The organism is Aeromonas crassostreae, from assembly GCF_054052445.1.
The window spans coordinates 54,138-109,394 of the sequence record NZ_JBSTYM010000009.1; the positions used below are offsets into that span (position 1 = coordinate 54,138).

Consider the following 55,257-nt stretch of genomic DNA (forward strand, 5'->3'; position numbering starts at 1 on the left):
CAGCTTCTCTTCGGTGGTCTCGGGTCCGCGGGCGATCAGCTCCTGGATGTCGATGTGCTCCATCAGGGCTTCCTTGGCGAGCACGGCCGCCTTCTCGGCGGTGCCGCCGATGCCGATGCCCAGCATGCCGGGCGGGCACCAGCCAGCGCCCATGGTGGGCACCGTCTTCAATACCCATTCGACGATGTCATCGGAGGGGTTGAGCATCGCCATCTTGGATTTGTTCTCGGAGCCGCCTCCCTTGGCCGCGATGCTCACCTCCACCTTGTTGCCGGGGACCATGTCGATGTGCACCACGGCCGGGGTGTTGTCCTTGGTGTTCTTGCGGCTGCCGGCCGGATCGGCGAGCACGCTGGCTCGCAGCGGGTTGTCCGGGTTGGTGTAGGCGCGGCGCACCCCTTCGTCCACCATCTGCTGCACTGTGAGATCCGAGTCCCACTGCACCTGCATGCCGATCTTGACGAAGCAGGTGACGATGCCGGTATCCTGGCACAGAGGGCGATGGCCTTCGGCAGACATGCGGGAGTTGATCAGGATCTGGGCCAGGGCATCCTTGGCGGCCGGGTTGATCTCGCGGTCATAGGCGGCCTTGGCGGCCTGGACGAAATCGAGGGGGTGGTAGTAGGAGATGTACTGCAGGGCGCCTTCGACGGAATCGATAAAATCCTGTTTTTTTATGATGCTCATATCATCCTCACTGGTCCTTGTCTTTGCGAACGGCGGCAAAGCAAGGGCTTCCATGTTGGCCACGCCAGAGAGGGAAAGAGAGGGGCATGCAAGTCCCTTCCAACGTCAGGGCGCGGCGTGTTTTTTCTAACATTCGCGGCCACTATGATACCCTTGCCACCCCATACCGGCTAGGGACCAGCGCGCAAACTGTTGCCTGTGTAACAAAAAATGAAACCATCTCTGCACATTCATCCTCTCCCAGATACCGGCAGCGCGGCGACCCTGTTTGCCCGGCTGCAACACCTGCCCTGGGCCATGTTGCTCGAGTCCATGGGCCCCCTTGGTCAGGACAATCGCTTCGACATCATCACCGCCGATCCCCTGGCGACCCTCGCCACCGAGGGTGAGCTGACCCGGCTCTGCCAGGCAGGCGATGAGCAGCGCCTGAGCGGGGATCCCCTCGCCCTGCTGGCCGAGACCCAGCGCCGCCTGCTCGGCCAGACGCAGGCCTGCGAGCACGACCTGCCCTTCATCGGCGGGGCGCTCGGGCTGTTTGGCTACGATCTGGGACGCCGCTTCGAGCGTCTACCGGTGCAGGCCCAGGCCGATGTGGCCATCCCCGACATGGCGGTCGGCCTCTATGACTGGGCCCTCATCCATGACAAGGAGAAGGGGAGCTGGCAGCTGGTGCACTGGGGCGATGCACCCGGGCTGGCGCGCCGCCTCGCCTGGTGGCAGGCCCAGGGGGAAGTGGCGCCCAGGGCGTTTCACCTGCTAGGCCCTTGGCAGAGCAACATGAGCCGCGAACAGTATGCCGACAAATTTGCCCGCATCCAGGCCTATCTGGCGGCGGGGGACTGCTACCAGATCAACCTGACCCAGCGCTTCCAGGCCCCCTATCAGGGGGACGAGTGGGCCGCCTACCTGCGGCTGCGAGCCGCCAATGGCGCCCCTTTCTCCGCCTTCCTGCGCCTGCCAGGCAGCGCCGTGCTGAGCCTCTCCCCCGAGCGCTTCCTGCTGCTGGATGGGCGCCATATCGAGACCAAGCCCATCATGGGCACGCGCCCCCGCGCCGCCGAGCCCCGTCAGGACGAGCCCAGCGCCCGCGACCTGGCGGGCGCCGACAAGGACAGATCGGAGAATCTGATGATCGTGGATCTGCTGCGCAACGACATAGGCCGGGTGAGCCGGCCTGGCACGGTCAGCGTCCCCCAGCTGTTTGCGGTCGAATCCTTCCCCGCCGTCCATCACCTGGTCTCCACCATTCATGGCGAGCTGGATGAAAGCTGGCAGGGGGTGGATCTGCTGCGCGCCTGCTTCCCGGGGGGCTCCATCACAGGGGCGCCCAAGATCCGGGCGATGGCGATCATCGAGGAGCTCGAACCCCACAGGCGCAACGGCTATTGCGGCAGCATTGGCTACCTGAGCCAACATGGGCGCATGGACACCAGCATCTGCATCCGGACCCTGCTGGCAGCCAGCGGGCAGCTCTATTGCTGGGCCGGTGGCGGCATCATCGCCGACTCCCGGGTAGAGGACGAGTATCAGGAGACCTTCGACAAGCTGGCGCGGATCCTGCCACTGCTGGAGAACGAGCACCCATGACCCATGGCGACCTGCTGACCCGCTTTCTGTTGCAATTGCCCAGCCCCGCCCTGGTGCGCCCGAGTCGCCCGGGCCTCCATCCCGCCGCCGTACTGATGCCCCTGGTCGAGCGCGCCGACGGCCTGCACCTGCTGCTGACCGAGCGCAGCCGCCACCTGCGCCACCACGCCGGGGAGATAAGCTTCCCCGGGGGACGCCAGGATCCGGAGGATGAGAGCTTCTATCGGACGGCGCTGCGGGAGACCGAGGAGGAGATAGGGGTGCCCGCCAGCCAGATCCGCCTGCTCGGTCATCTACCCAGGCTGCCGACCGTGTCGCAGTTCGAGGTGCTGCCCGTGGTCGGCCTGCTGGATCCGCATTACCGGCTGGGGCTCAACGAGGATGAGGTCAGCGCCGCCTTCGAGGTGCCCCTGCACCACCTGCTCGATCCCGCCCGCTACATCAGCATGACCCTGCAGCGTCAGGGGCGCCGGGACACCCTGTACTGGATCCCCTGGCAGCACAGATACATCTGGGGCGCGACCGCCAGCATGATCCGGCAACTGGCCGCCCAGATCGCCATTTAACAGCGTCGTTACATTATTTGGGGTGAAAATCGAAATTTAACATTCAAATAACACCGGAAATGATAAACAAAAATTGAAATTTTATTCTTTTGATCACGTTTCCATAAAAAAGTGCGGGTTTCGACGGTAGAAAAGTGAATTTGATCAACATTTTCACCCGCAAAGACAGTATCCTTGCGCCGGATTAATAAAAACCACACATCTGGGGTCAGACACATGTCAAATACCGTCACTCACGCACAGGACGCTGCGGTCACCAAGGAGCAAGGAACAAGCTCCGTTCAATCCCGTGGTTGGGGCAAACAGGATACCACCTGGGTCATCAGCCTGTTTGGTACCGCCGTCGGCGCAGGGATCCTGTTCCTGCCCATCAATGCCGGCATGGGTGGCTTCTGGCCGCTGGTCTGCATGGCGCTGCTGGTCGGCCCCATGACCTATCTGGCCCACCGCGGCCTGTCCCGCTTCGTGCTCTCTTCCAAGAAGCCCAATGCGGACATCACCGAGGTGGTGGAAGAGCACTTCGGCGTCGGCGCCGGCAAGCTCATCACCCTGCTCTACTTCTTCGCCATCTATCCCATCGTCCTCATCTATGGCGTAGGGATCACCAACACGGTCGAGAGCTTCATGGTCAACCAGCTGCAGATGGCCGCGCCGCCGCGCTGGATCCTCTCCATCGTGCTGATCATGGGCATGATGTCCGTGATGCTGGCCGGTGAGAAGCTGATGCTCAAGGTGACCCAGTTCCTGGTCTACCCCCTGATCGCCGTCCTGGCGGGCATCTCCCTCTATCTGATCCCGGACTGGACCGGCGCCGCCCTGGCCCAGGTTCCCTCCGGCAAGGATTTTGCCACTACCCTGTGGCTGACCATCCCCGTGCTGGTGTTCTCCTTCAACCACAGCCCGGCCATCTCCAGCTTCGCCCTGGCCCAGCGCCGTGACCATGGCGACCAGGCCGTGGCCAAGTCCGATGCCATCTTGAAGCGCACCGCCATGCTGCTGCTGGGCTTCGTGATGTTCTTCGTCTTCTCCTGCGTCATGAGCCTGACCCCGGCCCAGCTGGCGGAAGCCAAGGCCCAGAACATCGCCGTTCTCTCCTACCTGGCCAACCAGCACGAGAGCCCGCTCATCTCCTACTTCGGTCCCCTGGTCGCCTTCGTGGCCATCGTCTCCTCCTTCTTCGGCCACTATCTCGGTGCCCGTGAAGGTCTCAAGGGCCTGATCGTCCAGCAGATGCGCGGCGCCAACAAGGAGCCGAACCACAAGCTGATCGAGATGATCATCATCGCCTTCTTCATCCTCACCCTCTGGGTCGTCGCCGTGGTCAACCCCTCCATCCTGGGCATGATCGAATCCCTGGGCGGTCCCATCATCGCCACCATACTCTTCATCATGCCGATGTACGCCATCAAGCGCGTGCCCGCCATGGCCAAGTATCAGGGCCAGATCAGCAACGTCTTCGTGACCACCATGGGTCTGGTTGCCATCTCCGCCATCCTTTATCAGCTGTTCGGCTAAGTCGGACACGGATAAATCCCCGCAAAGGGCTGCCTCGGCAGCCCTTTTTCATGGCGCCATCACATCCCTCACCTCCCCCTCTTCCCATCGACTACAAAAAATTTACAATGTTTAGACAAAACCCATAAGCGGAGTGATGTCATGATCAGCGTCTTCGACCTGTTTTCCATCGGGATAGGCCCCTCATCCTCCCACACGGTCGGCCCCATGCGGGCGGCTCACGCCTTCGTGACCCAGCTCAAGGCGCAGGGTCTGCTGGCGCGCACCCACAGGGTCGAGACCGAGTGCTACGGCTCCCTCGGCCAGACCGGCAAGGGACACGGCACCGGCAAGGCGATCATCCTGGGACTGGCGGGATTCGAGCCCGATACCGTCGATATCGAAGGGATCCCCGCCTTCCTCGCCGACGTGGAGCGCAGCCAGACCCTCACCCTGGCCGGCGAGCAAGCGAGCGCCTTCCCTCGCAATGGCGCCATCCTCTTCAACCGCCGCAAGACTCTGCCCGCCCACTCCAACGGCATGACGCTGCGCGCCTATGAGGGGGACGAGCTGCTGCTGGCCCAGACCTACTACTCCATCGGCGGCGGCTTCATCATAGAGGAGAGCCACTTCGCCAGCGCCCGGGAGGAGGCGGCGGCCTTCGAGGCGGCGCACCCCATTCCCTACCCGTTCGACAGCGGCGCCCAGCTGCTGGCCCACTGCCAGGAGAGCGGCCTCTCGGTGTCCGGCTTGATGCTGGCCAACGAGAAGGTGTTTCGCAGCGAGCAGGAGATAGTGGCGGGGCTGCGCAAGATCTGGCACGCCATGCAGGGCTGCGTGACCCGGGGCTGCCAGAGCGAGGGGGTGCTGCCCGGCGGGCTCAAGGTACGCAGACGGGCCCCCGCCCTGTTCCGTCAGCTCAGCTGCGAGACCAATTTCAACAAGGATCCCCTGATGGTGATGGAGTGGGTCGACCTGTTCGCCCTGGCCGTCAACGAGGAGAATGCCGCCGGGGGCCGGGTGGTCACGGCACCGACCAACGGCGCCGCCGGCATCATCCCCGCCGTGCTGCACTACTATGATCGCTTCGTGCGCACCGTGGATGACGCGCTGCTGGTGCGCTACTTCCTCACCGCCGCCGCCATCGGCATCCTCTACAAGAAGAACGCCTCCCTCTCCGGGGCCGAGGTGGGTTGCCAGGGCGAGGTGGGGGTGGCCTGCTCCATGGCGGCGGGAGCCCTGGCCGAGCTGCTCGGCGCCAGCCCCGCCATCGTCGAGAATGCCGCCGAGATCGGCATGGAGCACAACCTGGGGCTCACCTGCGATCCGGTCGGCGGCCTGGTGCAGGTGCCCTGCATCGAGCGCAACGCCATGGGGGCGGTCAAGGCGATCAACGCCGCCCGCCTCGCCCTGCGGGGTACCGGCGAGCACAAGGTCTCCCTGGACAAGGTGATCAAGACCATGTGGGAGACCGGCAACGACATGAAGACCAAGTACAAGGAGACGGCCCGAGGGGGCCTGGCGGTGAACATCACAGAGTGTTAACACCGCAGCGTCGCAGGGACTCTCCTCGGGGCTATCGCGATGCAAGAAACCCATACGAACCCCATTTTCCCCGCTATACCCGGCCTCGCCGGGTATTTTTTCGCAAAACGTTTGCCAAACGATTAACAAAATGGATAAGCATCAAAATAAATTTTATACTCGCGGCCTTTGGTTCAACAAAAATAGACCTGTTTCAACTTTTTTTAAGGCAGACCGCGTTACACTGCCGTTACCAGGTCCAGGACCTTAGGGCGATGTCACGACGCAAGCGCCATGGATCACCCCCTTTTGCAAGCCGGCAAGGCGCCGGCTTCTACCCAGAGGTAACTACTAGATGATCAGCGTTTTTGATATTTTCAAAATCGGTGTTGGCCCCTCCTCCTCCCACACTGTGGGCCCGATGAAAGCGGCCAAGCAGTTCGTGGACGAGCTGCGAGCGAGCGGCAAGATCCGTGATATCACCCGGATCCAGGTCGATGTCTATGGCTCCCTCTCCTGGACCGGCAAGGGTCACCATACCGACACCGCCATCATCATGGGCCTGGCGGGCAACCTGCCGGAAAACGTCGATATCGACGGCATCCCCGAGTTCATCTCCCGGGTCGAGCAGACCGGTCGCCTGCCCATCGGCCTGCACTGCCACACCGTCAGCTTCCCGCGCGATGCCATGGTGTTCCATGACGAGGCCCTGCCCCTGCATGAGAACGGCATGACCCTGACCGCCTTCATCGAGGATGCCAAGGCCTACAGCAAGACCTACTACTCCATCGGCGGTGGTTTCATCGTCGACGAGGAGAACTTCGGCAAGGCCGACAGCGGCGACATGGCGGTCAACTACCCGTTCAAGAGCGCCGCCGAGCTCATCGCCCATTGCAGCCAGACCGGCCTCTCCATCTCCTCCCTGATGATGGAGAACGAGAAGTGCTTCAACACCCCGGAAGAGATCTACAAGAAGCTCGGCAAGATCTGGACCACCATGCGGGAAGGGATAGAGCGCGGCTGCCGCACCGAGGGTGTGCTCTCCGGGCCGCTGCGGGTGCCCCGTCGCGCCGCTCCCCTCTATCGCCAGCTCACCACCAACGAGAGCCTGTCGAGCGACCCCATGAACATCATCGACTGGGTCAACATGTTCGCCCTGGCGGTGAGTGAAGAGAACGCCGCCGGTGGCCGCGTGGTCACGGCACCGACCAACGGCGCCGCCGGCATCATCCCCGCCGTGCTGGCCTACTACGACAAGTTCATCCAGCCGGTGGGCCGCGAAGAGTACACCCGCTTCTACCTGGCCGCCGCCGCCGTCGGCATGCTCTACAAGATGAACGCCTCCATCTCGGGGGCCGAAGTGGGCTGCCAGGGTGAGGTGGGTGTCTCCTGCTCCATGGCCGCCGCCGGCCTGACCGAGCTGATGGGCGGCAGCCCGGAGCACGTCTGCGAAGCCGCCGAAATCGGCATGGAGCACAACCTGGGTCTGACCTGTGATCCGGTCGGTGGCCAGGTGCAGGTGCCCTGCATCGAGCGCAACGCCATCGCCTCCATGAAGGCGATCAACGCCTCGCGCATGGCCCTGCGCCGCACCTCCAAGCCGCGCGTGTCGCTGGACAAGGTGATCGAGACCATGTACATCACCGGCAAGGACATGGACTCCAAATACCGCGAGACCTCCCGCGGCGGCCTGGCCATCAAGGTGATGCAGGTCGCCTGCGAATAAGCGGCGACGCCGTGCGATGAAAAAGGCGGGATCTCCCGCCTTTTTGCTGCCCGCCTTTCACTGCCTCTTCCTGGCGCGCGCCGCCCCCTCCCTCTCGCCTTGCCGAAGTACCCTTGCTGGCGCCATGGCAGCGCGCCCCGCCATGTCCCGGGATCCAGGTCGTCAATAAAGCACAGGGAGGACACCTGTATATTTATACAAGTCTATCGCCGTTTGAAAATATATTTTCAAGGCTCATTCGAAGGCGAAAGAGATTATCGCTCGCGGCAGACGGGGTATTTAGCGAGGCCATGGCGGCCAAGCGGATAATTAGGGCGGGGGTACAATGCAATAACGGGGAAACAACCGAGGCCCGGGAGCAAGACGCCCCGGGGAGGGGCGCCCGGCGACAGGGGGCGTCCGATAATATCAGGGGGCCTTGCGCCGGGTTTGTGCCAGCTTGTGCTGCTCGAGCAGGTTCTCCACCGGCGGCGGCACCTGCAGATAGAAGCCCTGCTGGCGCAGCGCCTCCATCACCCGGCTCACGCTCGCCATGCCCAGGGGCTTGCCCGGGGTGAGCCGGGTCATCAGCACCAGTTGCGGAGGGCCGAAGGTCTGCATCAGGGGGGATGGAACCCGGGAAAAATCATCTCTTTTTTCGACAAAGAGATAGGTGTCCGCTTTTTTGCGACTTTTATAGACTGCACACAACATGGAAATTGATATAATCCGCTGAGTTTATTGCCTCGGAAGTGGGCAAACTATAACATCAGGCAATCAATAACAATAACGGATTACCGTCTCTGTCTCGGGGAAAGTCATGGTTGAGCGCGATAACGAATTGAAAGGGACCACCTTCACTATTTCTGTGTTGCATATCAACGATGCCGCGCCGGACAAGATACGCCAGTTATTGGCCGCCAAGGTGGCGCTGGCGCCCCGTTTTTTCAATTGTGCGCCCCTGGTGCTCAATGTGGAAAAACTCGCGCAGCAACCGGATTTTGACGAGCTCAAGGCCCTGGTCGAAGCGGAAGACTTCGTGCTGGTCGGCATCACAGGGGCCAAGGATGAGGCCATGAAGACCGCCGCCAAGGCGGCGGGTCTGGCGGTAATGACCTCGGGACGCAGCCGCAAGGCCGAGGTCCTGGTCGATGCCGAACCGGCCGCCGAGCCCACTCCGCCCGAGGTCGCCGAGCACCCGCTCCCCGCCCCCCTGATCGCCAGCAAGGTCCATGTCGGCCCGGTGCGTTCCGGCCAGCAGATCTACGCGGTCGGCACCTCCCTGGTGGTGCTAGGCTCGGTGAGCCAGGGGGCCGAAGTTCTGGCCGATGACAGCATTCATATCTACGGGGCCCTGCGGGGCCGGGCAATAGCCGGGGCGCGCGGTAATGGCGATGCCCGCATCTATTGCCAGCAATTGCAGGCCGAGCTCCTCTCCATCGCGGGCACCTTCCAGCTCAGCGATGCACTGCCAGCCGACCTGATACAACAGCCGGTCCATGTCCGGTTGGATAATGAACAACTCCGAATAGACCGCATCAAATAGAGTTACAAGGAAGCGAGAATGGCGCGAATCATAGTCGTTACATCCGGCAAAGGTGGCGTTGGCAAGACCACTACCAGCGCGGCATTGAGTACGGGACTGGCCCAGCGGGGTCACAAGACGGTGGTCATCGATTTCGATATTGGCCTTCGAAATCTTGACCTCATCATGGGGTGCGAGCGGCGCGTGGTGTATGACTTCGTCAACGTCATCAATGGCGAGGCAAACCTCAACCAGGCCCTGATCAAGGACAAGCGCAGCGAGAACCTCTTCATCCTGCCCGCCTCCCAGACCCGGGACAAGGACGCCCTCACCAAGGAGGGGGTCGAGAAGATATTGGATCAACTGGCAGAGATGGGCTTTGAGTACATCGTCTGCGACTCCCCCGCCGGGATTGAGTCCGGCGCCCTGATGGCGCTCTATTTCGCCGACGAAGCCATCGTCACCACCAACCCGGAAGTCTCTTCCGTGCGCGACTCGGACCGGATCCTCGGCATCCTGGCCTCCAAGTCCCGCCGGGCCGAGCGCGGCGAGGATCCCATCAAGGAGCACCTGCTGCTCACCCGCTACTGTCCGACCCGGGTCAGCCGTGGCGACATGCTGAGCGTGCAGGACGTGCAGGAGATCCTGGCCATTCCGCTGCTCGGTGTCATTCCCGAGTCCCAGGCGGTGCTGCGCGCCTCCAACTCGGGCGAACCCGTTATCCTGGATAAAGAGTCCGATGCGGGCAAGGCCTATGAAGACGCCGTTTCCCGTCTGATGGGAGACGCCACCGAGTTCCGTTTCCTGCAAGAAGAGAAGAAGGGCTTCTTCAGCCGTCTGTTCGGGAGTTAAGCATGTCTATTTTTGATTATTTTCGTTCCACCAAGAAGCAGACGACGGCCCAGACCGCCAAGGAGCGGCTGCAGATCATCGTCGCCCATGAGCGCTCGTCCAGAGGGGGGCCGGATTACCTGCCCCAGCTCAAGCAGGACATCCTGGACGTCATCCGCAAGTACGTGCAGATAGACCCCGAGAAGGTGACGGTGCAACTGGATCAGAAGAGTGATGAGCTGTCGGTGCTCGAACTCAACATCACCTTCGCCGATGACAAGAAGGGATGAGCCAGGCGCCCTATGCGTGACCCTTTCCCCCAATGAGACCGGATCCCGTCCCAGGATCCGGTTCTTTTTTGCCTCTGTTTTGCCCCGCTATGTCGCTTACACACGCCTGTCGATGCGTCAGACCAGCTCCCGCGCCTGCTTGCCGTGCAACACCAAGGGATCCAGGGTCACCTCGGCCTCGCCGTTGCTGATCCAGAGCTGACCGTCCGAGATGGTGCAGGTGAGCTGCATGGTGCGCTGGATCAGGGCCGCCAGCGGCAGGGTCTGGTTGTCGCTGAGTTCGATGATGCTGAGGTTGTCGTGGGCGCTGAGCTTGCCCTGGTTCTGTTTCCACCAGACGCTGGTGCCGCGCCCGCCGTAGAGATAGAGCACCACCCGGCGCGAGCGGTTGCACGCCTTCTTGAGGCGGCGCTCGTCAGGCTGGCCCAGCTCTATCCAGAGCTCAATCTCGTCGGAGTAGTTCTTGCGCCACAGCTCGGGTTCATCGTCCGCCGACAGCCCCTTGGTGAATTCGAGCCGCTCGGCGGCATGCCAGGCAAAGGCGGCGAGGCGGATCATCATGCGCTCGTCGGTTTCGGAGGGGTGACGGGCCAGGGTGAGGGAGAAGTCCTGATAGAGCCCCCTGTCCATGTCGGAGAGAGAGATCTGAGCCTTGAATACGGTTGCCTTGAGAGCCATGAGAAACCTTATGGGAGACGAAACGGGAGACCCGACGCGGGCCGGGCGCCAGTGTAATCAAATTTGCGGGCAGCTTCGAGCCCCTTGCACGGCCCGCCCCGCATCGGGGGGGAGCAGCAACGAAAAATGCCGGTCCTGGGACCGGCATGGCACGAGAGGCGGGGCCCTGGCGGCCCTTTACCGAGTCAGGCCGGCGGCCTCACTTCTCGGCGGATTGCACCCCGAACGCATTGAGCAACACGCAACAGGTCACCGCCACCGCCACGAAGCCGCTCAGGAAGATGAAGGGCATGACGCCATAGCCCAATACGGTCCAGATGGTTTGTTCAAGAAAGCTCATGATGTGTCCTTTGTCCGATGGCGCGCCCCTGGCGCGACACTCTATTCTGGCCCAGGCCGCTCTGGGGTTCACTGTCGTTTCTATTGGAACCTAACTGGCCAGCCAAGCCTATGCCACCAAAGGAATATATAGGGGGCCACTTTGCGCCAGATCAATTTTTTGCGGCAAATAATCCCCTGCCCACCAACGACAGAGGCGACCCGGGGCCGCCTCTGCAGATCATCATGACATGGCGCCGGCTCAGTAGAAGCTCAGCCCCTCTGCCGCCATCGCCTTGAGCCTGGCACAGGGGGCGTAGCGCTCACCCAGGCGCTGCTGGTAGTGCTCGAGACGCGCCACCAGTTCACCAATGCCCAAGGTGTCCATGTAACGGAACGGGCCGCCGAGGAAGGGGGGGAAGCCGATGCCGAAGATGGCGCCTATGTCGCCATCCCGGGCCGAGGCCACCACGCCGCCATCGAGCGCCATGGCCGCCTCGTTGAGCATCAGCAGCACGCAGCGCTCCACCAGCTCCCGCTTGGCGAGTCTGGCCTGGGGCTTGACCCCGAGCAGGGCATAGACGCTCTCGTCCACCGTCTTCCTGCCTTCCTTGCCGGTGAGGCGGTTGCGGGGCGCCGCCTTGCCGTAAAGGTAGAAGCCCTTGCCGTTCTTGCGCCCCTTGCGATCGTCTTGCAGCAGCTTGTCAAACGCCTTGGGCGCCTGGAACTGCTCGCCCCCCAGCTCCTGCTCGAGGATGGGGGAGATCTTGGCCCCCACGTCGATCCCCACCTCGTCGAGCAAGGTGATGGGGCCGACCGGGAAGCCGAAGTCCTGCAAGGCGCCATCGAGCACCTCCACCGGCTCCCCTTCCAGCACCAGGCGCGCCGCCTCGTTCATGTAGGGAGCCAGGATGCGGTTCACATAGAAACCGGCCTCGTCCTTGACCACGATGGGGGTCTTGCCCTGGGCCCGGGCGAAGGCCAGGGTGGTGGCCACCGTCTCGGCGCTGGTGCCGGCATGGGGAATGATCTCAGCCAGCGGCATCTTGTCCACCGGGCTGAAGTAGTGCAGACCCACTATCTTGTCCGGGCGGGCGGCCCCTTGCGCAATCCGGTGAATGGGCAGGGAGGAGGTGTTGGAGGCAAACACCGTGTGCTCGCCGCACTCGCGCTCCACGTCCTGCACCATCTGGTGCTTGAGATTGATATCCTCGAACACCGCCTCCACCACCAAGTCCACCCGGTGGAAACCGGAGTAGTCCAGGGTGCCGGTCAGTCGGCTCATCTGCTTTTCCAGCTCGCTGCGCAGGATCTGGCGGCGCTTGAGCTTCTTGGCCAGCAGATCATGGCTGTAGCGCATGGCGTTGCCGATCCCGGCGCTCCCTACGTCCTTGATCCGCACCGGCACCCCCGCCTTGGTGGCGGTGACATAGGCGATGCCGCCCCCCATCAGGCCGCCCCCCAGCACGGCGGCATGGCTCACCTTGCGCGGCTCGGCGCCCTGATAGTTCACCTCCTTCTTCATCTGGGTGGTGGCGAAGAAGAGGGAGCGCAGGGCGGCGGATTCCGCCGTCATCACCAGCTCGCCAAAGTGGCGGGATTCGGCGGCAAGGCCGGCCTGGATCCCCTCCTCCATGCCGATGCGCACCACGTCCAGGATCCGCTCCGGCGCCGGATAGTTGCCACGGGTCTTGGCCATGACCCCCTTGCGGGCCTGATCGAACAGCACCTTGCGCCCCACCCCGCTGGTCTCCAGCAGCTTGCCCTGCAGATCCCGCTTCAGGGTGTGACGGGGCTTGCCCTTGTGGGCCAGCTTGATGGCGGCCTCGAGCAGGATGGATGGGGGCACCACCTCGTCCACCAGCCCCAGTTTGCCCGCCTGCTTGGGCCGCACCTGCTTGCCGGTCAGCATCAGATCCAGCGCCTTGGCCACCCCGATGAGGCGCGGCAGACGCTGGGTGCCACCGGATCCCGGCAACAGGCCGAGCTGCACCTCGGGCACCCCCAGCACCGTCTTGCCATGGTCACTCGCGACCCGGCCATGACAGGCGAGCGCCAGCTCCAGCCCCCCGCCGAGGCAGGGGCCGTGGATGGCGGCGATCACGGGAATGCTGAGCTGCTCGATCTCGGCGAACACCTCCTGCCCTTCCCGTGACAGGATCTGGGCATCCTGGGCGCTGGTGCAGGCATCCAGCATGCTGATATCGGCCCCGGCGATGAAGGAGTCCTGCTTGCCGGAGACGATCACCAGACCGATCAGATCCTTGTTGGCCCGCACCTGGGCCAGCACGGTGCGGATCTCGTTGGCGAAGGCCGCCTTGAGGGTGTTCATGCTCTCACCGGGCACATCCATGGTGAGGATGCCGATGCCGTCTTTGCGAATATCCAGAGAAAAAGTGTGCGCGTTCATCATTCCACCTCCAACACCATGGCCACACCCAGTCCACCCGCCGCACAGGCGGTGTTGAGTCCCAATCCGCCACCCCGGCGGCGCAGCTCATGGAGCGTCTGGGTGATCATGCGCGCGCCGGTCGCGGCGAAGGGGTGACCATAGGCCAATGAGCCCCCCAGCACGTTGAACTTGTCCATGTCGATCTCGCCGATGGCGCCGTCACGACCCAGCTTGTCCCGGGCAAATTCCGGGCTGGCAAACATCTTGATGTTGGCCAGGGTCTGGGCGGCGAAGGCCTCGTGCATGTCGATGAGGGTCAGATCGGCCAGGGTGATCCCGGCCCGATCCAGGGCGATGGGGGTCGCATAGGAGGGCCCCATCAGCATGTCCTGCCACACGTCGATGGCGGAGAAGGCGAAGCTGCGAATATAGCCGAGCGGCTCCAGCCCCAGCTCTTTTGCTCGCCCTTCCCGCATCAGCAGCACGGCGGCGGCGCCGTCGGTGAGCGGGGTGGCGTTGGCGGCGGTGACCGAACCATGGACCCGGTCAAACACCGGTTTGAGCTTGGCGTAGCTCGCCAGATCCGAGCCCTCGCGGATGTTGTTGTCCCGCTCGAGCGGCAACTTGTAGGGGGGCACATGGGCGGTGAACACCTCGCCGCTGAGCTTGCCCTGCGCCCAGGCTTCTGCCGCCAGGGTGTGGGAGCGGTGGGCCAGGGCATCTTGCGCCTCGCGGCTGATCTGGTGGCTCTTGGCCATCTGCTCGGCGGTCTGGCCCATGGAGAGGCCGGTGGAGTACTCGGCCACCGCCGGCGGCACCGGCAGCAGATCCCGGGCGCCGAGTCGGCGCAAGATGGCAAATTTTTGCGCAAAGGTGCGCGCCTTGTTGAGATCCACCAGGGCGCGGGCCAGTTTCTTGCTCACCCCGATGGGCAGCACGGAGGAGGAGTCTGCCCCGCCGGCGATGGCGATGTCCACCGTGCCGGCCATGATGGATTCGGTGACATTGGCCACCGCCTGGAAACTGGTGGCACAGGCGCGTGACACGCTGTAGGCGTCGGTGTGAACGCTCATGCCGGTGCCGAGCACTATCTCGCGGGCGATGTTTGGTGCTTCCGGCATCTGCACCACCTGGCCGAACACCAGCTGATCGATGAGGGTGGGATCGAGATCCGTGCGGGCGAGCATCTCGCTCACCACCAGCTTGCCGAGATCCACCGCGGGCACGCCGTGAAAGGCGGTGGCCTGCTTGGCAAAGGGGGTTCGCAGCCCCGCCACGACGGCAATCCGTTCGCCCTGGCGAGTCGTCAGTTGTAAAGGCTGTTTCATCCTGGCTCCTTGGGTCAATGGGAAGAGGTCAGACCTCATCGCGCCACATCTTAACAATCCACTCACAAGTTTCATACAGCTGATTGAAACTAAATCCGCGGCGGACAGACTCGGTTCTCGCACCTGGCGGTCATCTGGAGTATAAAAAGATCAACTTCTATTAAAACAATAGGTTTATCCCATGGCCTTGGCCGAATTTCGACAAGTACGCGACCACATTGCCAGCCAGATCCTGGGGCAGGGCGAACTCATCGACGGCCTGCTCATCGCCCTGTTATGTGAAGGCCATGTGTTGATCGAGGGCGCCCCCGGCCTCGCCAAGACCCGGGCGGTCAAGGTGCTGGCCAGTGCCATCGAGGGGCGTTTCGCCCGCATCCAGTTCACCCCGGATCTGCTGCCCGCCGATCTCACCGGCAGCGAGGTGTTCCACCCCCAGGATGCCAGCTTTCAGTTCCAGCCGGGCCCGCTTTTCAACCACCTGGTGCTGGCAGACGAGATCAACCGCGCACCGGCCAAGGTGCAATCCGCCCTGCTCGAGGCCATGGCCGAGCGCCAGATCACCGTGGGCAAGAAGAGCTGGCGCCTGCCGGGCCTCTTTATGGTGGCGGCCACGCAAAACCCGATAGAGCAGGAAGGGACCTACCCCCTGCCCGAGGCCCAGCTCGATCGCTTCCTGTTCAAGCTGGAGGTCGGCTACCCGGGCCCGGCCCTGGAACTCGCCATCCTGCAGCTGGGGGAGCAGGGAGAGACCATCCCCCCCTGCCCCTGCCTCATCGCTCCCCAGACCCTGCAAGGAGCCCGCGATGCCGTACTGAAGGTGATGATGCAGCCCAGATTGGCCCACTACCTGGTGCAGCTTACCTGCGCCACCCGCCCCGGCAGCGGCATCGCCCCCGAGCTCGCCCCCCTGATAGCCTTTGGCGCCAGCCCCAGGGCCACCCTGGGACTGGCCCGCGCCGCCCGGGCCCGCGCCTGGCTGGCCGGACGGGACTATGTGCTGCCCGACGACATCCAGCTGCTGGCCCCGGCGGTGCTGCGTCATCGCCTGTTGCCAAGCTACCAGGCCCAGGCCGAGGGGATCGGCACGGACGCCATCATCCAGCGCCTGCTGGAGTGGGTGCCATGCCCCTGAGTGGCGCCAGACCCGGGAGCGAGGCCACAGGGGAGCCGGCCAGCCCCTGGCCCCCCGAGCTGCAACTGCCCCTCGCCGACCTCATCGCCACCCGGCTGCTGGCCCCCCTGCCGCGGCCACGCCGCCACGGCCCCGCCCAGGGCGGCGTCCGTCGCCGCCAGCCGGGTCTCGACTTTCGCGAGCTGCGCCCCTATCAGGCCGGCGACGAGGTGCGCCACATCGACTGGCGGGTGACGGCCCGGATCGGCCGCCCCGTCACCCGCCTCTATGAAGAGGAGCAGGAGCAGCACCACTGGCTGCTGCTCGATCTCTCCCCGGCCCTCTATTTCGGCTCGGGCGACAGGCTCAAGGCCAGGCTCGCCTGCGAGCTGGCCGCCGCCCTGCTCTGGCAGGGGGCCCGCCACCCCCAGACCCTGCAGATCCATGGTCTCACGCCGCAGATCCTGAACCACAAGGGCCCTCCCTTGCCCCTGCTATACCAGATCTGCCGGCACTACCACGCCGGGCTGGCCCGTACCCCCCTGCCCACGACCCTGGCCGAGGCCGTGACCCTGCTGCGCACCCGCCTCCCCGCCGGCGCCCGGCTCACCCTGATTGGCGATCATCAAGCCCCCTCGGATCCCCTCTGCCAGGGCCTCACCGCCCTCGCCAGGGCCCACCCCATCGACTACTGGCAGATCCGCGATCCCCTGGAAGCCGGGATCTGGGGCCAGGAGCGGCTGCCGGTGACGAGCCGGCAGGGCCCCGGCTGGCTCGATGCCATCAGCCCCTCTTTTGGCCGTCGCTACCGGGAGGCGGCCGCCCGGCAGCACGCCCTCTGCCAGGCCCGGCTGCTGCCCCTGGTGCGGCGCCTGACCCTGCTCGATGGCAGCCAGTCCCTGCAGGCCCAGTGGGAGACGCCATGAGTCAGGCCGCCACCCTGGCCCGCCAGATCCGCGACATCCACCCCGGCCCCCCGCTGCTGGAGGCGTGGCTGGATCCCCGCCTCCACGCCCTGCTGCTATTGGCCCTGACCCTGGCGGCCCTCATCCTCGTCGCCTGGTTGGGGCGGCGGCTGTGGCGCTACCGGGGATGGTGCCGGGCCCTGAGCCCGCCGGATGAAGGGGATCCGGCCCTCTGGCTGGATCGGCTGCATGATCGGCTGCGCCAGGAGAGCCTGGCCCGCTGGCCCCATTGCCGATCCCTGCGAGGAGAGCCCTGGCTCGGCTGGCTCGACCAGCAGGGCCAGACCGATTTTCGCCGCTGGCATCCCCAGTGGGATGACTGGCTCTATGGCGGCCAGCAACCGAGCCTGGCCCAGCGCCGCGCCCTCTATGACGATTACCTGCGCCTGGGACGCCGCCTGCTGCTCGGCCGCCTGCTGGCGGGAAGGGCGGCCCCATGAGCCTGGCCTGGCCCTGGTTCGCCCTCGCCCTGGTGCTGCCCCTGCTGGTGCGCTCCCTGCCGCCCCTGCGCCGGCACCGCCTGCACCACGACGGCTTCCCCCTGCTGGGGCCCCAGGGGGGCCTGCCCCTCTGGTACGGGATCCTGCTGTGGTGCGCCCTGATCCTGGCCCTGTGCCGCCCCCAGCTGGTGGGCGAGCCCATCATCCAATACCAGGGCAGCCGGGACCTGCTGCTGGCGGTGGATCTCTCCGACAGCATGCGCACCCCGGACATGTTCGATGGCAGCCAGCAGCAAGACCGGCTGACGGCGGTGCGCCAGCAGGTGAAGGAGCTGATCCTGGCGCGTCGGGGGGACAGGATTGGCCTCATCGTCTTCGCCGATCACGCCTACCTGCTCGCTCCCTTGAGCGAAGAGACCCAGGCACTGCTGACCCTGAGTGACGAGCTGGATTTCGACCTGGTCGGCCGCACCACGGCGCTCGGCGAGGCCATCGCCCTGGCCCGCCGCCACCGGGATCCGGCCCGGGAGACGGCCCTGCTGCTCGTCACGGATGGCCGCAACACCGCCGGCAGCGCCGATCCCCTCGCCCAGGCCAGGGCCGCCCGGGCCGAAGGCATCACCCTCTTCACCCTGGGGGTCGGCGCCGATCCCGGCAGCCAGGTGCTGACCCCGGCCCAACCCGACCCCAGCGCCGAGCTCGACGAGCCCCTGCTCACCCAGTTGGCGACCATCGGCCAGGGCCGCTATTTTCGCGCCCGCACCCAGGGCGATCTCGTCGCCATGAACCGGGCCCTCGATACCCTGGCGCCCGGAGCCAGGCCGCTGCACAGCTACCGGCCCGTGACCGAACTCTACCCCTGGCCCCTGGCCCTCTCGCTCCTGCTGCTCATGCTGCCTGGGCTGATGGCGGCGGCCAGCCCATGGCGGCGACCCTGATGGAGCTCATGCTGCTGCGCCCCTGGTGGCTGCTCGCCCTGCTGCCCTGGCTTTGGCTCGGCTGGCGACAGCGCCGGCAAGCCCCCCTGCTCAGCCCCCTGATGCGCCGCTATCTGTTGCCGCGGGGACGCGCCGCCGTGCCCTGGCGCTGGTGGGCGGCCCTGCCCGCCATCCTGGCCCTCTGCGGCCCCGTGCTGGAGCAGGGACAAGGGAGCCGGGCCGCCCCGCCCCTGGATATCTGGCTGCTGGATCTCTCCCGCTCCATGGCGGCGCCGGATCTGGCGCCGGATCGCGCCACCCGGGCGCGCCTGCTGCTCCAGGATCTGCTGGCCCAGAGCCAGGGGCGACGCATCGCCCTCATCCTGTTTGCCGCGGATGCCTATCTCGCCATGCCCGCCACCCGCGATCGGGAGGCGATCGCCCGCCTGCTGCCGGACGTGCGCCCCGACATCATGCCGCTGCAAGGCTCCAACCCTGGTCGCGCCCTGGCCCTGGGGCTGGCCCAGATCCCGCCGGGCCAGCGGGCGCGTCTGCTGCTGGTAAGCGACGGCCTGACGGCGCGCCAGGCCGAGGAGATTGCCTCGCTCTGGCCCTGTCAGGGGCGCTGGCAATGCCTGCGCCAACCCGGGGCCCCCCGCCTCGATATCCTGCTCGCGGCGACCCAGGCCCAGGTTCCCCTCGGCGGCGAGCTGGCCCTGGCCCTGGGACGGGCCAGCCTGCCGCCGCCGGATCTTGCCCTGATGACCGGGCTCGCCCGCCGCCTCGGCGGCCAGTTGCACCTCCTGGGTGAGGGCCTGCCCACCTTTGCCCCCCTGCCGACGGATCTGGCGCCGGATCCCGCCGGGCGCCAGGAGCTCGGCCCCTGGCTGCTGCTGCCCCTGCTGCTGCTCTGCCTGCTGGCCCGGCGCGGCGCCCTCTGGCTGGCGTTGCTGCTCTGCCTGCCGCCCCAGGCGCCGCTCCAGGCCGCCCAATACGACCCGGCCCCGGCGCTGCAGGCCTATGGCGACGGCGACTACCTCAAGGCGGCGCGGCTGTTTCAAGACCCGATCTGGCGCGGCAATGCCTGGTACCGAGCCGGCGACTTCGAGCGGGCCCTGGCCGCCTATGGGGAGCAGTCAGGCCCCACCGCCCACTACAATCGCGGCAATGCCCTGGTGCAGCTTGGGCGCCTCGAGGAGGCCAGGCTCGCCTACCTCGCCTGCCTGGCCCAGGATCCGGCCCATCAGGACGCCCGCTACAACCTGACCCTGCTCGAACGCAGCGCCCCGCCCCCCATGGGCGGGGCCCCCTCCCCGGGCGAGACCAAGGCCAGCCCCCCGGGGGCGGCGGATCCGGCGCCCCCCGTCATCCTGCTCAAGGAGCGGCTGCGCAAGGAGGCGCTGCGCCGGGGTCTGCTGGCCCGCCCAGAGGACTCGGGATGAGCCGGGCCCATCGTCACCTTAGCCGCCCTTGGCTGGCGTGGATGCTGGTGGCGCTAGCGGCAGCCAGTCCCGCCCTGGGGAACGATCTGCGGGATCAGGCCTCCCTCCCGGGGCAGAGCGGGCGCCAGGGCGACGGGGTCATGGCGCCCTCGCACCAGGCATCCCAGCCCCCCAGGGCCGAGATCCTGGCCACGGAGCGGCCCGATGAGTGGCGGCTGATCATAGAGGCGCCGGGACGCTGGCCCGCCGGGGCCCTGGTCATCACCCCCTTGCTGCGCCAGTTCGCGGTGGGGCGAGTCTCCCTGCAGCAAGGCATGGGCGAGGATGGCCCCTCGACCCGCTGGCTGATCCCGCTCCACGGCCAGCCCGCGCCCCTGTCCCCCCTGCGCCTCGCCAGCTGGTCCATCCCCCTGCCCCCCTTCCCCGCAAGAGAGGCGGACACGGCGCCGCCTCCCCCCAGGGTGATCCAGCGGGCCAGCCTCAGCCATGAGGGGCCCCTCTACCCGGGTCAGCCCTTCGTCTATGCCCTGCACATCACGCTGCCCGATCAGATCCGCCAGCCTGCGCTGGAGGAGCTCGCGCACCCGGACGTCACCATACGCCGCCTCGGGGAGGATGAGTGGCGCCCCGGTGCCCGCGCCGGCGAGCCCGGGGAGCTGATCCGCCGCTGGCTGCTCCAGGCCAGGAGGGCCGGGGATGTCACCCTGACCGCCCCCAGGTTGCAGGCCAGCTATCTGCTGGGAAACCAGTCCCAGACCCTGGCCGGGCGGGCCGCCCCCCTCTCCCTGCATGTGGATGAGGCCCCCCTGCCCCTGGTGGCGCGCCGCCTCACCCTCAACCAGCAGTTCACCCGCCGCCAGGCCACCCTGGGCGAGCCCATCATCCGGACCCTTCGCCTGCGCCTGGAGGACGGGGATGGCAGCCAGGTGAGCCTGCCCGAGGTGCACGTGGCCGGGCTCAGGGTGCAGGGCGACGGCAGCCAGCGCCGCGAACGCTTCCTCGCCAATGGCCGGCTGCTGTACGAGCGGGAGTGGCGCCAGGCCCTGCGCGCCACCCAGCCCGGCGACTATCTGCTGCCCGAGATCCGCCTGCCCTGGCTCAACACCCAAAATGGGCGCATCGAGCAGCTGATCCTGCCCGGCCAGCGGCTGAGCTTCACCCCCGCTCCCGCGAGCACGACGGCCTCGCCATCCTCCTCCGTCACCCGCATCCCTCTGCTCATCTGGGCCCTGCTGCCCCTCCTGCTGATTCCCTGTCGCCCTCGCCTGGGTCGCTGGCTCGCCTTCTATCGCCTGCAACAGGCCCTGCGGCGGGGCGATGCCGAGGGCAGTCGCCGGGCCCTGCGGCACTGGCGCCACAGACGCTGGCCCGAGTCTCTGTCCCCTGCCATCCTTTGGCCAGGGGAGATCCCCGTCTCGGCACCGATGGCGGCCGCCCTCGATACCCTGCAGGCGGCCTGCTTTGGTACACTGACTCACTTTGACGGCGCCCCCCTCGCCCTTGGCCTGTGCGCCTATGAGACGAGGGGGGTCGCCGGCTTGCTCAGACGAGTCGCTTGGTTGGACGGCACTTATCGCCACAGGGATCACCACAAGGAGACTCAGTGATGGGGTTTTCGCTGTTTCGCAAGAAAACGGGGAAGGAACCGGCGCCATCCCCGGTCAATGAGGGTATGGCAGACAAACAGAAAAAATATGAAGCCCTGGTCCATGCCCTCCATGGGGACATCTATCGCTACGCCTACTGGCTGTGCCGGGATCCCCATGTAGCAGAAGATCTGGTGCAGGAGACCTACCTGCGCGCCTGGCGGGCGATCGATAGCCTGGTCGACGACAAGGCGGCCAAGCCCTGGCTCATCACCATACTGCGGCGGGAGAATGCCCGCCGCTTCGAGCGCAAGCGCTTCGATCTCATCGATCTGGACGAGTTTCCCCAAAGCGATGACGAGGCGCTGCACAGCGAGCAGGAGATGGAGCACGAGTGGCTGCGCCGCCACATCGCCAGATTGCCGCAGGAGTACCAGGAACCCCTGCTGCTGCAAGTCGTCGGCGGCTTTAGCGGCGAAGAGATAGCCCAGCAGCTGGGCCTGAACAAGAACACGGTGATGACCCGGCTGTTTCGGGCACGCAACCAGATCCGAGAGGCCATGGCGTCAACCGCACAACAGAGAGGACAGGGTAATGGATGAGCTGGAGTTTCGCCGCCGGGCTGTCATCGATCCTCATGATACCCAGGACGCCTTCACCGACATGGCCAAGGCGTCCCCCGCCAACCGCAAGTGGCTCGAGGAGATGAAACAGTTCGATCACAAGCTCAGCAAGGGGATGCAGGTGGAAGTGCCGCCCGGGCTCGCCGAGCGGCTGCTGCTCAGGCAGGCCATCGGTGCCGAGTCGCCGCCAAGCCGCCCCCCGGCGCCCCGGGCATCGGGCTGGAAGCCCCTGGCCATCGCCGCCTCGGTCGCCTTCCTGATCGGGGTCAGCACCCGCTGGCTGCCCTGGCCGAGCAGCCCGCCAGCGCAGGCCTCTCTGGCCCAGGTGGCGCTGGCTCACGTCTATGGGGAGGAGCCCTTCATCACAGGGGTCGACGAGCAGGTGTCGCTCCAGACCATCAACGCCAAGATGGAGAAGTACGGCGCCACCCTGATGAACATGCAGGACATGGCCAGGATCACCTATGTCAATCACTGCGCCTTCTATCAGGGACCCGCGCTGCACATGGTGCTGCAGGGCAAGATGGGGCCCGTCACCCTCTTCATGGTGCCCAAGCATGTGCCCCTGCGCCTGGACCCACGATTCGATGATGGCCGGCTCAAGGGAGAGGTGATCCCCCTCAAGGGGGCCAACCTGGTGTTGATCGGCGCGATGGAGGAACCGCTTGATCCCCTCTCCAGGCAGATCGCGTCCCGCTTGCACTGGTCCATCTAGCGCCTGTTCACCCAGCCTCATCATGCCCGGGGCCATTTTGGGCCCTGGGCATCTTCCCTTTTCTGCGCAGGTTTCCGTCCCATTCGCCGCCATTCCCCCCATAAAAGCCAAATTATTTCTCTGTCGATCCGCCACCACCTCGATGACTAAATGAACAACAGGGCCTCATTTCGGTCATTTTGCCGCCAACCGCAAACAAATAATTAACACAATAGAAACTTTTATGTATTCTGCTCCCACTGGTCTGATTTCTTACCTCCTACCAGATCCATAGAATCACGCCAGAAATGATAGGGAAGATGCAAACATAACAACAGATCTTGTCAGCTTTTGCGGCGATTACGCCGGGATAGCGCGGCAAAAAATCTGCCAAATAAAGAGAGAACACCATGACGACTGCCTTTTTCAAGAAGAGCCTGATTGCCGCTGCCATCACCCTGGTCAGCACCCAAACCTTCGCTGCAGCTTTCCAGCTCAACGAACACTCTGCCTCAGGCCTGGGCCGCGCCTTCGCCGGTGAAGCCGCGATCGCCGACAACGCCGCCGTGCTGGCCCGCAACCCGGCCGCCATGACTCGCTTTGACAAGATGGCGATCTCGGTCGCCGGCAGCTACATCCACCCGGACGTGGACGTGGACGGCAAGATTGCCGGTGCCTATGACTCCAGCGAAGACAACATTGCCCCGGATGCCTTCGTGCCGGCCGCCTACTTCATTCAGCCCATCAACGAGCAGTGGGCCTGGGGCCTGGCCATGTTCTCCAACTACGGCCTCTCCACCGAGTATTCGGACAACTACTCCGGCGGCGCCATCGCGGGCAACACCGAGCTGACGACCATCAACCTCAACCCCAACATCGCCTACCGCGTCGACTCCCAGTGGAGTCTGGGGGCGGGTCTGAACCTGGTCTATGCCAAGGCGGAGCTGAACCGCCGCGCCGGTGTCCTGGCCCCTGCGGTCAGCCAGCAGCTGGGCACCCAGGTCAGCCCGGACACCAAGCTCGCCCACCTGAAGGGGGATGACTGGGGCTGGGGCTGGAACCTGGGTGCCATGTATGAAGTGAACGAAGATCACCGCTTCGCCCTGACCTATCGCTCCCAGGTCGACATCACCTTCGAGGGGGATTATCAGGGAACCTCGTCGCGCATGCAGAAGGTGGATGGCAAGCTCCCCCTCGACTTGCCGGCCCAGGCCGAGTTTGCCGGTTACCACCGTCTGGATCCGCGCTTTGCGGTGCACTATTCGGTCAACTGGACCGAATGGAGCACCTTCCAGGAGCTCAACGCCACCAGCGACAGCTGCGTCAGCGCCGCAGGGGCCGGCGTCTGTCTGCAAAAAGATGAGAAATTCAAGGATGCCTTCCGTTACTCCATCGGTGGCACCTGGTACGTCAACCCGTCCTGGGAAGCCCGCGTCGGATTGGCCTATGACAGGACCCCCATCGAGGCCGAATACCGCAGCCTGAGCATCCCGGATTCCGACCGGGTCTGGTACAGTGCCGGCGCCACCTATCACATCAATCCGGACATGAGCGTCGATTTCGGCATGACCTATATCGATGGCAAAGAGGTGAAGGTCAACGAGGGCGTACCCGACCATAACAGCCAACTGCGCTGGCAGGGCACCTCCCACGGTGACGCCTTCCTGGCCGCCGCCCAGTTCAACATGCAGTTCTGACCACCGAGTCAACGAGAGGGCGCCTGCGGGCGCCTTTTTTGTACCGCCCACCCCGCTTGCGGCTGTGGTACACACATCGATGCTTTTCTCAGACGGTGAGCCCGATGTTGGCCCGCCTGCCCTCCCCTCTTTCCGCCCCTCTCCCGTTGGATGGCCGGCAGCCAGTTGGCGATCCGGATGCGCCGGGCAGCTCCCGTGGATCCCCCTCTGCGCGGATGTCAGCCATCGTCGTCACCCCCATCTCCCGATGGCAAACCTGTGCAGGCACGATGCACTCATCCATCGGCCCGGGACGGGATAGTGGCCGAACGCTGACCACCCGGCGACGATCGACAGCGGGTAATTTCCCCCGGCCGCTCCGGTGGGCTGGCACAGTGGCTCCCTTCGCCATACTATCAAGCCAACCTTCATCACGGAGCACGACATGTATTCCTACGTGGCCAGGCAACCCATACTCGACAGCAGCCTGCAAACTCACGCCTATGAGCTGCTGTTTCGCGATAGCCTGGAGAATGTCTTCCCCTCCATCTCTTCCCGGCAGGCCACCTCCCGCCTGGTGGTCGAACAGTTCTTGCAGCAGAACATCGACCAGTTGCTGGGCGGTCGCCCCTGCTTCATCAACTTTCCCCACGATGTGCTGCTGGAGGGGCTGGCGGAGTGCCTGCCTCCCAGACAGGTGGTGATCGAGATCCTCGAGGATGCCCTCCCGGACGATGCCCTGCTGGCCAAGGTCCGGGAGCTGCACCAGCTCGGCTATCGCCTGGCCCTGGACGATTTCACCATGTCCTCGGCCTGGGAGCGATTCCTGCCCTGGATCCACATCATCAAGTTCGACCTGCGCCTGAGCCCCCTGCCCCAGATAGCCTCCTTCATCCAGCGTCATCACCACCTGCGCCTCACCTACCTGGCCGAGAAGGTGGAGAGCAAGCAGGAGTTCGAGCAGACCCAGGCCCTGGGCATCAGCCTGTTTCAGGGCTTCTTCTTCAGTCGCCCCGAGATGGTCAAGCGGGCCACCATGCAGCCGGCCCAGATGGTGGTGATCCAGCTGCTCAACGAGGTGAACCAGTCCGAGCCCAACCTGGTGCGCATCGAGCAGCTGCTCGGCCAGGATGTCTCCCTCTCCCTCAAGCTGCTGCGCTATGTCAACAACCTCAAGGGGCGCAGCAAGCCCATCTCCTCCTTCCGCCAGGCGGCGATCTACCTGGGCCACACCCAGCTCAGGCGCTTCGTCACCCTGGTCGCCACCAGCGGTGCCGGCCAGGGCAAGAGCGCCGAGCTCTACCAGATGTCCCTGATCCGGGCCCGCTTCTGCGAACTGCTGGCCCTGGCCCATGCCTCCACAGCCCAGAGTCAGCAGGCCTTCATCGTCGGCCTCTTCTCCCTGCTCGATGTCTTGATGGAGCAGCCCATGGTGACCCTGCTCGGCAGCGTGCCCATCACGGACGAGATCCGCCGGGCCCTGCTGGCGAGAGAGGGCAAGCTCGGCTTCTATCTGACGTTTTGCGAGGATTACGAGGCGGCGAACTGGCCCAGGGTGGCGATGCACACCGCCCGCCTGGGCCTGAATGAAGAGAAGGTCAGTCAGCTCTATCTGAGCGCCACCGCCTGGGTCAACGAGCAGATCAACGCCATGGATCAGGCCTAGATCAGCTCCAGCGCCAGGGCCGTGGCCTCGCCGCCCCCGATGCACAGAGCCGCCACCCCCCGCCTCAGGCCATGGGCCCGCAAGGCATGGACCAGGGTCACCAGGATCCGGGCCCCGCTCGCCCCGAGGGGGTGTCCCAGGGCACAGGCACCGCCATGGACGTTGAGCCGCTCCGCCGGAATGGCGCACCCCGTCATCGCCAGCATGCTCACCATGGCGAAGGCCTCGTTCACCTCATAGAGATCCACCTGGTCGCTGCGCCAGCCCAGGCTCGCCAGCAGGCGGTTGATGGCGGCCACCGGGGCCGAGACAAACTCGGCGGGCACGCCGGCGTGGCTCACATAGCCCCGGATCCGCGCCAGCGGCACCAGGCCTTCGGCCAGGGCCGTCTCTTCACGCATCAGCAGCAGGGCCGCGGCGCCATCCGAGATGGAGCTGCTGTTGGCCGCCGTGATGGTGCCATCGGGGCGAAAGGCGGGCCTGAGGGTGGGGATCTTCTCCATGCGGGCCTTGCCGGGTTGCTCATCCTCGGCCAGCAGCACCCTGTCTCCCTGGCGCACCTCGGTCAGCTCGGCGGCGAAACGTCCTTCTCGCTGCGCCCGCAATGCCCGCGCCAGCGACTCCATGGCGAAGGCATCCATCCCGGCCCGGCTGATCTGGGCCCTGTCGGCACTCGCCTGGGCATGGACCCCCATCAGCTGGCCATCGTAGGCATCTTGCAGACCATCGAGAAAGAGGCTGTCCTGGATCTGCTGGTGCCCCATGCGATAGCCGCCCCGCGCCTTGTCCAGCAGGTAGGGGGCCCGGCTCATGCTCTCCATGCCCCCCGCCAGCATCATCTCCCCCTGCCCCAGACGCAGGCTGTCGGCGGCCAGCATCACCGCCTTCATGCCCGAGCCACACACCTTGTTGACCGTGGTGCAAGGCACGCTCACCGGCAAGCCGGCCCCCAGCGCCGCCTGGCGCGCCGGCGCCTGCCCCATGCCCGCCGCCAGCACGTTGCCCATCAGCACCTCCTGGATCCTGCCCGGGCTGACCCCGACCTCATCGAGGGTGGCGGCCAGGGCACATGCCCCCAGCTCGGCGGCGCTCAAGGTGGCGAGGGCCCCCTGAAAGGCCCCCATGGGGGTGCGTTTGGCCGCGACTATGACGATATCCATCTCTTTGCCTCTCCTGGTTACATATCGGTAACATAAGGCGCCAAGCCTTGAAGGACAAGCACTTGCGAGCAGACGGCGCTTTGGGTAAGGTGCCAGCCAGGATTGACAGCCAAGATGATACCCAGATGCCCTCCCAGGACGACACCCGCAGCTACAGCATCAGTGAGCTCGCCAAAGAGTTTGACGTGACCACCCGCAGCATCCGTTTCTATGAAGATCAGGGGCTGCTCACCCCCACCCGCCAGGGGCAGACCCGCATCTACAGTCGCCAGGACAGGGTGCGCCTCAAGCTGACCCTGCGCGGCAAGCGGCTGGGATTCAGCCTGGCGGATATTCGCGAGCTATTTGACCTCTATGACGCCGACAAGAGCAGCCGCACCCAGTTGAGCAGCATGCTCTCCCTCATCGAGGAGAAGCGCGAGACACTGCACCAGCAGCTCGAGGACATAGAGATGGTGCTGCTGGAGCTGGATGCCGCCAAGCAGCGCTGCCAGCAGGCGCTGCACCAGCTGGCGGACGGTCGTACTACCCGGGAAGCGTAATGCCCCCGGAAAAAGCCATAAATAAAAAGAGGGGCCATATCGGCCCCTCTTGCTTGGCTGGGTGAGCAGGGCGCTATGCCTTGCCCCCTCCCCGCTTATTTCTGCCAGCGGGCAGCATCGTAGTCCGGGCTGAACCTGTCCACTATGATGGCGCAGGCCGCATCCCCGGTGATGTTGAGGGCGGTACGGATCATGTCGAACAGGCGATCCAGGGCGAACAGCAGGGGCAGCCCCTCGATGGGGATCCCGGCAGCCAGCAGCACGGCCACCACCAGGAAGCTCGGCCCCGGCACCCCGGCCTGGCCGATGGCGCCCAGGGTGGAGGTCAGTATGATGGCGACCCAGGCCCCCAGGGAGAGATCGATGTTGAACACCTGGGCGAAGAAGATGGCGACCAGACCGTAATAGATGGCGTTGCCGCTCATGTTGATGGTCGCCCCCAGGGGCAGCACGAAGGCGGCGGTGCTGTTGCTGACTTTCAGCTCCTTCTCGCACACTTCCATGGTGACCGGCAGGGTGGCCATGGAGGAGGCGGTAGAGAAGGCGACGACCTGGGCCTTCTTCATGGCCGACAGGTACTTGAGCACAGGGGTATTGGAGAAGACGGCGATCAGCAGCGGATAGACGATGAAGCCGAACACCAGGATGGCGGCCACGTACACGGCAAACAGGTTGAACACCAGGGAGAGCACATCGAAGCCGTAGGTACCGATGGCATCGGCCATCAGACCAAAGACACCGAACGGCGCCACCAGCATCACCTTGTTGATCATCCAGACGAAGGCGTCGACCAGGGTGTTGAGACCATCCACCAGCGGCTTGGCACGGGCGGCCGGCTGCTTGGCCAGGGCGATGCCGAGGAACAGGCAGAACACCAGGATCTGCAGAATGTTCGCCTCGTTGAGGGACTGGAAGACGTTGGTCGGGATCATGCCAAGCAGGGTGGCGATGGCATCGGGCAGTTCACCCTTGTCGGCATACTCGCCGGAGAAGAGGGATTTCATCGAGCTGAGATCGACGCCGGCACCCGGCTGGAACACCTGTCCCATCACCAGGGCCAGGAAGACGGCCAGGGCGGAGGTGCCGAGGAAGAACAGCAGGGTGCTGCCCCCTATCTTGCCCGCCGCCGGGCTGGCACCCAGGTTGGCGGCGCCCGAGATGATGGCCACCGCCACCAGGGGGATCACCAGCATCTTGATGAGCTGGATAAACAGACTGCCGAGGGGGGCAAACATGGCGGCTTGCTCGCCCATGAGCACACCAACCAGCGCCCCCAGCAGCATGGCTACCACGACCTGGAAGCCAATGTTCTTAATGAGTCCTTTAGTTAACACAAAATGTTCCTTTCGCGAATAAATGTCACACTTTCCCAGTGCAATTAGCCAGACAGGGGAATGAACTCCTGCTCATTCCCCTGCCGGGCGGATTTATCTCATATTTATCTGCTGTTTTGAATCGCTAATTCATGACGCTGATATATTGATAAGTTTGCAATAAAGTTAAGATTCAAAAGAAACACGCCTAAAAAACATCATTTTGCTATGCCCATGAACAGAATTCTGTGCTAGCTTGACCCGGTAACCGCATAAACAGGGATAGAAAGATGCTGAAAGTAAACGAATATTTTGACGGAAATGTAAAATCCATCGGCTTTGATCAAAATGGTGAGCAATCCACGGTGGGTGTCATGGCCGCCGGGGATTACCTGTTCAACACCGGCGCCCCCGAGCGCATGACGGTGGTCAAGGGCAGCCTGACCATACAGCTGGCCGGCTCCAGCGACTGGCAACGCTACGATCAGGGGCAATCCTTCGAGGTGCCCGGCAACTCCTCCTTCTCCCTCAAGGTGAGCAGCCCCAGCGCCTATCTGTGCGAATTTCTCGGCTGAGCCGGCGCACCAGCACTCTAATATCGCGAGGGGCCAAGGCCCCTCCTGTCATGGCAACCCCAGCCCTCTTCTCTTTGCCCCCTTCCTTGGTTAAGCTGTCAGGCCGACACAAAGATTCAAACGAACGTCATGAGCATCCAGATCCGTTCCATCTCGCCACAGGATTGGCCCCAGATCATGGCCATTCAGGCCGAGTGCTATCACCAGCTGACCCCTGAGCCCCTCAGTGTCATGAGCAACAAGGCCGAGCTGGCCCCCGACTGCTGCTGGGTTGCAGAGCGCCAGGGCCGGGTGCTCGGCTACCTGCTCTGTCACCCCTGGCGCGCCAACCAGCCGCCGCCGCTCTCCGTCACCATGACGGCGCTGGCCGGGGCACAGGAGTTCTATCTGCACGATCTCGCCGTCTCGGCCGAGGCGCGCGGCATGGGGGTGGGCCAGCGCCTGCTCGCCACCGCCCTCGCCTATGCCAGCGATGAGGGGTTCCGGCATGCCGGGCTGGTGGCGGTGCAGGATGCCCCGGCCTTCTGGCGCAAGCAGGGCTTTGTCCCCTCTGCCACCGCAAAATCCCTGGCGGAATATGGGGAGGGCGCCGTCTATATGCGCCTGCCTTTGGCTGGCCTCGCCTGAGGGTCGCCCGATTGCCAATAAAAAAGGCGCCTTTCGGCGCCTTTTTTCACTTCCTCGGTGCATCAAGCCTTGAACTTGCTGAACACCAGGGAGGCGTTGGTACCGCCAAAGCCGAAGCTGTTGGACATGACGGTATTGAGGTCGGCGGCTTCGTACTCGCGCACGATGGGCAGGCCCACGGCTTTTTCGTCCAGGTTCTCGATGTTGATGCTGGGGGCGATGAAGCCGTGTTCCATCATCAGCAGGGAGTAGACGGCCTCGTGCACGCCGGCGGCGCCCAGGGCATGACCGGTCATCGCCTTGGTGGCGGAGAGCTTGGGCGCATTGCTGCCAAACAGGGTCTGGATGGCTTCCAGCTCCTTGGTATCACCGACCGGGGTGGAGGTGCCGTGGGTGTTGATGTAGTCCACGGAGCCGACGTCCTGCATCGCCATCTTCATGCAACGCACCGCGCCTTCACCGCTCGGGGCGACCATGTCGTAACCGTCGGAGGTGGCACCATAACCGGTGATCTCGGCGTAGATGTGGGCACCGCGGGCCAGGGCATGTTCCAGCTCCTCGACCACCAGGATGCCGCCGCCACCGGAGATGACGAAGCCGTCGCGATCCGCATCATAGGTGCGGGAGGCTTTTTCCGGGGTGTCGTTGTACTTGGTGGAGAGCGCGCCCATGGCGTCGAACTGGATGGTGGAAGACCAGTCCAGCTCCTCGCCGCCGCCGGCGAAGACGATGTCCTGCTTGCCCAGCTGGATCAGCTCCAGCGCATGACCGATGCAGTGGGCAGAGGTGGCGCAGGCGGAGCTGATGGTGTAGTTGACACCCTTGATCTTGAACGGGGTGGCCAGGCAGGCGGAAGTGGTGGAGGACATGGTGCGCGGCACCATGTAGGGCCCTACCCGCTTGACGCCCTTTTCACGGGCGATGTCCGCAGACTCGGAGGTGTTCTTGCCGGAGGCGCCGCCGGAGCCGACCACGATGCCGGTACGCTCGTTGGAGACCTGATCTTCGGGCAGACCGGCGTCAGCGATGGCCTGCTCCATGGAGAGGTAGGCGTAGGCCGCGGCGTCACCCATGAAGCGCATGACCTTGCGGTCGATCAGTTCGGACGGATCGAGTTTGATGTTACCCCAGACACGGCTGCGCAGGTTGTATTGTTCAAACTGCTCGGAATAGGTGATGCCGGATTTACCTGCTTTCAGGGAGGCCAGCACTTCTTCCTTGTTGTTGCCGATACTGGAGATGACGCCGATACCGGTGATCACTGCTCTTCTCATTAATTCATCTCGTCTGGAAAAACTGGCGCCAAGTCTACCCGCTTTCGGCTGCCAAACTGGTCTGCTTTCACGTAGAATGCCCGCGATTTGGTGACGCGAGCAGAGGAAAACGTGAGTCAAACATCCTTACATCATGCCCGATTAGACTGGAATGAAGCGGGAACTCCGGTTTCCAGCGACTTCGGGGATGTCTACTTTTCCAATGATAACGGTCTAAGTGAAAGCCGCTACGTCTTTTTGCTGCAAAATGGGCTACCGGCACGATTCTGCCACCACGACAGTGACAGTTTTGTGGTGGGTGAAACAGGTTTTGGCACCGGCCTTAACTTTCTCGCCACAATGGCCGCTTTTCTGGAACATGCCCCCCAACACGGCAACGGCTCCCGTCTGCACTTCATCAGCGTCGAAAAATACCCCCTCACCCAGGCCGATCTTGGCAAGGCCCTGGCGGCCTGGCCCGCGCTGGCCCCCTTGAGCGCCGAGCTCATCGCCCAGTGGCCGCTGGCGGTCGCCGGCTGCCATCGGTTGCTGTTCGCCGCGGGCCGGGTGCGGCTCGACCTCTGGCTCGGCGACATCGAGGATGCCTTGCCCCAGTGGCCCTGCCCCGCCGATGGCCTGATCGATGCCTGGTATCTGGACGGCTTTTCCCCCGCCAAAAACCCCGAGATGTGGACCCAGGGGCTGTTTGACCATCTGGCCCGTCTCGCCCGCCCCAGCGCCAGCGTCGCCACCTTCACCTGTGCCGGCTTCGTGCGCCGGGGCCTCATCGCCGCCGGTTTCAGCATGGCCAAGGTGAAGGGTCATGGCAGCAAGCGGGAGATGCTGGCAGGCCATCGCCAGGACAAGCAGGCGGATGCCAGCCTGGCGCCCGCCTATCCACGTCCGGCGGGCCGTCCCGGCGAGGTGCTGATCATCGGCGGCGGCATCGCCTCGGCCATGACGGCGCTCTCTCTGGTGGAGCGGGGCCGCCATGTCCGGCTCCTGTGCGAGGATGGCGAGCCGGCCACCGGCGCCTCGGGCAATCGCCAGGGGGCCCTCTATCCCCTGCTCAATGGCGAGCACGACGCCCTGTCGCGCTTCTATTCCCTCGCCTTTGGCTTTGCCAGAAGCCGGCTGCTGGCCCTGGCCAAACGCCACCCCATCGCCTTCGATCTGTGCGGCGTCACCCAGCTCGGCTACGACCAGAAGTCGGCGCAAAAACTGGCGAAGATGGCCCAGGGCCCCTTCCCCCCCACGCTGATGCACTCCATGTCAGCTGCTGAGGTCGAACAGATGGCCGGTCTGCCCTGTGGCGTGGACGGCGTCAGCTACCCCCTCGGCGGCTGGCTCTGCCCGGCGGATCTCACCCGCGCCGCCCTCGATGAGGCCCAGGCCGGCGGCCTGTTGCAGCTTGAGTACCACGCACCGGTGAGCACCATTTGCGAACAGGCGGACGGCTGGCGGGTGGAGAGCCAGGACGGCCGCCACTGGCAGGCCCCCAACCTGGTGGTGGCGGCCGGGCATCAGTTGCCCGCCCTGCTCCCCTTTGCCGAGCTCCCCCTCTACCCGGTGCGCGGCCAAGTCAGCCATGTGCCGACCACGGCGCGGTTAAGCCAGCTCAGGACTGTGCTCTGCTACGATGGCTACCTCACCCCGGCCCACGACGGGGCGCACTGCATCGGCGCCAGCTATGGCCGCAACCAGAGCAGCCTCGTATTCAGTGCCGAGGAGCAGGTCCAGAACCGGGCGCGGCTGCAAGCCTGCCTGCCGCAGCAGACCTGGCCTGCCGAGGTGGATGTGAGCGGCGACCAGGCCCGCGTCGGGGTGCGCTGCGCCAGCCGGGACCATCTGCCGGTGCTGGGGCCCATCGTCCGGCTCGACGCCCTGCGCGCGCTGGACTCGCTGCCGCTCAAGGCGCGTCCGGCGCAGACCCTGGCCACCTATCCCGGCCTCTTTGTGCTGGGGGCCCTGGGCTCCCGGGGTCTCTGCTCGGCCCCCCTGTGCGGCGAGCTGCTCGCCAGCGAGATCTGCGGCGATCCCTTGCCCCTGGCCTGGGATCTGCTGGCCGCCCTGCACCCCGCCCGCTACTGGGTGCGCAAATGGCTCAAGGGCAAGCCGGTCGGTTGAGCCGCGAGACGCCAAGGCCCCATAACGAGACGCCGCCAGTGGCTTGCCCCTGGCGGCGTCTTGCATTGCCTCTCTTCGGCCGACCAAGGGCCCTGCTCAGGGGGAGAGCGGCCAGCTCAGCCCCAGTCTGCGGCCATGATCCGTCTGTTCGGCGAGGCGGGCGAAGCGGGACTTGGCTTGCGCCAGCAGGGCACGTCCCTGCAGATCCCCCTGGTGGCGCAGGGCGGCGCAGTCATTGCTTGGGGGAAGCTGGGCGAGCTTGTAACCGATGGCGCTGGCGGTCTCCTGCACTATGTCCTTGTGGCGGCTCTCATAGTCGAGCATGGCGCCGAGCATGATGTTCCAATTCTGCTGCTCCGCCACGCTCGCCCTGGACTTGTTGACCCACTCGGGCACCATCACCTTGATCCGGGTCCTGACCCTGACCTCCTTGAGGTCGCAACGCCCCGCCAGGGGATAGGCCAGCATGGTCCAGTCGAGCCGGTAGCTGGCCATGCCGAGCCCCTGCTGACCGACGCTCCCCTTGGGGCCGAGCCGCGCAGCCTGGGCCAGGGCGGCCTGCATGCTGGTCCCCTTCACCTTGTAGAACTGGAAGTCGACCCGGATATCCGGCTCTATCCTGACCCCGACGTAATGGGTCGGGGCGGCGCCGACCGCGGCGGCCCACAGCAGACTCGCTCCCCAACCCAGGTTACCCAACTTGCCCATGGTGCTCTACGCCGCCTTATCGTTGTCATCTGACCGGTGAATGTCATGAATAATCAATATATTAATTAACTGACGCCCTGCGCAAGTCTCATCATGATACCCGGCGCGCATCTGCGCAAGTCGCCATGGCCCTATGGTCAGGGACGGGGTGCCATGGACCACCTTCTGGCCGCTCAATCGCGCGTCCCCGCCTCTTCACCCCATGATTTGCTGACCTTAATCAAATCAGCAGACCAATTTGCTGGTTACATTAGCATTCATCGCATAAATGGCTACCGCAGCGCGAGCCAGCCTCACCGGCTCTCCCTTGACCCACAGGATCCTGAATATGGTTGAACTCACGATTGGCACCCTGGTTACCCTCATGGTGGGTCGCTGCATCTTCAAGGGCTATTCGGCCACCGGCATACTGCTCGGCGGCGGCCTGCTGCTGCTGGCCATCACGGCGCTGCTCGGCAAACCTGTGCTGCCAGAGAGCGTCCCCACCACGGGCAACGTGGTGACCGACATCTTCGAATACGTGCGCTTCCTGCTCAACAGCCGGGGCGGCGGCCTGGGCATGCTGATCATGGTGCTGTGCGGATTCGCCGGCTACATGAGCCACATCGGCGCCAACACCATGCTGGTCAAGCTCGCCAGCAAGCCCCTTGGTGTCATCAAGTCTCCCTACGTGCTGCTGGTGGCCGCCTATCTGGTGGCCTGCGCCATGTCGCTGGCGGTGAGCTCGGCCACCGGCCTCGGGGTCTTGCTGATGGCGACCCTGTTCCCGCTGATGGTCAACATGGGGATCTCCTGCGGCGCCGCGGCGGCGGTGTGCGCCTCCCCGGCCGCCATCATCCTCTCTCCCACCTCGGGGGACGTGGTGATGGCCGCCGAGGCCGCCAACATGGCGCTCATCGACTTTGCCTTCAAGCTGACCCTGCCCATCTCCCTGGCCGCCATCGCCGCCATGGCCGTGGCCCACTTCTTCTGGCAGCGTTTTCTGGACAAGCGCTCCGGCGAGGTGAACGAGCGGGTGGCGGCAGGGGATCTCATCACCACTGCCCCCGCCTATTACGCCATATTGCCGTTTGCCCCCATCATCGGGGTGCTGATCTTCGACGGCAAGCTGGCCCCCCAGCTCGATATCGTCACCATCATCGTCATGTGCCTGACCCTGAGTGCCCTGCTGGAGCTGGCCCGCCATAGGGATGGCAAGGGGCTGCTCGACGGCCTGCAGGTGTGCTGGCGCAACATGGCCGACGCCTTCGCCGGCGTGGTCATGCTGCTGGTGGGCGCCGGCGTGTTCGCCCAGGGGCTGATGACCATCGGCTTCATCGACACCCTGCTCGCCCACGCCCAGGATCTGGGCAGCGGCGGCGCCATCATGATGCTCTCCCTGGTGGTGATCACCACCCTGGCCGCCTTCACCACGGGATCGGGCAATGCCCCCTTCTACGCCTTCGTGGAGCTGATCCCCAACCTGGCCAGCTCCCTGGGCATCAATCCCGCCTATCTGGTGATCCCCATGCTGCAGGCATCGAACCTGGGCCGCACCATCTCCCCGGTCTCCGGGGTGGTGGTCGCCTGCTCCGGCATGGCCAACCTCTCGCCGTTCGAGGTGGTCAAGCGCACCTCGGTGCCGGTGGCCGTCGGCCTGGCCGTGGTGCTGATCGCCACCCAGATCATGGTACCCGCCTGACACACCTTCCCCGGCCCGACCATGGGCCGGGCTGGTATCCCCGCCCGTACCTGAGGTAGACTCTTGGCCTTCTTTCCCCTAAAGGAGGACCGATATGAGTACGACGGTTCAACTTGCCCATTTCAGCGACTGTCACTCCCATTTCGATGGTGCCCAGGTGCGTTTTTGCCCCCCCGGCGAGCCCCAATGGCTCTGCCAGAGCGGTGGCTATGCCCGCCTGATGACCCGTGTCCGTCAGCTCAGGGCCGAGGCGGCCGCAGCCGGCACCCCTTTCCTGCTGCTCCATGGGGGCGACACCTTCCAGGGCTCCCTCTACTTCAACCGTTTCAAGGGGCGCGCCAACGCGGATCTGCTGCGCCTGCTCGCCCCCGATGCCATGGTGCTCGGCAACCATGAGTTCGATCTGGGCAACGGCCCCCTGGTGGAGTTCCTGCGCCAGATTGATTTCCCCGTGCTCGCCGCCAACCTGGACAGCAGCCAGGAGCCCGTCGATACCCCCCTGCCCCTGCGAGGCCTGCCCCATCTCCATGATGCCAGCCAGCCCTGGCTGGTGCGCACACTGGGTGACGTGCGTTTCGCCCTGCTCGGCATCACACTGCCCCAGATGGCGGACATCGCCAACCCGGACGAGCACACCCGTTTTCATGGCGTGAGCCAGACCCTGACCCGCCAGCTGGGCCAGATCCGCGCCGCCGGCATCCGCCACATCATACTGCTCAGTCACCTGGGGCTGGAGCAGGACAAGCTGCTGGCCGAGCGCTTCCCCGAGCTGAGCCTCATCATCGGCGGCCACACCCACAGCCTGCTCGGCGATCTCGCCCCCCTGGGGCTGCGAAGCGAGGGGGACTATCCCCTGATGGTCAACCGGGTCGCCATTCTCCACGCGGGCCACAGCGCCCAGAGCCTGGGGGTGTGCGAGCTGGACTTCGATGAGCAGGGCCGGGTCAGCCAGGGCCGGGGCCGCATCGAGTGGTTCCCCTGGCAGCCCTGGCCCTATGCCAGCCCCGCTCCCGCCAACCTCCATTTCTGCGCGCCGGATCCCCTCATCGAGGGTCACATGGCGCGCCGTTATCGCCCCGCCCTCGAGGAGATGGCGGCCAGGACGGTGACCCGGCTGCCCGAGCCGCTGCTGCACCAGCGGATCCCGGACGCCAGGCTGCCCCACGGCAGCCAGGTGGCGCCCCTGGTCGCGGCCGCCATGCTGGCAGGGGCCCGCGAGCAGGTGGGCCGGGTTGATTTCGCCCTGCACAATGGCGGTGGCGTGCGCTGCTCCCTCGAGCCCGGCCCCCTCAGCGAGGCGGACATCGCCGGGCAGCTGCTCCCCTTCGCCATTCCCCTGACCCTCTATCGGGTGCATGGCCATGAACTGGCAGAGGCCCTGGAAGGCGCCATCGACAATGCCACCGACAACGGGGTGACAGGCAATGGCAGCGGCAGCTTCCCCTATACCGCCGGGGTGCGCTTTCACTACCTGGCCGAGCTGCCCAAGGGGCAGCGCATCCGCCAGTTGGAGTGGGAGTCCAGCCCGGGTCACTGGCAGCCGGTGGAGAAGGAAGGAGTCTATCGCGGCGTCTCCAGCGCCTATACCGCCTCCGGCAAGGAGGGGTATACCGCCCTCACCCGCACCCTGACCCAGCACAATCAGGAGCTCGGCATCACCCTGGCCGATGCCTTCATCCGCTGGGCGCGCCAGCACCCGACCCTGCCTGCCCCCGCCCCCCTGATCCACTACCGGCCTCACCCCGGGGCCTGAATCGGCAAGCCAGGGGATGACCGCCCCGTCGGGGGGGGGGGGGGGGGGCTTCCTCGCGACAGGGGCGATAAGTGGCTGTTTTTAGTCCGGGAATGGCCCTGTGAGGGGCGCCGGGCGGGAATATTTGCATCCCGCCCTGCGCCCCCATTGCATCAAAGGCCCAGGCTCGGCAAGATAGGCCCGCTTTCGCATGCTCAGGCACAGGATCAGGCTTCATGAATCACTCCATCCGTTTCTCCTCTTCGCGCAACAATCCGCCGCTGCGCCCCCTCGCCATCCTGTTGACCGGCCTCATCGCCTGCCTGTTTTGCCTGCGCAACCCGCTCTTCTATGGCATGGCTCCCGGCTTCGATGCCTCGCTGTTCGCCGTCATGGGCAAGATGTGGCATGAAGGGGGTGTGCTCTATCGCGACATGATCGACATCAAGGGCCCCATGATCTTCGCCCTGGATGCCCTGGGTTACTGGCTGGACGGTTTTCGCGGCATCTGGCTGCTGGAGCTCATCCTGTGCTGGCTCGGCCTGCTGGCGAGCTGGCAAGCCTTCAACCAGCTCGCCCTCTCCTTTCGCGCCCGCCTCGGCGCCATGCTGGCGGTACTGGCCCTGTACGGCACCCGTTACTACTACGGCAACATGACGGAGGACTGGACGTTTCATTTGGCCCTGCTCGCCCAGTGGGCCTTCATCACCCTGCTGCTGGACAAGGAGTTTCGCTGGTGGCCGGCCCTGGTGGCCGGGCTCAGCTTCGCCATCGTCGCCTGGATGCGCACCAACAACGGCGCCCTCTGGGGGACCTGGTATCTGGTGCTGTTCTGCCAGTGGTGCCTGCGCGAACAATGGCGCGATGCCCTGCTGCTGCTGCTCTCCAGCCTGCTGGGCCTGGCCCTGATTGGCGGCCCTCTCTATGGCTATTTCCAGCACCATGGGCTGCTGGCCGACTTCAAGTACTACGCCTTCGACATCTTCTTCGAGGGGAGCTATGGCAATGGCTTCTCCGTCTATGTGGGGGCGGTCGGCCTGCTGCGCACCGGTCTGGTCATGCTGCTCCCCCCCTTCATCCTCCTGATGCTGAGCCGACGCCAGGAGTGGTATCTGCCCGCCCTGCTCGCCACCCTGCTGGGGGTGCTGTTCACCCTGATCGCCAACTCGGTGTCGGGTCATGTGTTCGATCACTATGATGTGCTCTACCTGCCGCTGGGGCTGCTGCCGCTGGCCTGTCTGCTCGATCGCAGCGAGCGCCAGAGCGATCTCATGGGCCTGTTTTGCATCTCCCTGGTGGTGCTCACCGCCAGCTGGCTGCTGGCCCAGCAGCTGGTCTTTGGCTGGAGCAACAAGGAGTGGAGCCTGGATCGGGTGAGCGAGGTGCTGGGGACCAGCCTGCTGTGGGCCTTGCCCGTGCTGATCCTGCTGCCCCTGTGGCGTGCCTGGGATGTGCGATCCGCCACCCCCTGGCTCGCCACCCTGGCCATGCTGGCCCTGATGATCAACAACGCCTGGGATGGCACCCAGAAGGGTCGCCCCTTCAATGCCGCCGCCCAGGTGCGGGTCGATCGCATCCTGGCCGAGACCACCCCGAGCGACAGGATCTGGGTCGACGCCATCCAGCCCCAATATTATCTGTGGACCGATCGCCAACCCGCTTCGGCCTATCTGTTCTTCGCCAACGTCAATCCCCCCTATGACGTGCGCGAGCGGGTGCTGCAGGATCTGCAGCGCCAGCCCCCCAAGTTCATCATCGCCAAGGCGGAAAAAGTCGCCCTGGGGCGCCAGCCGTCCGCGCCCCCCTCCACCCAAGCCTTCTATCGCTACCTGGAGACCCACTATCGGGAGGTCGAGCCCGGTCTCTACCGCCGCGAGTGATCCCGGCGCGGCCGCGAGCCCCGGCAAGACCCGGATATAAATCAGGCCCCCCATTGGCTACAATGAGGGGCCTCTTCGTTTCATCCTTTTTCATCCGGCAGGAGTCCCATGACGGCATTGACCTATCTCGGCGGCTATCCCGAGCCCCTCAAGGCCCAGGTGTTGCAGCTGATCGCCCACGGCAAACTCGGTGAGTTTCTCGCCAAACGCTACCCGGACAGCCACCTCATTCAGAGCGACAAGGCCCTGCTCGCCTACACCCAGGAGCTCAAGAGCCGCTACCTCAAGAGTTCGGCGCCCCTCGCCAAGGTGATCTTCGATGGCAAGATCAACGTGATCAAGGATGCCCTTGGCCTGCACACCTATGTCAGCCGGGTGCAGGGCAACAAGCTCAAGGCCAAGAACGAGATCCGCATCGCCGCCCTGTTCAAGGCCGCCCCCCCGGCGTTTCTCAGGATGATAGTGGTCCATGAGCTGGCCCATATCCGGGAGAAGGAGCACAACAAGGCCTTCTACCAGCTCTGCCAGCACATGGAGCCGGATTACCACCAGCTGGAGTTCGATCTGCGGCTCTGGCTCACCTGGCGAGACCTGGAGAAGGGGGCGGGGTGAGGCTGCTCGCCTGCCTGCTGCTGCTCCTGCCCGCCATGGCCGCCCAGGCCCTGGCGCACTGGCAGCAGGATGCCTATCTGATGGAGAGCTTCCAGCGGGTGGCGCTCGGGCGGGAATACAGGGACGCCGGGCCTGTCAGCTTCAACCGCTGGCGCGACCCCGTCAGGATCCGCCTCGTCAACGAGGTGGGGGACAAGCCGCTGCAGGCCGAGGTGGTGAAGATCCAGGCGGCCCACCTGGCCCGGATCACCGGCCACCCTGTCGCCCTCGCCAAGGGCGCGGCGGCGGCCAACCTCACCCTGGTGATGACCCGCCGCGCCAAGGTGGCGCAATGGGCAGAGCGCCTGATGGGCAAGAGCCCGAGTGTGAGCGCCGCCCTGGCCGATGGTCTCTGCCTGGCCAATTTTGTCACCGACAGGGAGGGGGCCATCCGCCGGGCCAGCATCATCATCCCGGTGGACGCCAGCCGGGACAAGGGGCGGTTTCTCGATTGCGTGGTGGAGGAGCTGACCCAGGTGATGGGGCTGCCCAACGACTCGGATGCCGTCTTCCCCTCCGTGTTCAACGATCGCAGCACGGACAGCTTCCTGACCGGGCTGGACTACCTGCTGCTCAAGATGGCCTATCACCCGGCCCTGCATCCGGGCATGAGCCAGGCCGAGGTGGCCGCCGCCCTGCCCACTGTGCTGCGGGACCTCAAGGCCGATGGCGAGATCCGCGCCGCCAACCGCCGGGTCCAGACCCTCAGCCTCAAGGCCTGGGCCGGGCTCTAACCCGGCGCGATGCAGCAGAGACAGAGACAGGACAGCCTGGTCCCCGGATCCGGCGTGGGCGCATGGCCGGCCCCATGGAGGCGTTGGCGCCCATGGAGCAGGCGCCCACCCTTGTCAGGCGACGCTCGACTCCGGCATCCAACTCTCGGCGTTCTCCCACACCTCCTGCACCAGCTCCTCCAGCAGCTCTTTTTCCTCCTTGCTGGCCCGGGTGATGTTCAGGGCCATGTTGCTGCCCCCCGCCACCCGCACCTGGATATCGGGGAAACGGCGACCCAGCTGCTTGAGCAGCTCCTGCTCCAGAGCCGCCATGATGTCGGGGGAGACCTGTTTTTTCCTGTCGATGATGATTTCCAGACGCATACGCACCTCCGCTGTTGATACTGTAATTTTATACAGTATTTTTACCCCCTGTAAAGGGGGCAAGCGGAAAAGTCAGCGAAGCGGCTGAACGCTGTTGCACAACCACTCATGGACCCTGTGCACCCCGGCTCGCTGACTGTCGGGGCGCATCAAGAGGGCATATTCGTGATCCGTGCCGAGCACGGGGGCGAAGGGGGCCACCAGCACGCCGCTCTCCAGCTCCTCGGCCACTATGGTGGGATCCCCAAGGGAGATACCAAACCCCTGCAAGGCGGCATTCATCGCGAGATCCAGGGTATCGAACAGCTGGCCCCCCCTGGGGAGCCAAGGCGTCTCGACGAAGGCGGCGAACCAGTTGCGCCAGTCCCGTCGATCCGCGCTGGCATGGAGCAGCGGCAGCGTCAGCAGATCCGTGATGGGGCGATCGAACAGCGCGTGTCTGGCGGCAAAGGCGGGGGCGCAGATGGGGGTGAGGCGTTCGCGAAACAGCGGCAGACTCTGGGGGGATCGCCCCTGGCAGGGCTGGTAGACGATGGCGAGATCGAAGGGCTCCCGGGAGAAGTCGATGCCGTGGCTATGGCTGCCGCGCACCTCCACCGCCTCCCCCTCGCACGCCTGCAACTGCCGCAGCAGCCAGCGACTGGCGCAGGAGGGCACCTTGATGCTGATGGCTTGCTGCTGGGGCAGGGCTTGCAGGACACCTAGCCCCTCCCCCATGCGGGCCAGCCCCTCGCTGACATAGGGCAACAACTGCTCGGCGGCCGGGGTCAGGGCGAGGCAGCGGGTGCCGCGCAAGAAGAGGGGGTGACCGAGGCGCGCCTCCAGCTGGGCGATCTGCTTGCTCACCGCGCCCGGGCTCACGCACAGCTCATCGGCCGCCAGGGTGAAGCTCAGATGGCGGGCGGCGCACTCGAATACTTGCAGCCCGTAGAGGGGCAACTGGCTGCGAGGGGGGGACCATATCATGCAAGCCTCCATGCTTGAGATAAACTCACGCATACCATGCCGAATAATCCGTTGTCCGGCAAGGGAGCGAGGGCTAAAAAGGGACCTCATTCACATACTCAGGTGATGGTCCCATGTCCTCCCCTCGCATCCTCAGCAAACTGCCCCAGGTGGGCACCACCATCTTCAGCGTGATCGGGGATCTGGCCGCCCGCCATCCCAGCATCAACCTCTCTCAGGGGGCGCCGAGCTTTCCCTGCGATCCCGAGCTCATCCGGGTGACCCACGAGGCCATGCTGGCCGGGGAGAACCAGTATGCCCCCATGACGGGGCTGCCCGAATTGCGCGAGCAGCTGGCGGCCAAGATAGCGACCAGCTATGGCCACCACTATGACGCCGGCGAGGAAGTCACCATCACCGCCAGCGCCAGCGAGGCCCTGTTCTGCGCCATCACCGCCCTGGTGCACCCGGGGGACGAGGTGATCATGTTCGAACCGGCGTTTGACAGCTACCGCCCCATGATCCAGCTGCAAGGGGCCACCCCAGTGGTGATCGCCCTCAAGGCGCCGGATTTTGCCATTCCCTGGGAGGAAGTGGCCGCCCGCATCAGCCCCCGCACCCGCATGATAGTGCTCAACACCCCCCACAACCCCACCGGCACCGTCTGGCAGGCGGGGGATCAGGAGCGTCTGGCCCGCCTGGTGCGCGGCACCGACATCCTGATCCTCTCGGACGAGGTGTACGAGCACGTGGTGTTCGACGGCGCCCTGCACCAGAGCGTGATCCGCTATCCGGAACTGGTGGAGCGCGCCGTCGCCGTCTTCTCCTTCGGCAAGACCTTCCACGTCACCGGCTGGCGGGTGGGTTACTGCGTGGCGCCCCGCCCCCTGATGGAGGAGATCCGCAAGGTGCACCAGTTTGCCATGTTCGCCGCCGATACCCCCATGCAGTACGGCTTCGCCCACCTGTTGCAGCAACCGGCCCACTACCAGGGGCTGGCGGACTTCTACCAGCGCAAGCGCGACCTGCTGACCTCGGCCCTGGGGGATTCTCGCTTTACCCTGCTCCCCTCCGCCGGCAGCTTCTTCATGCTGGCGAGCTATGAACGGATCAGCGACGAGCCCGACAGCCTGTTCGTGCAGCGCCTCATCCGCGACCACGGGGTCGCCACCATACCCGTCTCCGCCTTCTATCACGACGCCGCGGATCAGCGGGTCATCCGCCTCTCCTTCTCCAAGGATGACGACACCCTGCTGGCAGGCGCCGAGCGCCTGTGCGGCGTCTAGGAGGCACCATGGATTCAGTGCGCGTTGCCGTTCTGCAGATGGTCTCAGCAGACCAGCTTGATCACAACCTGGTCCAGGCCGAGGCGCTGCTGCGCCAGGCGGCAGCCGAGGGGGCCGAGCTGGCCCTGCTGCCCGAATACTTCTACCTGATGCCGGTTGACGAGCGGGCGCGGGTCGCCCTGGCCGCCCCCGTGAGCGATCACCCCCTGCTGGCCTGGGCCCGGGAGCTGGCCCGGGAGCTCGGGATCTGGCTGCTGGCCGGCACCCTGCCCCTTGAGAGCGACGAGCCCGGCAAGATGCACAACAGCAGCCTGCTCATCGACCCGCAAGGGCAGCTCGCCAGCCGCTACGACAAGCTGCACCTGTTTGGCTTTTGCACCGGGCAGGAGCAATATGACGAAGCCGCGACCATGAGCCCGGGTCGGGAGGTGGTGAGCCACCCCCTGCCCTGGGGCGTGCTGCGCCTCGGGATCTGCTACGACCTGCGCTTCCCCGAGCTGTTTCGCCTTGACCCTGCCCCCGACTTCATCGCCCTGCCCGCGGCCTTCACCCACACCACCGGGCTCGCGCACTGGGAATTGCTGCTGCGGGCCCGGGCGGTGGAGAACCTGGCCTTCGTGTTCGCCAGCGCCCAGGGGGGACACCACCCCGGCGGGCGCCGCACCTTCGGCCACAGCATGATCATCGATCCCTGGGGCCGGGTACTGGCCCAGGTAGAGGAGGGTCAGGGCATGGCCATCGCCACCCTGGATCTGGCGGCCCAGCGCAGGGTGCGCAGCCAGCTGCCGGCCCTCACCCATCGCAAGATAGCCGTCGGCATCTGAAGCCGGCATCCTTCACGACCATTGGCATGACGCCACAGACGCAACAACCGCAAGGGACTGACCATGAAACTCAACACCGCAATGATGCTGATGGCCCTGGCCACCGCCGGCCAGGCCGCCGCCAAACCCCTGGTGATCGCCACCGACGCCACCTATCCCCCGTTCGAGATGATCGACAGCAGCGGCAAGCTCGGCGGCTTCGAAGTCGATCTGGCCTATGCCCTGTGCGCGGCCATGAAGGCCGAGTGCGAGGTCATCAACCAGCCCTGGGACGCCCTGCTGCCGGGTCTGCAGGTGCGCAAGTACGACGCCATCATGTCCTCCATGAACATCACCGACGAGCGGCGCCAGAAGGTCGCCTTCAGCCAGGTCTACTACATGATGCAGAACCGCTTCGTGGGGCGCAGCGACAAGGCGGCCGACTTTGCCGACACCCCCGAGCACTTCAAAGGCAAGGTGATAGCGGTGCAGGAGGGGACGCCCCAGGACAACTTCATCACCGCCCGCTACGGTGACGTGGCCAAGATCAAGCGCTACGTCAACGCCCAGTCCCCCATGCTGGATCTGCAGTCCAGCCGCGCCGACTACACCTTCGGCAACATGGTGCAGCTGAAGGTGGGCTTCCTCGACAAGGAGATGGGCAAGCAGTTCGCCTTCGTCGGTCCCCAGTTCAACGGCACCCAGGACAAGATCCTGGGAGAAGGGGTAGCGGTGGCCCTGCGCAAGAAGGATGACAAGCTCAAGGGCCGGTTCGATGCCGCCATCGAGCGCGTCAAGGCCGATGGCACCTTCGACCAGCTGCTCAAGAAGTACCAGCTCGAAGATCTGCTCTGAGTCGGATCCAATGGCGATAACAGAAGAGGGGGCGATCGGATCGCCCCCTCTTCATGCATGCCAGAACAGGTTACCCCTGGCGCGCCTTGAAACGCGGGTTGCTCTTGCAGATCACGAACAGCTTGCCGCGCCGACGCACCAGCTGACAGTCAGGATGGCGTGTCTTGGCGGATTTGAGAGAGGCGAGTACCTTCATGCCGCCCCCTGCTTGCCGAGAAATGCGCCGAAGCGCTGACCAAAACGGGCCACCTGGCCTTCGCTGCCCACTTGCTTCTGCTTGCCGGTGTAGAAGGGATGGGAGGCACTGGAGACATCCAGGGTCAGATAGGGGTACTCCTTGCCGTTCTGCTCCCACACCTGGGTGCGATCCGTCTTGAGGGTGGATCCCACCAGGAAATAGGTATTGGCCGTCACATCGTGGAACAGCACCTGACGGTAATCGGGATGGAGATCGGGTTTCATTATGGCCTCAAATGTTATGTTATAACGAAACCTAGGTTATCCCAATCAAGAACCATTATCAATAGCAGAACCAAAGTGGTGACAAGGCCACCGGCATGGGCCCTGCTCGCCCACGCCCCGCGGACAGGGGCCCGGATTGGCAACCCGTCGGCGTGATCATTGGCCATGGCGAGAACACTGGAAATAGCGGGAAAGCAGTCAAGCGGAGAGCCCGCCGGGGCAACGGATGCAAAAAGGCCCGTCATTGACGGGCCTTTTCGTGCCGGAGACTCCGGCTTGTCATCGAGAGATGGTGCGGAAGGAGAGACTCGAACTCTCACGCCTGGGCGCCAGAACCTAAATCTGGTGCGTCTACCAATTTCGCCACTTCCGCGAAGAGAGTCACTGCTCACCACCAGCCAGCAGGCCAGGCAAACAGAGAGAGATAATGGGGTGGCTGATGGGGCTCGAACCCACGACAACCGGAATCACAATCCGGGACTCTACCAACTGAGCTACAGCCACCACTGAAAAACACGAGTACCATGCTTGGCAAAGCAAGATGGCGCGCCCTGCAGGATTCGAACCTGCGACCCACGGCTTAGAAGGCCGTTGCTCTATCCAACTGAGCTAAGGGCGCATTTATCCAATGTCTTCATACTCACCGGGTTTGCCCCAGTGCCATGAAACACATAGGTAAAATGGTCGGTGATAAAGGATTCGAACCTTTGACCCTCTGGTCCCAAACCAGATGCGCTACCGGGCTGCGCTAATCACCGAAATACATGTGCAAGGTTGCCAACAGCTTATCCGTGATAAGGCGGATGGGCAACGGGCGGGCATCATACCCAAGCGCCAAAGCCAGCGTCAACGAATTTTTCCGTCAATAAATTCAAGTGCCTACTTCTTGCCCGCCCGTGTCACGCCGCTAACACCCGGGCTAAAAAAATGCGACAATACGCACAGTTGAACCCATGGTGAGTGAAGAACGATGTCTGCCAAAATCATTGACGGAAAACAGGTTGCGCAAACGATTCGCAGCCAGGTGGCGAAAGAAGTCCAGCAGCGGCTGGCCGCAGGAGAGCGTGCCCCCGGGCTCGCGGTGATCCTGGTGGGCGCGGATCCCGCGTCCCAGGTCTATGTCGGCAGCAAGCGCCGCGCCTGTGAGGAGGTGGGATTTGTCTCCCGCTCCTATGATCTCAGCGCCGAGGCGAGCCAGGCGGAGTTGCTGGCCCTGATCGACCAGCTGAACCAGGATGGGGACGTCGACGGCATTTTGGTACAACTGCCTCTGCCCGCCCACTTCGACACCACTCAGGTGCTGGAGCGGATCCGTCCCGACAAGGACGTCGATGGCTTCCACCCCTACAACGTCGGTCGACTGGCCCAGCGGATCCCGGCCCTGCGCCCCTGCACCCCCAAGGGGATCATGACCCTGATCGAGGCCACCGGCGTCAAGACCCACGGCCTGCACGCCGTCGTGGTCGGCGCCTCCAACATCGTCGGCCGCCCCATGACCCTGGAGCTGCTGCTGGCCGGTTGCACCACCACCACCTGCCACCGCTTCACCCAGGATCTGGAAGCCCAGGTGCGCCGTGCCGACCTGCTGGTGGTCGCGGTGGGCAAGCCCAACTTCATCCCGGGTGAGTGGGTCAAGCCCGGCGCCCTGGTGATCGATGTCGGCATCAACCGCCTCGCCGATGGCTCCCTGGTGGGGGATGTGGAGTTCGAAACCGCCCGCAGCCATGCCGCCTTCATCACCCCGGTACCTGGCGGGGTCGGCCCCATGACGGTCGCCAGCCTGATGGAGAACACCCTGATCGCCTGTCGCGATTACCACCGCTGATCCCATCTGCCGCCATCAAGCCACAAGGCAGGCCCAGGCCTGCCTTCTCTTTTGTGTCCGCCCCTTTATATGCTCACCCCAAAGCGCCGTTCATCCCGGCCTTGACTGGCGCCCACGCCCTCCTCCCTGGCCAAAATAGTCCTGCAATGCCGTCAACACCCGACGTACTTTCTGGGAAACCTCCCGCTCGGGGGTGATGGCATGGATAGCCATAGGGGCCATCCGGTAGGCGGGCAGTACCTCCTGCAAGCGTCCCAGAGCCAGATCCTCGCTCACCTCCCCCTCCGGCAGCAGGGCGATCCCCTGCCCCGCCAGGGCAAACTGGCGCAGGGGCAGCACATTGTTGCAGATGACCCGCCGCACCAGCGTCAACCCGTGGGGCTCTCCCTTCTCGTCCCTCAGCCACAGGACACCATCGATCGCGTCGGTCAGCAGCCAGTCATGGTCCGGCAACTCGGCCAGCTGCCTGGGCACCCCTCGCCTGGCCAGATAGGCGGGAGAGGCGCAGAGCAGCATGGAGGCCTCCCCGAGCCGGCGGGCCACCAGGCTGGAGTCGGCCAGGGTGCCGACCCGCAGCGCCACATCGATCCGCTCCCTGAGCAAGTCCCGCTTGCCGTCATCGGCGATGATGGAGAACTGCAGCCCGGGATGGGCCGACAGCAAGGGGGCGAGCGCCTGGGCCAGCGGCAGCCCCGCCATGCCCACCGGCGCCGTGATCCGCACCTCCCCCACCAGGCTGTCGCGCAGCTCGCCGAGGCGCAGATCGATCTGATCCAGGGTCTGGCGCAATGACTGGCATCCCTGCCATACCACCTCCCCCGCCTCGGTCAGGCTGAGGCGGCGGGTGGAGCGATGCAGCAGGGTGAGGCCCAGCAAACCCTCCAGCTGGCCGATATGCTGACTGACGGCGGAGGGGGTCATGCCGAGGGCCTTGGCGGCCCCCGTCATGGTGCCCGCCTCCACCACGGCGGCGAAGATGGCGTACCGCTTGAGCTGATCCATTATTAAATCCAGCTTACAAGTGAATGTATTTTATGTTGGATTATTAAATCACATCCGGGGGCGTAGGATAGCCCCATTCCCATAGTGAAGGAGAATCTCCCATGAAAATTGCCCTCATCGGTGCCAGCGGTTTTGTCGGATCCGCCATCCTGAGCGAAGCCATCAGCCGTGGCCACAGCGTCACCGCCATCGTGCGCGACGTCGGCAAGCTGGCCCCTCACCCGCAGGTCACCGCCGTGGCGGTGGATGCGCAGGATCCCCAGGCCCTGGCCGCCGTGCTCGAGGGGCACGACAGGGTGATCAGCGCCTACAACCCGGGTTGGAGCACGCCGGATATCTACGATCAGTACCTCAAGGGAGCCAGCGCCATCGTGGCCGCCGCCAAAGAGGCCGGGAGCTGGCTGCTGGTGGTCGGCGGCGCCGGCAGCCTGGAGATTGCCCCCGGCGTGCAGCTGGTGGACACCCCGGATTTTCCGGCCGAGTGGAAACAGGGGGCCCTGGCCGCCCGCGACGGCCTGACGGCGCTTCGCCGTGAAACCGCCCTCGACTGGCGTTTCCTCTCCCCGCCGGTGTTCCTGGAGCCCGGCGAGAAGCGCGGTGGCTATCGGCTCGGCGCCGATCAGGTGCTGTTTAGCGGTGAGCAACCCGCCGGGATCCGGGTCGGCGATCTGGCGGACGGCGTGCTCAACGAGCTGGAGCACCCGACCCACCTGCGCCAGCGCTTCACCCTGGGCTACTGATCCGCCGCGCCGCACGACAAGCAGGGAGGCCATGGCCTCCCGGCGCAGGCGCTCGGGACAGCAAAAAGGGAAGGCAGACGCCTTCCCTTTTTCTATATCAACCCCGTCCCCTCTTGACCGAAGGGGGCGCGCTGGACGCCCCAGGGCCCTCAGTCGACGGTCACCCGGGCTCAACCACGGGCCAGCAGGATGCGCAGCATGCGGCGCAGCGGCTCGGCGGCGCCCCACAGCAGCTGATCCCCGACGGTGAAGGCCGCCAGGTACTCCGGGCCCATGTTCAGCTTGCGCAGGCGACCCACGGGGATATTGAGGGTGCCGGTCACCGCGGCCGGGGTGAGCTCCCGGGCGCTGATGTCGCGCTCGTTGGGGATCACTTTCACCCAGTCGTTGTGGGCGGCCAGCAGGGCTTCGATCTCGGCCAGCGGCACGTCCTTCTTGAGCTTGATGGTGAAGGCCTGGCTGTGGCAGCGCAGGGCGCCGATCCGCACGCACAGACCATCCACCGGAATGGCGGCGCCGTCGATCCCCAGGATCTTGTTGGTCTCCGCCTGCCCCTTCCACTCTTCCCGGCTCTGGCCGTTGTCGAGCCGGGTATCGATCCAGGGGATCAGGCTGCCGGCGAGCGGCACGCCGAAGTTGTCCACCGGCAGGTCGCCGGAGCGGGTCTTCTCGGTCACCTTGCGCTCGATATCCAGGATGGCGGAGGCGGGATCCGCCAGCTCCACCGCGACTTCGTCACGCAGCATGCCCATCTGGGTCACCAATTCCCGCATGTGGCGGGCACCGCCGCCGGAGGCGGCCTGATAGGTGGCCACGCTCACCCACTCCACCAGATCGGCCTTGAACAGGCCGCCCAGGGCCAGCAACATCAGGCTGACGGTGCAGTTGCCGCCGACGAAGGTCTTGATCCCCTCGTTCAGGGCCTGCTCGATCACCTCGCCATTGACCGGATCCAGGATGATGACGGCATCCTGCTCCATGCGCAGGGAGGAGGCGGCATCGATCCAGTAGCCCTGCCACCCGGCGGCTTTCAGGCGCGGATAGACATCCTTGGTGTAATCGCCCCCCTGGGCCGTGATGATGATCTCCTGCTCGGCCAGGGCCTCGATATCGAAGGCATCCTTGAGCAGACCGGCATCGACACCGAAGTTGGGGGCCGCCTCACCGGCCTGGGAGGTGGTGAAGAAGGTGGGCTGAATGTGCGCAAAATCCTGCTCTTCCTGCATCCGGCTCATCAGCACGGAACCCACCATGCCACGCCAACCGACCAAACCTACTTTTTTCATAATGTCCTACCCTGGATAGCTGCTAAATAGTGCGGATCCTCTACCCACCCGGCCCGAGAGGGCCACCACCACATGGCGAGGCCCGGGTGCCTGATGGGTAAAATTCTGCTGCGAAAAATGTGTCTATCCACATTACGGATTGTGGCGGACGGCGCAAGTCGATTTATGCAATATTCTCTGCCAGTTGCTGCAATACCCGGCAACGGCGGCCGGATAGCCCCCTGGCAGGGCCAATCCCGTTCTGGCAATATGACGCGACACGGCCCATGGCCCGGCGGGGACGACCCCGCTGCCTACCCCCTGGCAGGGACGACCCTGCCCCGTCTGGATACTCATCATGTCCTGGATCCTGTTGCTCGTCGCCGGCCTGTTCGAGGTCGCCTGGGCCATCGGCCTCAAATACACCGAGGGTTTCAGCCGTCCCCTCCCCACCCTGCTGACCCTGGGTGCCATGGGGGTAAGCGTGCTGCTGCTCGCCATGGCGGTCAAGCAGCTGCCCCTTGGCACCGCCTACGCGGTCTGGACCGGCATAGGCGCAGTCGGCACCGTGCTGATGGGGATCTGGCTGTTCAACGAACCGGCCACCCTGTCCCGGGTGCTCTGTCTGCTGCTGATCATCGGCGGCATCCTGGGGCTCAAGGTTATCGGCTGATCCCGCTTCCCTGCCTCCACCGCGCAGAGCTTGTCCGTCCGGGCCCGGCCCGGTTTTTTGCCTGTCAAATGGCGCAACCCCTGCTATCATCTGCGGCCGAACATGAGCCAATAAACATCAGGACATTGTGATGACCGACCACACTTTTATTCCCGGCAAGGACGCGGCACTGGAAGACTCCATCGAGCGGTTCCAGACCAAGTTGCAGGCCCTGGGGTTTGATATCGAAGAGGCCTCCTGGCTCAACCCCGTGCCCAACGTCTGGTCCGTGCACATCCGGGACAAGGAGTGCGCCCTCTGCTTCACCAACGGCAAGGGTGCCAGCAAGAAGGCGGCCCTCGCCTCCGCCCTCGGCGAGTATTTCGAGCGTCTCTCCACCAACTACTTCTTCGCCGATTTCTATCTGGGGGAGCAGGTGGCGAACGGCAACTTCGTCCACTACCCGAACGAGAAGTGGTTCCCCATCGAGGGAGATCAGCTGCCGGCCGGTCTGCTCGACCCCTTCACCCGCAAGTTCTACAACCCGGACGGTGAAGTGACCGCCGACATGCTGGTGGACTTGCAATCCGGCAACGAGGAGCGCGGCATCGTCGCCCTGCCCTTCGAGCGCCAGTCCGACCACCAGACCGTCTATATCCCGATGAACATCATCGGCAACCTCTATGTCTCCAACGGCATGAGCGCCGGCAACACCAAGACCGAGGCCCGCACCCAGGCCCTGTCCGAGGTGTTCGAGCGCCACGTCAAGAACAAGATCATCGCCGAGGCCATCAGCCTGCCCGAGATCCCGAACGAGGTGATCGCCCGCTACCCCGGCATTGCCGCCTCCATCGCCGCGCTGGAGGCCGAAGGCTACCCCATCTACAGCTTCGATGCCTCCCTGGGCGGCCGTTATCCGGTCATCTGCGTGGTGCTGCTCAACCCGAGCAACGGCACCAGCTTCGCCTCCTTCGGCGCCCACCCGCGCTTCGAAGTGGCGTTCGAGCGCACCGTCACCGAACTGTTGCAAGGGCGTGGCCTGAAAGACCTGGATGTGTTCGTGCCGCCGTCGTTTGACAACGAGCAGGTGGCGGATCACCACAATCTGGAGACCCACTTCATCGACTCCTCCGGCCTCATCAGCTGGGATCTGTTCAAGCAGGAGTCCGATTTCGAATTTGCCGACTGGGATTTTCGCGGCACCTCCCAGCAGGAGTTCGATCACCTGCTCGGCATCTTCCACGAGCTGGAGCAGCCGGTCTACATCGCCGACTACGAGCACCTGGGGGTCTACGCCTGCCGCATCCTGGTGCCCGGCATGTCCGACATCTATCCGGCCGAGGATCTGCTGCTGGCCAACAACACCATGGGTGCCCACCTGAGGGAAACCATACTGGCCCTGCCCTCCCTGGAATGGGACGCCGAGCAGTACATGGCCTTCTATGACCAGCTGGAAGAGGAAGGGCACGACGAGCGCACCCGGGTGCGCGAGCTGCTCGGCATCGCCGCCGCCAAGGGCACCGCCCTGCACACCCTGCGGGTCGGCGAGCTGAAAGCCATGCTGGCCCTGGCGGCCGGCGAGCTGGCAACGGCGCTGGATCTCATCAACTGGACCATGGAGTACAACCACTCGGTGTTCCCAAGCGATCGCGCCAACTACTACCGCGCCCTCAAGAGCTGCGTCGAGCTGTTCCTGGACACGGATCGCGATCCCGAACAGTACCGCGCCGTCTTCACCCGCATGTATGGCGAACAGACCCTGGCAGAGGCTTGGGCCCACGCCAGCGGCGAGGCCCGCTTCCACGGGCTGTCGAGCGCGGACGAAACCCTCAGCCAGTTCCCGCTGCACCAGAAGCTGCTGACCGCCTACGAGAAGCTGCAAGTGGCCAAGGGTGCCGCCAACTGGCAGTAACCCTGAGGCAAACAAAAACCGGACCATGATGGGTCCGGTTTTTTTACGCCTGAGGGATGGGTCGCGCTATTTCGACTGGGTCTGCTGGGCGATGGCCTGGCGCACCTTGGCCGGCAGGCAGGACTCCCATCCCCAGATCAGCCAGGCGAACAGGGTCAGATCGTCGAGCCAGCCGAACAGGGGGATGACGTCCGGCACCAGATCCAGGGGGCTGATGCCGTAGGCCAGCACCAGCAGCGCCAGTCCCTTGGCCCAGAGGGGCGTATCCGGGTGACGAAAGCCCAGATAGAGGCGACGCAGTCTGGGCACAATCCCCAACAGAGTGCGCAGCGGCCTCAACTCTCGATCAACTCGCCGCGCAGCCGCTGGATCTGATCCCGCAGGGCGGCCGCCTGCTCGAACTCCAGATCCCGGGCATGCTGGAACATCTGCTCTTCCATCCGTTTGATCTCCTTGGCGATCTCGCTGGCGGAGCGGGCATGGTACTCCCCTTGCGGCTCGGCGGCCTTGCGACTGCCCCGGCCCGGTTTGCCGGCGCTGCGACTGCCCCCCATGTCCATCATGTCCCCCACCGACTTGTTGAGGCCCTTGGGGGTGATACCGTGTTCCAGGTTGTGGGCATGCTGCAGGGCGCGGCGCCGCTCGGTCTCCTCGATGGCTACCTGCATGGAGTTGGTGATGGTGTCGCCGTAGAGGATGACCCGGCCGTTGAGGTTGCGCGCCGCCCGGCCTATGGTCTGGATCAGCGAACGGGTGGAGCGCAGGAAGCCCTCCTTGTCCGCATCCAGGATGGCCACCAGCGACACCTCAGGCATGTCGAGGCCTTCCCGCAGCAGGTTGATGCCCACCAGCACATCGAACTTGCCGAGGCGCAGATCCCGGATGATCTCCACCCGCTCCACGGTGTCGATGTCCGAGTGCAGGTAGCGCACCCGCACCTCGTGATCGGCCAGGTATTCGGTCAAGTCCTCCGCCATCCGCTTGGTGAGGGTGGTGACCAGCACCCGCTCCTCCACCGCCACCCGCTTGCGGATCTCCGAGAGCAGATCGTCCACCTGGGTGCCGACCGGGCGCACCTCGATCTCGGGATCCAGCAGGCCGGTAGGGCGCACCACCTGCTGCACCAGGTCGCCGCCGGACTTCTCCAGCTCGTAGGGGCCTGGTGTGGCCGAGACGAACACCGTCTGGGGCATCAGGGCCTCGAACTCGTCGAACTTCAGGGGTCTGTTGTCGAGGGCCGAGGGGAGCCGGAAGCCGTACTCCACCAGGGTCTCCTTGCGGGATCTGTCCCCTTTGAACATGGCGCCTATCTGTGGCACCGTGACGTGGGACTCGTCGATGATGAGCAGGCCATCCCCCGGCAGGTAGTCAAACAGGGTGGGGGGCGGCTCGCCGGGGGCGCGGCCCGACAGATAACGGCTGTAGTTCTCGATGCCCGAGCAATAGCCCAGCTCCTGCATCATCTCGATGTCGAACTGGGTGCGCTGGCTGATGCGCTGCTCCTCCACCAGCTTGTGCTGGGCGAGCAGCTGCTCGCGGCGCCCCTTGAGCTCCTCCTTGATGTGATCGATGGCCCCGAGTATGGTCTCGCGCGGCGTGGCGTAGTGGGTCTTGGGGTAGATGGTGTAGCGCACCACCGTCTGCTCGATGGCGCCGGTCAGGGGATCGAACTGGGAGAGCCGCTCTATCTCTTCATCAAACAACTCCACCCGCAGGGCCAGCTTGTCCGATTCGGCCGGGTAGATGTCGATCACTTCGCCGCGCACCCGGAAGGTGCCGCGCTGGAAGGCCATGTCGTTGCGGGTATATTGCAGCTCGGCGAGGCGGCGCAGTATGTCCCGCTGGTTGATCAGATCCCCCACCTTGAGGTGCAGCATCATGCTGAGATAGGCTTGCGGGTCCCCCAGGCCATAGATGGCCGACACCGAGGCGACGATCACCACGTCGCGCCGCTCCAGCAGCGCCTTGGTGGCCGACAGCCGCATCTGCTCGATGTGATCGTTGATGGAGGCATCCTTCTCGATGAAGGTGTCCGTGGTCGGCACATAGGCTTCCGGCTGGTAGTAGTCGTAGTAGGAGACGAAATACTCCACCGCGTTGTCGGGGAAGAACTCCTTCA

The 55,257-nt window shown here is 64.8% G+C and carries 52 protein-coding genes and 4 tRNA genes (2 of these 56 running past the window's edge); 34 read left to right on the forward strand and 22 right to left on the reverse strand.

The features are described 5' to 3' along the window. A protein-coding gene (locus tag ACW5W4_RS09085; RefSeq protein ID WP_427262687.1) for a fumarate hydratase crosses the window boundary here: on the reverse strand, positions 1-687 show its start. It extends 840 nt beyond the left edge of the window; 687 of the gene's 1,527 nt are visible here — the first part of the coding sequence; its start codon is at positions 685-687; the stop codon falls past the left edge of the window. 210 nt (positions 688-897) lie between these two features. Here ACW5W4_RS09085 and pabB point away from each other — a divergent pair, with 210 nt between their 5' ends. The 5 genes from pabB to ACW5W4_RS09110 all read left to right on the forward strand — a co-directional run bounded on the left by pabB (position 898) and on the right by ACW5W4_RS09110 (position 7,584). Then, positions 898-2,274 (forward strand): aminodeoxychorismate synthase component I, encoded by a 1,377-nt coding sequence (gene pabB / locus ACW5W4_RS09090; protein ID WP_456689163.1) that lies wholly within the window; start codon positions 898-900, stop codon positions 2,272-2,274. Then, positions 2,271-2,840 carry a CoA pyrophosphatase gene (locus ACW5W4_RS09095; protein WP_456689164.1) on the forward strand — a complete coding sequence of 190 codons (570 nt, stop codon included), beginning with the start codon at positions 2,271-2,273 and terminating at the stop codon, positions 2,838-2,840. The genes pabB and ACW5W4_RS09095 overlap by 4 nt, the downstream gene beginning before the upstream one ends. A 216-nt stretch (positions 2,841-3,056) precedes the next feature. Then, a complete protein-coding gene (locus ACW5W4_RS09100) occupies positions 3,057-4,355 on the forward strand; it encodes a serine/threonine transporter (RefSeq protein ID WP_427262684.1) in 1,299 nt (432 codons plus the stop codon). Between the two features lie 141 nt (positions 4,356-4,496). After that, positions 4,497-5,879: an L-serine ammonia-lyase gene (locus ACW5W4_RS09105; protein WP_427262683.1), complete on the forward strand. Its 1,383-nt coding sequence runs from the start codon at positions 4,497-4,499 to the stop codon at positions 5,877-5,879. 334 nt (positions 5,880-6,213) lie between these two features. Next, on the forward strand, positions 6,214-7,584 hold the full coding sequence (locus ACW5W4_RS09110; protein ID WP_041998660.1) for an L-serine ammonia-lyase: 1,371 nt from the start codon (positions 6,214-6,216) through the stop codon (positions 7,582-7,584). 408 nt (positions 7,585-7,992) lie between these two features. On the opposite strand, the gene ACW5W4_RS09115 is transcribed toward ACW5W4_RS09110, so the two are convergent. Next, entirely contained in the window at positions 7,993-8,277 is a 285-nt protein-coding gene (locus ACW5W4_RS09115) for a YcgL domain-containing protein (protein ID WP_427262682.1), read from the reverse strand. A 106-nt stretch (positions 8,278-8,383) separates the two neighbouring features. On the opposite strand from ACW5W4_RS09115, the gene minC reads away from it, so the two are divergent. From minC to minE, 3 genes are read left to right on the forward strand one after another with little or no spacing between them, the layout of a single operon-like run. Continuing rightward, positions 8,384-9,109 carry a septum site-determining protein MinC gene (minC, locus tag ACW5W4_RS09120; RefSeq protein WP_456689165.1) on the forward strand — a complete coding sequence of 242 codons (726 nt, stop codon included), beginning with the start codon at positions 8,384-8,386 and terminating at the stop codon, positions 9,107-9,109. 18 nt (positions 9,110-9,127) lie between these two features. Beyond that, a complete protein-coding gene (minD, locus tag ACW5W4_RS09125; protein ID WP_427262680.1) occupies positions 9,128-9,940 on the forward strand; it encodes a septum site-determining protein MinD in 813 nt (270 codons plus the stop codon). Positions 9,941-9,942: 2 nt separating this feature from the next. Beyond that, entirely contained in the window at positions 9,943-10,209 is a 267-nt protein-coding gene (minE, locus tag ACW5W4_RS09130) for a cell division topological specificity factor MinE (protein WP_041998671.1), read from the forward strand. A 117-nt stretch (positions 10,210-10,326) separates the two neighbouring features. Here the strand turns inward: minE and ACW5W4_RS09135 are convergent, their stop codons facing one another. The 4 genes from ACW5W4_RS09135 to fadI all read right to left on the reverse strand — a co-directional run bounded on the left by ACW5W4_RS09135 (position 10,327) and on the right by fadI (position 14,925). Continuing rightward, positions 10,327-10,887, reverse strand: coding sequence for a YaeQ family protein (locus tag ACW5W4_RS09135; protein ID WP_456689166.1), 561 nt, complete (start codon positions 10,885-10,887; stop codon positions 10,327-10,329). 199 nt (positions 10,888-11,086) lie between these two features. Further along, positions 11,087-11,227 (reverse strand): TIGR02808 family protein, encoded by a 141-nt coding sequence (locus ACW5W4_RS09140; RefSeq protein WP_005895982.1) that lies wholly within the window; start codon positions 11,225-11,227, stop codon positions 11,087-11,089. Positions 11,228-11,467: 240 nt separating this feature from the next. Next, on the reverse strand, positions 11,468-13,615 hold the full coding sequence (fadJ, locus tag ACW5W4_RS09145; protein ID WP_456689218.1) for a fatty acid oxidation complex subunit alpha FadJ: 2,148 nt from the start codon (positions 13,613-13,615) through the stop codon (positions 11,468-11,470). After that, on the reverse strand, positions 13,615-14,925 hold the full coding sequence (fadI, locus tag ACW5W4_RS09150; protein WP_456689167.1) for an acetyl-CoA C-acyltransferase FadI: 1,311 nt from the start codon (positions 14,923-14,925) through the stop codon (positions 13,615-13,617). Before fadI ends, fadJ begins: the two co-directional genes overlap by 1 nt. 181 nt (positions 14,926-15,106) lie before the next feature. Between fadI and ACW5W4_RS09155 the strand changes: the two genes are divergently transcribed. From ACW5W4_RS09155 to ACW5W4_RS09200, 10 genes are all read left to right on the forward strand, one after another. Then, positions 15,107-16,057: an AAA family ATPase gene (locus ACW5W4_RS09155; RefSeq protein WP_456689168.1), complete on the forward strand. Its 951-nt coding sequence runs from the start codon at positions 15,107-15,109 to the stop codon at positions 16,055-16,057. Continuing rightward, entirely contained in the window at positions 16,048-16,962 is a 915-nt protein-coding gene (locus ACW5W4_RS09160) for a DUF58 domain-containing protein (protein ID WP_456689169.1), read from the forward strand. The genes ACW5W4_RS09155 and ACW5W4_RS09160 overlap by 10 nt, the downstream gene beginning before the upstream one ends. Then, positions 16,959-17,441, forward strand: a complete 483-nt coding sequence (locus tag ACW5W4_RS09165) for a DUF4381 family protein (RefSeq protein ID WP_456689170.1) — start codon at positions 16,959-16,961, stop codon at positions 17,439-17,441. Before ACW5W4_RS09160 ends, ACW5W4_RS09165 begins: the two co-directional genes overlap by 4 nt. Further along, the gene (locus tag ACW5W4_RS09170; RefSeq protein ID WP_456689171.1) at positions 17,438-18,379 is read left to right on the forward strand and encodes a VWA domain-containing protein; all 942 of its coding nucleotides are present in this window, start codon (positions 17,438-17,440) and stop codon (positions 18,377-18,379) included. Before ACW5W4_RS09165 ends, ACW5W4_RS09170 begins: the two co-directional genes overlap by 4 nt. Further along, positions 18,379-19,800: a VWA domain-containing protein gene (locus ACW5W4_RS09175; RefSeq protein ID WP_456689219.1), complete on the forward strand. Its 1,422-nt coding sequence runs from the start codon at positions 18,379-18,381 to the stop codon at positions 19,798-19,800. The genes ACW5W4_RS09170 and ACW5W4_RS09175 overlap by 1 nt, the downstream gene beginning before the upstream one ends. Then, positions 19,797-21,407, forward strand: a complete 1,611-nt coding sequence (locus ACW5W4_RS09180; protein WP_456689172.1) for a BatD family protein — start codon at positions 19,797-19,799, stop codon at positions 21,405-21,407. The genes ACW5W4_RS09175 and ACW5W4_RS09180 overlap by 4 nt, the downstream gene beginning before the upstream one ends. Next, positions 21,407-21,988: a sigma-70 family RNA polymerase sigma factor gene (locus ACW5W4_RS09185; RefSeq protein WP_427262700.1), complete on the forward strand. Its 582-nt coding sequence runs from the start codon at positions 21,407-21,409 to the stop codon at positions 21,986-21,988. Before ACW5W4_RS09180 ends, ACW5W4_RS09185 begins: the two co-directional genes overlap by 1 nt. Next, on the forward strand, positions 21,981-22,724 hold the full coding sequence (locus tag ACW5W4_RS09190) for a DUF3379 domain-containing protein (protein ID WP_456689173.1): 744 nt from the start codon (positions 21,981-21,983) through the stop codon (positions 22,722-22,724). The genes ACW5W4_RS09185 and ACW5W4_RS09190 overlap by 8 nt, the downstream gene beginning before the upstream one ends. A gap of 389 nt (positions 22,725-23,113) precedes the next feature. Then, complete coding sequence (locus ACW5W4_RS09195) at positions 23,114-24,400, forward strand: outer membrane protein transport protein (protein ID WP_456689174.1); 1,287 nt, start codon at positions 23,114-23,116, stop codon at positions 24,398-24,400. A 424-nt stretch (positions 24,401-24,824) separates the two neighbouring features. Beyond that, positions 24,825-26,045 carry an EAL and HDOD domain-containing protein gene (locus ACW5W4_RS09200; protein WP_456689175.1) on the forward strand — a complete coding sequence of 407 codons (1,221 nt, stop codon included), beginning with the start codon at positions 24,825-24,827 and terminating at the stop codon, positions 26,043-26,045. On the opposite strand, the gene ACW5W4_RS09205 is transcribed toward ACW5W4_RS09200, so the two are convergent. Continuing rightward, on the reverse strand, positions 26,042-27,205 hold the full coding sequence (locus tag ACW5W4_RS09205) for a thiolase family protein (RefSeq protein ID WP_456689176.1): 1,164 nt from the start codon (positions 27,203-27,205) through the stop codon (positions 26,042-26,044). The two genes, ACW5W4_RS09200 and ACW5W4_RS09205, sit on opposite strands and share 4 nt — an antisense overlap. 125 nt (positions 27,206-27,330) lie before the next feature. Between ACW5W4_RS09205 and ACW5W4_RS09210 the strand changes: the two genes are divergently transcribed. Further along, entirely contained in the window at positions 27,331-27,747 is a 417-nt protein-coding gene (locus ACW5W4_RS09210; protein ID WP_427262669.1) for a MerR family transcriptional regulator, read from the forward strand. A 95-nt stretch (positions 27,748-27,842) separates the two neighbouring features. On the opposite strand, the gene ACW5W4_RS09215 is transcribed toward ACW5W4_RS09210, so the two are convergent. Further along, positions 27,843-29,081, reverse strand: a complete 1,239-nt coding sequence (locus tag ACW5W4_RS09215; protein WP_041994063.1) for a dicarboxylate/amino acid:cation symporter — start codon at positions 29,079-29,081, stop codon at positions 27,843-27,845. A gap of 269 nt (positions 29,082-29,350) precedes the next feature. Here ACW5W4_RS09215 and ppnP point away from each other — a divergent pair, with 269 nt between their 5' ends. Together ppnP and ACW5W4_RS09225 are read left to right on the forward strand one after the other, a co-directional pair. Further along, the gene (gene ppnP, locus ACW5W4_RS09220) at positions 29,351-29,635 is read left to right on the forward strand and encodes a pyrimidine/purine nucleoside phosphorylase (RefSeq protein WP_041994066.1); all 285 of its coding nucleotides are present in this window, start codon (positions 29,351-29,353) and stop codon (positions 29,633-29,635) included. Positions 29,636-29,764: 129 nt separating this feature from the next. Then, positions 29,765-30,262 (forward strand): GNAT family N-acetyltransferase, encoded by a 498-nt coding sequence (locus ACW5W4_RS09225; RefSeq protein WP_456689177.1) that lies wholly within the window; start codon positions 29,765-29,767, stop codon positions 30,260-30,262. Positions 30,263-30,324: 62 nt separating this feature from the next. Here ACW5W4_RS09225 and fabB read toward each other — a convergent pair whose 3' ends face one another. Further along, positions 30,325-31,536, reverse strand: coding sequence for a beta-ketoacyl-ACP synthase I (gene fabB / locus ACW5W4_RS09230; RefSeq protein WP_025326730.1), 1,212 nt, complete (start codon positions 31,534-31,536; stop codon positions 30,325-30,327). A 90-nt stretch (positions 31,537-31,626) separates the two neighbouring features. Here fabB and mnmC point away from each other — a divergent pair, with 90 nt between their 5' ends. Further along, a complete protein-coding gene (gene mnmC / locus ACW5W4_RS09235) occupies positions 31,627-33,642 on the forward strand; it encodes a bifunctional tRNA (5-methylaminomethyl-2-thiouridine)(34)-methyltransferase MnmD/FAD-dependent 5-carboxymethylaminomethyl-2-thiouridine(34) oxidoreductase MnmC (protein WP_456689178.1) in 2,016 nt (671 codons plus the stop codon). Positions 33,643-33,738: 96 nt separating this feature from the next. On the opposite strand, the gene ACW5W4_RS09240 is transcribed toward mnmC, so the two are convergent. Beyond that, positions 33,739-34,350: a DUF922 domain-containing protein gene (locus ACW5W4_RS09240; protein ID WP_427262665.1), complete on the reverse strand. Its 612-nt coding sequence runs from the start codon at positions 34,348-34,350 to the stop codon at positions 33,739-33,741. Between the two features lie 328 nt (positions 34,351-34,678). On the opposite strand from ACW5W4_RS09240, the gene dcuC reads away from it, so the two are divergent. From dcuC to ACW5W4_RS09265, 5 genes are all read left to right on the forward strand, one after another. Continuing rightward, on the forward strand, positions 34,679-36,031 hold the full coding sequence (gene dcuC, locus ACW5W4_RS09245; protein ID WP_456689179.1) for an anaerobic C4-dicarboxylate transporter DcuC: 1,353 nt from the start codon (positions 34,679-34,681) through the stop codon (positions 36,029-36,031). Between the two features lie 94 nt (positions 36,032-36,125). Next, positions 36,126-37,784: a bifunctional metallophosphatase/5'-nucleotidase gene (locus ACW5W4_RS09250; protein ID WP_456689180.1), complete on the forward strand. Its 1,659-nt coding sequence runs from the start codon at positions 36,126-36,128 to the stop codon at positions 37,782-37,784. 215 nt (positions 37,785-37,999) lie between these two features. Beyond that, positions 38,000-39,643 (forward strand): hypothetical protein, encoded by a 1,644-nt coding sequence (locus ACW5W4_RS09255; RefSeq protein WP_456689181.1) that lies wholly within the window; start codon positions 38,000-38,002, stop codon positions 39,641-39,643. Positions 39,644-39,751: 108 nt separating this feature from the next. After that, positions 39,752-40,255 carry a M48 family metallopeptidase gene (locus ACW5W4_RS09260; protein WP_456689182.1) on the forward strand — a complete coding sequence of 168 codons (504 nt, stop codon included), beginning with the start codon at positions 39,752-39,754 and terminating at the stop codon, positions 40,253-40,255. Positions 40,256-40,290: 35 nt separating this feature from the next. After that, positions 40,291-41,028, forward strand: coding sequence for a DUF2927 domain-containing protein (locus ACW5W4_RS09265; protein WP_456689220.1), 738 nt, complete (start codon positions 40,291-40,293; stop codon positions 41,026-41,028). A gap of 114 nt (positions 41,029-41,142) precedes the next feature. Here the strand turns inward: ACW5W4_RS09265 and ACW5W4_RS09270 are convergent, their stop codons facing one another. Continuing rightward, positions 41,143-41,391, reverse strand: a complete 249-nt coding sequence (locus tag ACW5W4_RS09270; protein WP_111874629.1) for a DinI-like family protein — start codon at positions 41,389-41,391, stop codon at positions 41,143-41,145. A gap of 72 nt (positions 41,392-41,463) precedes the next feature. Then, positions 41,464-42,357, reverse strand: coding sequence for a LysR family transcriptional regulator (locus tag ACW5W4_RS09275; protein ID WP_456689183.1), 894 nt, complete (start codon positions 42,355-42,357; stop codon positions 41,464-41,466). Between the two features lie 113 nt (positions 42,358-42,470). Between ACW5W4_RS09275 and ACW5W4_RS09280 the strand changes: the two genes are divergently transcribed. The 3 genes from ACW5W4_RS09280 (at position 42,471) to ACW5W4_RS09290 (ending at position 45,280) form a co-directional block, all read left to right on the forward strand. Next, the gene (locus ACW5W4_RS09280) at positions 42,471-43,622 is read left to right on the forward strand and encodes a methionine aminotransferase (protein WP_456689184.1); all 1,152 of its coding nucleotides are present in this window, start codon (positions 42,471-42,473) and stop codon (positions 43,620-43,622) included. 8 nt (positions 43,623-43,630) lie between these two features. Continuing rightward, positions 43,631-44,446 (forward strand): carbon-nitrogen hydrolase family protein, encoded by an 816-nt coding sequence (locus tag ACW5W4_RS09285; protein ID WP_456689185.1) that lies wholly within the window; start codon positions 43,631-43,633, stop codon positions 44,444-44,446. A 63-nt stretch (positions 44,447-44,509) separates the two neighbouring features. After that, positions 44,510-45,280 (forward strand): ABC transporter substrate-binding protein, encoded by a 771-nt coding sequence (locus tag ACW5W4_RS09290; RefSeq protein ID WP_456689186.1) that lies wholly within the window; start codon positions 44,510-44,512, stop codon positions 45,278-45,280. Positions 45,281-45,350: 70 nt separating this feature from the next. Here ACW5W4_RS09290 and ykgO read toward each other — a convergent pair whose 3' ends face one another. The 6 genes from ykgO to ACW5W4_RS09320 form a co-directional block, all read right to left on the reverse strand. Further along, positions 45,351-45,476 carry a type B 50S ribosomal protein L36 gene (gene ykgO / locus ACW5W4_RS09295; RefSeq protein ID WP_005909330.1) on the reverse strand — a complete coding sequence of 42 codons (126 nt, stop codon included), beginning with the start codon at positions 45,474-45,476 and terminating at the stop codon, positions 45,351-45,353. After that, positions 45,473-45,742: a type B 50S ribosomal protein L31 gene (locus tag ACW5W4_RS09300; RefSeq protein WP_456689187.1), complete on the reverse strand. Its 270-nt coding sequence runs from the start codon at positions 45,740-45,742 to the stop codon at positions 45,473-45,475. Before ACW5W4_RS09300 ends, ykgO begins: the two co-directional genes overlap by 4 nt. A 290-nt stretch (positions 45,743-46,032) precedes the next feature. After that, positions 46,033-46,115 (reverse strand) — tRNA-Leu (locus tag ACW5W4_RS09305). A 55-nt stretch (positions 46,116-46,170) separates the two neighbouring features. Next, positions 46,171-46,246: transfer RNA gene (locus ACW5W4_RS09310), tRNA-His, on the reverse strand. Between the two features lie 38 nt (positions 46,247-46,284). Next, a tRNA-Arg gene (locus ACW5W4_RS09315) sits at positions 46,285-46,361 on the reverse strand. Positions 46,362-46,423: 62 nt separating this feature from the next. After that, positions 46,424-46,500 (reverse strand) — tRNA-Pro (locus tag ACW5W4_RS09320). Between the two features lie 212 nt (positions 46,501-46,712). On the opposite strand from ACW5W4_RS09320, the gene folD reads away from it, so the two are divergent. Then, positions 46,713-47,567 carry a bifunctional methylenetetrahydrofolate dehydrogenase/methenyltetrahydrofolate cyclohydrolase FolD gene (gene folD, locus ACW5W4_RS09325; protein WP_427262656.1) on the forward strand — a complete coding sequence of 285 codons (855 nt, stop codon included), beginning with the start codon at positions 46,713-46,715 and terminating at the stop codon, positions 47,565-47,567. Positions 47,568-47,657: 90 nt separating this feature from the next. On the opposite strand, the gene ACW5W4_RS09330 is transcribed toward folD, so the two are convergent. Next, positions 47,658-48,569: a LysR family transcriptional regulator gene (locus ACW5W4_RS09330; protein WP_427262655.1), complete on the reverse strand. Its 912-nt coding sequence runs from the start codon at positions 48,567-48,569 to the stop codon at positions 47,658-47,660. Between the two features lie 101 nt (positions 48,570-48,670). Here ACW5W4_RS09330 and ACW5W4_RS09335 point away from each other — a divergent pair, with 101 nt between their 5' ends. Next, positions 48,671-49,309 (forward strand): NAD(P)-dependent oxidoreductase, encoded by a 639-nt coding sequence (locus ACW5W4_RS09335; protein WP_427262654.1) that lies wholly within the window; start codon positions 48,671-48,673, stop codon positions 49,307-49,309. Positions 49,310-49,479: 170 nt separating this feature from the next. Here ACW5W4_RS09335 and asd read toward each other — a convergent pair whose 3' ends face one another. Further along, complete coding sequence (asd, locus tag ACW5W4_RS09340; RefSeq protein ID WP_427262653.1) at positions 49,480-50,595, reverse strand: aspartate-semialdehyde dehydrogenase; 1,116 nt, start codon at positions 50,593-50,595, stop codon at positions 49,480-49,482. Between the two features lie 337 nt (positions 50,596-50,932). Between asd and sugE the strand changes: the two genes are divergently transcribed. Both sugE and ycaO read left to right on the forward strand, forming a co-directional pair. Further along, positions 50,933-51,247, forward strand: a complete 315-nt coding sequence (gene sugE / locus ACW5W4_RS09345; RefSeq protein WP_456689188.1) for a quaternary ammonium compound efflux SMR transporter SugE — start codon at positions 50,933-50,935, stop codon at positions 51,245-51,247. A 130-nt stretch (positions 51,248-51,377) separates the two neighbouring features. Then, positions 51,378-53,138: a 30S ribosomal protein S12 methylthiotransferase accessory factor YcaO gene (gene ycaO / locus ACW5W4_RS09350; RefSeq protein ID WP_456689189.1), complete on the forward strand. Its 1,761-nt coding sequence runs from the start codon at positions 51,378-51,380 to the stop codon at positions 53,136-53,138. Positions 53,139-53,204: 66 nt separating this feature from the next. Here ycaO and ACW5W4_RS09355 read toward each other — a convergent pair whose 3' ends face one another. Next, complete coding sequence (locus tag ACW5W4_RS09355; protein WP_456689190.1) at positions 53,205-53,447, reverse strand: YkvA family protein; 243 nt, start codon at positions 53,445-53,447, stop codon at positions 53,205-53,207. A gap of 26 nt (positions 53,448-53,473) precedes the next feature. Beyond that, positions 53,474-55,257 carry the 3' portion of an excinuclease ABC subunit UvrB gene (gene uvrB / locus ACW5W4_RS09360; RefSeq protein ID WP_456689191.1) on the reverse strand. The gene runs 229 nt beyond the window's last position, so the window shows 1,784 of its 2,013 coding nt (coding positions 230-2,013); its start codon lies beyond the right edge, outside the window — the gene reads right to left on this strand; it ends in the stop codon at positions 53,474-53,476.

Excerpts from the sequence above, each read along its gene's own strand:
- pabB (WP_456689163.1), top strand. The coding sequence starts at position 898 with ATGAAACCATCTCTGCACATTCATCCTCTCCCAGATACCGGCAGCGCG.
- ACW5W4_RS09095 (WP_456689164.1), top strand. The coding sequence starts at position 2,271 with ATGACCCATGGCGACCTGCTGACCCGCTTTCTGTTGCAATTGCCCAGC.
- ACW5W4_RS09100 (WP_427262684.1), top strand. The coding sequence starts at position 3,057 with ATGTCAAATACCGTCACTCACGCACAGGACGCTGCGGTCACCAAGGAG.
- ACW5W4_RS09105 (WP_427262683.1), top strand. The coding sequence starts at position 4,497 with ATGATCAGCGTCTTCGACCTGTTTTCCATCGGGATAGGCCCCTCATCC.
- ACW5W4_RS09110 (WP_041998660.1), top strand. The coding sequence starts at position 6,214 with ATGATCAGCGTTTTTGATATTTTCAAAATCGGTGTTGGCCCCTCCTCC.
- ACW5W4_RS09115 (WP_427262682.1), bottom strand. The coding sequence starts at position 8,277 with ATGTTGTGTGCAGTCTATAAAAGTCGCAAAAAAGCGGACACCTATCTC.
- minC (WP_456689165.1), top strand. The coding sequence starts at position 8,384 with ATGGTTGAGCGCGATAACGAATTGAAAGGGACCACCTTCACTATTTCT.
- minD (WP_427262680.1), top strand. The coding sequence starts at position 9,128 with ATGGCGCGAATCATAGTCGTTACATCCGGCAAAGGTGGCGTTGGCAAG.
- minE (WP_041998671.1), top strand. The coding sequence starts at position 9,943 with ATGTCTATTTTTGATTATTTTCGTTCCACCAAGAAGCAGACGACGGCC.
- ACW5W4_RS09135 (WP_456689166.1), bottom strand. The coding sequence starts at position 10,887 with ATGGCTCTCAAGGCAACCGTATTCAAGGCTCAGATCTCTCTCTCCGAC.
- ACW5W4_RS09140 (WP_005895982.1), bottom strand. The coding sequence starts at position 11,227 with ATGAGCTTTCTTGAACAAACCATCTGGACCGTATTGGGCTATGGCGTC.
- fadJ (WP_456689218.1), bottom strand. The coding sequence starts at position 13,615 with ATGAACGCGCACACTTTTTCTCTGGATATTCGCAAAGACGGCATCGGC.
- fadI (WP_456689167.1), bottom strand. The coding sequence starts at position 14,925 with ATGAAACAGCCTTTACAACTGACGACTCGCCAGGGCGAACGGATTGCC.
- ACW5W4_RS09155 (WP_456689168.1), top strand. The coding sequence starts at position 15,107 with ATGGCCTTGGCCGAATTTCGACAAGTACGCGACCACATTGCCAGCCAG.
- ACW5W4_RS09160 (WP_456689169.1), top strand. The coding sequence starts at position 16,048 with ATGCCCCTGAGTGGCGCCAGACCCGGGAGCGAGGCCACAGGGGAGCCG.
- ACW5W4_RS09165 (WP_456689170.1), top strand. The coding sequence starts at position 16,959 with ATGAGTCAGGCCGCCACCCTGGCCCGCCAGATCCGCGACATCCACCCC.
- ACW5W4_RS09170 (WP_456689171.1), top strand. The coding sequence starts at position 17,438 with ATGAGCCTGGCCTGGCCCTGGTTCGCCCTCGCCCTGGTGCTGCCCCTG.
- ACW5W4_RS09175 (WP_456689219.1), top strand. The coding sequence starts at position 18,379 with ATGGAGCTCATGCTGCTGCGCCCCTGGTGGCTGCTCGCCCTGCTGCCC.
- ACW5W4_RS09180 (WP_456689172.1), top strand. The coding sequence starts at position 19,797 with ATGAGCCGGGCCCATCGTCACCTTAGCCGCCCTTGGCTGGCGTGGATG.
- ACW5W4_RS09185 (WP_427262700.1), top strand. The coding sequence starts at position 21,407 with ATGGGGTTTTCGCTGTTTCGCAAGAAAACGGGGAAGGAACCGGCGCCA.
- ACW5W4_RS09190 (WP_456689173.1), top strand. The coding sequence starts at position 21,981 with ATGGATGAGCTGGAGTTTCGCCGCCGGGCTGTCATCGATCCTCATGAT.
- ACW5W4_RS09195 (WP_456689174.1), top strand. The coding sequence starts at position 23,114 with ATGACGACTGCCTTTTTCAAGAAGAGCCTGATTGCCGCTGCCATCACC.
- ACW5W4_RS09200 (WP_456689175.1), top strand. The coding sequence starts at position 24,825 with ATGTATTCCTACGTGGCCAGGCAACCCATACTCGACAGCAGCCTGCAA.
- ACW5W4_RS09205 (WP_456689176.1), bottom strand. The coding sequence starts at position 27,205 with ATGGATATCGTCATAGTCGCGGCCAAACGCACCCCCATGGGGGCCTTT.
- ACW5W4_RS09210 (WP_427262669.1), top strand. The coding sequence starts at position 27,331 with ATGCCCTCCCAGGACGACACCCGCAGCTACAGCATCAGTGAGCTCGCC.
- ppnP (WP_041994066.1), top strand. The coding sequence starts at position 29,351 with ATGCTGAAAGTAAACGAATATTTTGACGGAAATGTAAAATCCATCGGC.
- ACW5W4_RS09225 (WP_456689177.1), top strand. The coding sequence starts at position 29,765 with ATGAGCATCCAGATCCGTTCCATCTCGCCACAGGATTGGCCCCAGATC.
- fabB (WP_025326730.1), bottom strand. The coding sequence starts at position 31,536 with ATGAGAAGAGCAGTGATCACCGGTATCGGCGTCATCTCCAGTATCGGC.
- ACW5W4_RS09240 (WP_427262665.1), bottom strand. The coding sequence starts at position 34,350 with ATGGGCAAGTTGGGTAACCTGGGTTGGGGAGCGAGTCTGCTGTGGGCC.
- dcuC (WP_456689179.1), top strand. The coding sequence starts at position 34,679 with ATGGTTGAACTCACGATTGGCACCCTGGTTACCCTCATGGTGGGTCGC.
- ACW5W4_RS09250 (WP_456689180.1), top strand. The coding sequence starts at position 36,126 with ATGAGTACGACGGTTCAACTTGCCCATTTCAGCGACTGTCACTCCCAT.
- ACW5W4_RS09255 (WP_456689181.1), top strand. The coding sequence starts at position 38,000 with ATGAATCACTCCATCCGTTTCTCCTCTTCGCGCAACAATCCGCCGCTG.
- ACW5W4_RS09260 (WP_456689182.1), top strand. The coding sequence starts at position 39,752 with ATGACGGCATTGACCTATCTCGGCGGCTATCCCGAGCCCCTCAAGGCC.
- ACW5W4_RS09265 (WP_456689220.1), top strand. The coding sequence starts at position 40,291 with ATGGCCGCCCAGGCCCTGGCGCACTGGCAGCAGGATGCCTATCTGATG.
- ACW5W4_RS09270 (WP_111874629.1), bottom strand. The coding sequence starts at position 41,391 with ATGCGTCTGGAAATCATCATCGACAGGAAAAAACAGGTCTCCCCCGAC.
- ACW5W4_RS09275 (WP_456689183.1), bottom strand. The coding sequence starts at position 42,357 with ATGATATGGTCCCCCCCTCGCAGCCAGTTGCCCCTCTACGGGCTGCAA.
- ACW5W4_RS09280 (WP_456689184.1), top strand. The coding sequence starts at position 42,471 with ATGTCCTCCCCTCGCATCCTCAGCAAACTGCCCCAGGTGGGCACCACC.
- ACW5W4_RS09285 (WP_456689185.1), top strand. The coding sequence starts at position 43,631 with ATGGATTCAGTGCGCGTTGCCGTTCTGCAGATGGTCTCAGCAGACCAG.
- ACW5W4_RS09290 (WP_456689186.1), top strand. The coding sequence starts at position 44,510 with ATGAAACTCAACACCGCAATGATGCTGATGGCCCTGGCCACCGCCGGC.
- ykgO (WP_005909330.1), bottom strand. The coding sequence starts at position 45,476 with ATGAAGGTACTCGCCTCTCTCAAATCCGCCAAGACACGCCATCCTGAC.
- ACW5W4_RS09300 (WP_456689187.1), bottom strand. The coding sequence starts at position 45,742 with ATGAAACCCGATCTCCATCCCGATTACCGTCAGGTGCTGTTCCACGAT.
- folD (WP_427262656.1), top strand. The coding sequence starts at position 46,713 with ATGTCTGCCAAAATCATTGACGGAAAACAGGTTGCGCAAACGATTCGC.
- ACW5W4_RS09330 (WP_427262655.1), bottom strand. The coding sequence starts at position 48,569 with ATGGATCAGCTCAAGCGGTACGCCATCTTCGCCGCCGTGGTGGAGGCG.
- ACW5W4_RS09335 (WP_427262654.1), top strand. The coding sequence starts at position 48,671 with ATGAAAATTGCCCTCATCGGTGCCAGCGGTTTTGTCGGATCCGCCATC.
- asd (WP_427262653.1), bottom strand. The coding sequence starts at position 50,595 with ATGAAAAAAGTAGGTTTGGTCGGTTGGCGTGGCATGGTGGGTTCCGTG.
- sugE (WP_456689188.1), top strand. The coding sequence starts at position 50,933 with ATGTCCTGGATCCTGTTGCTCGTCGCCGGCCTGTTCGAGGTCGCCTGG.
- ycaO (WP_456689189.1), top strand. The coding sequence starts at position 51,378 with ATGACCGACCACACTTTTATTCCCGGCAAGGACGCGGCACTGGAAGAC.